The 57671-nt window shown below is 47.8% G+C and carries 44 protein-coding genes and 1 tRNA gene (1 of these 45 running past the window's edge); 20 read left to right on the forward strand and 25 right to left on the reverse strand.

The genetic code is table 11. The features are described from left to right. Positions 1-89: 89 nt before the first annotated feature. The 3 genes from BFC18_RS10160 to dinB form a co-directional block, all read right to left on the reverse strand. Positions 90-956 (reverse strand): MBL fold metallo-hydrolase, encoded by an 867-nt coding sequence (locus tag BFC18_RS10160; RefSeq protein ID WP_070125449.1) that lies wholly within the window; start codon positions 954-956, stop codon positions 90-92. 100 nt (positions 957-1056) lie between these two features. Continuing rightward, the gene (locus BFC18_RS10165; RefSeq protein WP_245680368.1) at positions 1057-1287 is read right to left on the reverse strand and encodes a DUF1653 domain-containing protein; all 231 of its coding nucleotides are present in this window, start codon (positions 1285-1287) and stop codon (positions 1057-1059) included. Between the two features lies 1 nt (position 1288). After that, entirely contained in the window at positions 1289-2365 is a 1077-nt protein-coding gene (gene dinB / locus BFC18_RS10170; RefSeq protein ID WP_083273011.1) for a DNA polymerase IV, read from the reverse strand. A 544-nt stretch (positions 2366-2909) separates the two neighbouring features. Here dinB and BFC18_RS10175 point away from each other — a divergent pair. Then, on the forward strand, positions 2910-4553 hold the full coding sequence (locus BFC18_RS10175; RefSeq protein WP_070125452.1) for a S8 family serine peptidase: 1644 nt from the start codon (positions 2910-2912) through the stop codon (positions 4551-4553). Positions 4554-4631: 78 nt separating this feature from the next. Here BFC18_RS10175 and nqrM read toward each other — a convergent pair whose 3' ends face one another. From nqrM to bamJ, 10 genes are all read right to left on the reverse strand, one after another. Next, positions 4632-4865: a (Na+)-NQR maturation NqrM gene (nqrM, locus tag BFC18_RS10180; RefSeq protein WP_070125453.1), complete on the reverse strand. Its 234-nt coding sequence runs from the start codon at positions 4863-4865 to the stop codon at positions 4632-4634. Between the two features lie 12 nt (positions 4866-4877). Next, positions 4878-5900: an FAD:protein FMN transferase gene (locus BFC18_RS10185; RefSeq protein ID WP_070125454.1), complete on the reverse strand. Its 1023-nt coding sequence runs from the start codon at positions 5898-5900 to the stop codon at positions 4878-4880. 63 nt (positions 5901-5963) lie between these two features. Next, positions 5964-7193: an NADH:ubiquinone reductase (Na(+)-transporting) subunit F gene (gene nqrF, locus BFC18_RS10190; RefSeq protein WP_070125455.1), complete on the reverse strand. Its 1230-nt coding sequence runs from the start codon at positions 7191-7193 to the stop codon at positions 5964-5966. 20 nt (positions 7194-7213) lie between these two features. Further along, complete coding sequence (gene nqrE / locus BFC18_RS10195) at positions 7214-7822, reverse strand: NADH:ubiquinone reductase (Na(+)-transporting) subunit E (RefSeq protein WP_070125456.1); 609 nt, start codon at positions 7820-7822, stop codon at positions 7214-7216. 5 nt (positions 7823-7827) lie between these two features. After that, positions 7828-8460: an NADH:ubiquinone reductase (Na(+)-transporting) subunit D gene (locus BFC18_RS10200; protein WP_070125457.1), complete on the reverse strand. Its 633-nt coding sequence runs from the start codon at positions 8458-8460 to the stop codon at positions 7828-7830. A gap of 12 nt (positions 8461-8472) precedes the next feature. After that, positions 8473-9237, reverse strand: a complete 765-nt coding sequence (locus tag BFC18_RS10205; protein WP_070125458.1) for a Na(+)-translocating NADH-quinone reductase subunit C — start codon at positions 9235-9237, stop codon at positions 8473-8475. Beyond that, entirely contained in the window at positions 9227-10426 is a 1200-nt protein-coding gene (locus BFC18_RS10210; protein ID WP_070125459.1) for an NADH:ubiquinone reductase (Na(+)-transporting) subunit B, read from the reverse strand. The genes BFC18_RS10205 and BFC18_RS10210 overlap by 11 nt, the downstream gene beginning before the upstream one ends. A gap of 3 nt (positions 10427-10429) precedes the next feature. After that, the gene (locus BFC18_RS10215; RefSeq protein ID WP_070125460.1) at positions 10430-11767 is read right to left on the reverse strand and encodes a Na(+)-translocating NADH-quinone reductase subunit A; all 1338 of its coding nucleotides are present in this window, start codon (positions 11765-11767) and stop codon (positions 10430-10432) included. A 607-nt stretch (positions 11768-12374) separates the two neighbouring features. Continuing rightward, positions 12375-13553, reverse strand: coding sequence for an enoyl-ACP reductase FabV (gene fabV / locus BFC18_RS10220; protein ID WP_070125461.1), 1179 nt, complete (start codon positions 13551-13553; stop codon positions 12375-12377). Between the two features lie 139 nt (positions 13554-13692). After that, the gene (bamJ, locus tag BFC18_RS10225; protein WP_211481025.1) at positions 13693-14349 is read right to left on the reverse strand and encodes a BamJ family beta-barrel-assembly machinery protein; all 657 of its coding nucleotides are present in this window, start codon (positions 14347-14349) and stop codon (positions 13693-13695) included. 197 nt (positions 14350-14546) lie between these two features. Here bamJ and ppc point away from each other — a divergent pair, with 197 nt between their 5' ends. Then, positions 14547-17171: a phosphoenolpyruvate carboxylase gene (gene ppc / locus BFC18_RS10230; protein WP_070125463.1), complete on the forward strand. Its 2625-nt coding sequence runs from the start codon at positions 14547-14549 to the stop codon at positions 17169-17171. 105 nt (positions 17172-17276) lie between these two features. Here the strand turns inward: ppc and BFC18_RS10235 are convergent, their stop codons facing one another. The 3 genes from BFC18_RS10235 to BFC18_RS10245 are packed head-to-tail and all read right to left on the reverse strand — an operon-like array spanning position 17277 to position 20443. After that, entirely contained in the window at positions 17277-18743 is a 1467-nt protein-coding gene (locus BFC18_RS10235; RefSeq protein ID WP_070125464.1) for a DUF2271 domain-containing protein, read from the reverse strand. Further along, positions 18743-19645: a calcium-binding protein gene (locus BFC18_RS10240; RefSeq protein WP_070125465.1), complete on the reverse strand. Its 903-nt coding sequence runs from the start codon at positions 19643-19645 to the stop codon at positions 18743-18745. Before BFC18_RS10240 ends, BFC18_RS10235 begins: the two co-directional genes overlap by 1 nt. A 9-nt stretch (positions 19646-19654) precedes the next feature. Then, on the reverse strand, positions 19655-20443 hold the full coding sequence (locus tag BFC18_RS10245) for a DUF4198 domain-containing protein (RefSeq protein ID WP_070125466.1): 789 nt from the start codon (positions 20441-20443) through the stop codon (positions 19655-19657). A gap of 192 nt (positions 20444-20635) precedes the next feature. On the opposite strand from BFC18_RS10245, the gene BFC18_RS10250 reads away from it, so the two are divergent. From BFC18_RS10250 to BFC18_RS10265, 4 genes are all read left to right on the forward strand, one after another. After that, on the forward strand, positions 20636-23014 hold the full coding sequence (locus BFC18_RS10250) for a TonB-dependent hemoglobin/transferrin/lactoferrin family receptor (RefSeq protein ID WP_070125504.1): 2379 nt from the start codon (positions 20636-20638) through the stop codon (positions 23012-23014). A 142-nt stretch (positions 23015-23156) separates the two neighbouring features. Further along, positions 23157-23753, forward strand: coding sequence for a PepSY-associated TM helix domain-containing protein (locus BFC18_RS10255; RefSeq protein WP_070125505.1), 597 nt, complete (start codon positions 23157-23159; stop codon positions 23751-23753). A 27-nt stretch (positions 23754-23780) separates the two neighbouring features. After that, complete coding sequence (locus tag BFC18_RS10260) at positions 23781-25079, forward strand: NADPH cytochrome P450 oxidoreductase family protein (RefSeq protein WP_070125467.1); 1299 nt, start codon at positions 23781-23783, stop codon at positions 25077-25079. Between the two features lie 313 nt (positions 25080-25392). Then, on the forward strand, positions 25393-27522 hold the full coding sequence (locus BFC18_RS10265) for a beta-galactosidase (RefSeq protein ID WP_083273012.1): 2130 nt from the start codon (positions 25393-25395) through the stop codon (positions 27520-27522). 76 nt (positions 27523-27598) lie between these two features. On the opposite strand, the gene mdh is transcribed toward BFC18_RS10265, so the two are convergent. Next, positions 27599-28537 (reverse strand): malate dehydrogenase, encoded by a 939-nt coding sequence (mdh, locus tag BFC18_RS10270; RefSeq protein ID WP_070125468.1) that lies wholly within the window; start codon positions 28535-28537, stop codon positions 27599-27601. Between the two features lie 225 nt (positions 28538-28762). On the opposite strand from mdh, the gene argR reads away from it, so the two are divergent. From argR to BFC18_RS10290, 4 genes are all read left to right on the forward strand, one after another. Further along, the gene (gene argR, locus BFC18_RS10275; RefSeq protein WP_070125469.1) at positions 28763-29227 is read left to right on the forward strand and encodes a transcriptional regulator ArgR; all 465 of its coding nucleotides are present in this window, start codon (positions 28763-28765) and stop codon (positions 29225-29227) included. A gap of 242 nt (positions 29228-29469) precedes the next feature. Beyond that, a complete protein-coding gene (locus BFC18_RS10280; protein ID WP_070125470.1) occupies positions 29470-30642 on the forward strand; it encodes an efflux RND transporter periplasmic adaptor subunit in 1173 nt (390 codons plus the stop codon). Further along, positions 30642-33788 (forward strand): efflux RND transporter permease subunit, encoded by a 3147-nt coding sequence (locus tag BFC18_RS10285; protein ID WP_070125471.1) that lies wholly within the window; start codon positions 30642-30644, stop codon positions 33786-33788. Before BFC18_RS10280 ends, BFC18_RS10285 begins: the two co-directional genes overlap by 1 nt. Positions 33789-33791: 3 nt before the next feature. Continuing rightward, complete coding sequence (locus BFC18_RS10290; protein ID WP_070125472.1) at positions 33792-35273, forward strand: efflux transporter outer membrane subunit; 1482 nt, start codon at positions 33792-33794, stop codon at positions 35271-35273. Positions 35274-35349: 76 nt separating this feature from the next. Here the strand turns inward: BFC18_RS10290 and BFC18_RS10295 are convergent, their stop codons facing one another. Beyond that, positions 35350-38520 (reverse strand): TonB-dependent receptor, encoded by a 3171-nt coding sequence (locus BFC18_RS10295; RefSeq protein WP_070125473.1) that lies wholly within the window; start codon positions 38518-38520, stop codon positions 35350-35352. Between the two features lie 916 nt (positions 38521-39436). On the opposite strand from BFC18_RS10295, the gene BFC18_RS10300 reads away from it, so the two are divergent. The 5 genes from BFC18_RS10300 (at position 39437) to BFC18_RS10320 (ending at position 44220) form a co-directional block, all read left to right on the forward strand. Continuing rightward, entirely contained in the window at positions 39437-40231 is a 795-nt protein-coding gene (locus BFC18_RS10300; RefSeq protein WP_245680369.1) for a type 2 periplasmic-binding domain-containing protein, read from the forward strand. After that, complete coding sequence (locus BFC18_RS10305; RefSeq protein ID WP_245680370.1) at positions 40215-41177, forward strand: hypothetical protein; 963 nt, start codon at positions 40215-40217, stop codon at positions 41175-41177. The genes BFC18_RS10300 and BFC18_RS10305 overlap by 17 nt, the downstream gene beginning before the upstream one ends. A gap of 163 nt (positions 41178-41340) precedes the next feature. Then, positions 41341-41964, forward strand: coding sequence for a uridine kinase (gene udk, locus BFC18_RS10310; protein ID WP_070125475.1), 624 nt, complete (start codon positions 41341-41343; stop codon positions 41962-41964). 15 nt (positions 41965-41979) lie between these two features. Then, positions 41980-43191: a NupC/NupG family nucleoside CNT transporter gene (locus BFC18_RS10315; protein ID WP_070125476.1), complete on the forward strand. Its 1212-nt coding sequence runs from the start codon at positions 41980-41982 to the stop codon at positions 43189-43191. A 189-nt stretch (positions 43192-43380) separates the two neighbouring features. After that, positions 43381-44220 carry an isopenicillin N synthase family dioxygenase gene (locus BFC18_RS10320; protein WP_070125477.1) on the forward strand — a complete coding sequence of 280 codons (840 nt, stop codon included), beginning with the start codon at positions 43381-43383 and terminating at the stop codon, positions 44218-44220. Here the strand turns inward: BFC18_RS10320 and BFC18_RS10325 are convergent. Then, on the reverse strand, positions 44217-45545 hold the full coding sequence (locus BFC18_RS10325; RefSeq protein WP_083273013.1) for a tetratricopeptide repeat protein: 1329 nt from the start codon (positions 45543-45545) through the stop codon (positions 44217-44219). The two genes, BFC18_RS10320 and BFC18_RS10325, sit on opposite strands and share 4 nt — an antisense overlap. A gap of 39 nt (positions 45546-45584) precedes the next feature. Here BFC18_RS10325 and BFC18_RS10330 point away from each other — a divergent pair, with 39 nt between their 5' ends. The 4 genes from BFC18_RS10330 to BFC18_RS10345 all read left to right on the forward strand — a co-directional run bounded on the left by BFC18_RS10330 (position 45585) and on the right by BFC18_RS10345 (position 48508). Then, positions 45585-46355 (forward strand): ParA family protein, encoded by a 771-nt coding sequence (locus BFC18_RS10330; RefSeq protein ID WP_070125478.1) that lies wholly within the window; start codon positions 45585-45587, stop codon positions 46353-46355. A gap of 139 nt (positions 46356-46494) precedes the next feature. Then, a complete protein-coding gene (gene grxB / locus BFC18_RS10335) occupies positions 46495-47151 on the forward strand; it encodes a glutaredoxin 2 (protein WP_070125479.1) in 657 nt (218 codons plus the stop codon). Between the two features lie 72 nt (positions 47152-47223). Beyond that, the gene (locus BFC18_RS10340; protein WP_245680371.1) at positions 47224-48177 is read left to right on the forward strand and encodes a GGDEF domain-containing response regulator; all 954 of its coding nucleotides are present in this window, start codon (positions 47224-47226) and stop codon (positions 48175-48177) included. A gap of 1 nt (position 48178) precedes the next feature. Continuing rightward, positions 48179-48508 carry an Hpt domain-containing protein gene (locus BFC18_RS10345; protein WP_070125481.1) on the forward strand — a complete coding sequence of 110 codons (330 nt, stop codon included), beginning with the start codon at positions 48179-48181 and terminating at the stop codon, positions 48506-48508. 14 nt (positions 48509-48522) lie between these two features. Here BFC18_RS10345 and BFC18_RS10350 read toward each other — a convergent pair whose 3' ends face one another. The 6 genes from BFC18_RS10350 to BFC18_RS10375 all read right to left on the reverse strand — a co-directional run bounded on the left by BFC18_RS10350 (position 48523) and on the right by BFC18_RS10375 (position 55720). Further along, positions 48523-50601, reverse strand: coding sequence for an EAL domain-containing protein (locus BFC18_RS10350; RefSeq protein WP_070125482.1), 2079 nt, complete (start codon positions 50599-50601; stop codon positions 48523-48525). Between the two features lie 352 nt (positions 50602-50953). Further along, a tRNA-Leu gene (locus BFC18_RS10355) sits at positions 50954-51040 on the reverse strand. A 90-nt stretch (positions 51041-51130) separates the two neighbouring features. Then, on the reverse strand, positions 51131-51805 hold the full coding sequence (locus BFC18_RS10360) for a 3'-5' exonuclease (protein ID WP_070125483.1): 675 nt from the start codon (positions 51803-51805) through the stop codon (positions 51131-51133). Positions 51806-51809: 4 nt separating this feature from the next. Then, positions 51810-53642 carry a DUF294 nucleotidyltransferase-like domain-containing protein gene (locus BFC18_RS10365; RefSeq protein WP_070125484.1) on the reverse strand — a complete coding sequence of 611 codons (1833 nt, stop codon included), beginning with the start codon at positions 53640-53642 and terminating at the stop codon, positions 51810-51812. A gap of 82 nt (positions 53643-53724) precedes the next feature. After that, positions 53725-55449, reverse strand: coding sequence for a sodium:solute symporter family protein (locus tag BFC18_RS10370; RefSeq protein WP_070125485.1), 1725 nt, complete (start codon positions 55447-55449; stop codon positions 53725-53727). 4 nt (positions 55450-55453) lie between these two features. Next, positions 55454-55720 (reverse strand): DUF4212 domain-containing protein, encoded by a 267-nt coding sequence (locus BFC18_RS10375; RefSeq protein ID WP_070125486.1) that lies wholly within the window; start codon positions 55718-55720, stop codon positions 55454-55456. A gap of 254 nt (positions 55721-55974) precedes the next feature. Between BFC18_RS10375 and BFC18_RS10380 the strand changes: the two genes are divergently transcribed. Continuing rightward, positions 55975-57671, forward strand: partial view of a PAS domain-containing hybrid sensor histidine kinase/response regulator gene (locus BFC18_RS10380; protein WP_070125487.1) — the 5' portion only. It continues 1747 nt past the right edge of the window; only the first 1697 of its 3444 coding nucleotides appear in the window; the start codon lies at positions 55975-55977; its stop codon lies off the right edge, out of view.

Below are 57671 nucleotides of genomic sequence, written 5' to 3' on the forward strand. Positions count from 1 at the left end.
AGGGTGATTCAGGTTTCTTTCAACCTGACGGGTTTGCCAGCTTCGCTGGGCAAACAAAAAAGGAGGCTTTACGCCTCCTTCAGATAAGATTACCAAAGTGTTTTTATCCACTTTTCTGTACTGATAAAGTTCCAGCTCCAACTGTCCCACTGGCTACCCAGGCCTTTCTCAATTGCCTGCTCCTGAGTGAGTCCATCCGCTTTCATTTTCTCTACCGTGCTGCGGGTTTCTTCAATCATTGCGAGAAAGTTTTCGTAGTCAGCTTTGTCTGCCAACGGGCCATGACCGGGAATAATAATGGTATCGTCATCAATTTTACCCAGTAAGGTTTTCACCGCCGCCACGTATCCATCAACGCTGCCACCGGAACTTAAATCAATAAACGGAAATCGTTTATTGAAGAACAGATCACCGGTGTGCATGACATTGGGCTCTTTAAACCACACCACACTATCGCCATCGGTATGACCGTGTTCGAGGTGAAAAACGTTGAGGGTTTCGTTATTAAAATGAATGGTAATGCCATCCGCGAACGTCACCACGGGCAACGCGCCCGGAGCGACTTTTTCATCTGACGCCAGACGAACACGCACATTTTCGTGGGCGAAAATTGTGCTGTCTTTATGGTCGTGGAAGAATGCGTTGGCGCCAGTGTGGTCACCGTGGAAATGGGTGTTTACCAGATATTTTGGTGCATCGTTACCCAATTCTTTCAGCGCGGCCGCAATCTTTTCAGCCAGCGGCGCAAACTGATCATCAATAATGAGAATACCGTCTTCACCGGCAGATACGCCGATATTGCCACCGGCGCCTTCAAACATATGCACTGAACCGCGCAGCGGCGTATCTTTTATTTTAACGTTATCAAAATCCTGAGCGATTGCGCCACCTGTGCAGCCAATAAGCGTGGCTGCCGCTATCAGCGAATTAATTTTTTGTTTAACTGGAAATATCATCTTCTTTCCCTGTTTATGTGTGTTGTGACAGATACGCAGCTTACAAACGAACAGTGCATTTGCAGTTCAGGTTTACCTGATGTCGCTTCAACGGTATCCGTTAGTCCGGATTATGCTCGTCAATATAACGAAATCTCGGTACAGCGTCGCCATCAACCTCTACATTCTCAACAAACATCTCCAGTGGTCTTACCCACAACGCTCTGTCGCCGTATTCGGGGCGATAGACGACCAATTTGGTTTCGTCTTCAGAATGGGTAGCCACACCAATTACAGTATAAAAGTTGCCTTTATAATGCTGATAAGTTCCGGGTTTAATGCTGTTTGGCACCTTAGTCATCCTCCAAAGGTAGCTTTAATTGTTCAACAGATGTTCCGTCAGCCAGACCAATATGAATACCCACCAGCCTCACACCTCTTCCCCTCGAACGCTGCCAGGCTTCGTCGAGCAGTTCATAAAAGAAAGGCGCTTCGATATCGTGATGCCGGTGCTCTACTGTGGTCTGTTGAAAATCCTGGAATTTTAGCTTAACACCCTGCGAGCGTATGAGGCAGCGTTTTGCGCCAGATTTCTGTAAATGTGACGCTATTCGTTGCTGCATTTTCTCCCACAACGCAGGGATAACGTCTCGGCACTCCTCCAGCGAGTGTAAATCTGTGCTAAAGGTACGTTCAACACCAATGGATTTGCGCTCCCGAGTGGTATTAACATCACGATCATCAATGCCGTGAGCACGATTCCACAACACGGTACCAAATTTTCCCAGCTCCTTTTGCAAACGCTCGAAGGGGTATTCCCGCACGTCAGCACAATTATGCAAACCCAAGCGCTGCAACTTTTGTTGCGTCACCTTGCCTACCCCGGGAATTTTAGCTAATGGCATGGCACGAACGAAACTGTCGAGTTTGTCCGGCGTAATCACACACAGACCATCGGGCTTGTTTTCATCACTGGCCACTTTGGCTACAAATTTACAGGGAGCGACACCAGCGGACGCGGTTAGATTCAACTCCTGCTTGATTCGCCGGCGAATATCTTCAGCGATTAACGTGGCGCTGCCATTAAACAGCCGCGTGTGTGTGACATCAAGGTAGGCTTCATCGAGTGATAAGGGTTCGATGAGATCGGTGTAATCGTTGAATATTTCGCGGATTTTCTGGCTTTCTCTAACGTAAACATCCATGCGGCCAGGTACGAGAATGAGATCAGGGCACAAACGTTTCGCATAAGCGGTAGCCATAGCCGAACGTACACCGTATTTACGCGCAGGGTAGTTACAGGTAGAAATAACTCCACGGCGATCAGAGCTGCCGCCAATAGCTATTGGCTTATGGGTTAACGACGGATTATCACGCATCTCAACTGCCGCGTAGAAGCAATCCATATCAACGTGAATGATTTTCCGCACATCGCCACCATACTGTATACATACACAGCATTTTAACGAAAATTGCCAGCAATGAAAGTGTTTAATTGGTCTGCTCTAATACTCCTCTTCTCTTTGCTGAATAAAGCAGATTTTTTGCAAAGTATTATTCCGCCCTTGCTAAAAAATTTCTGAAAATTTATCCACGCCACCTATAAATCTGTTTTTATTTCATTTTTATGAATTTAAATATTAAGTGACGCCTATCTGCCTGTACCGCCCTGTTGCTGTATCTCGCAGCAAAATACTCACCCGCGCATTACGTGTCTATTCCGATACGAGATTATGCGAGGTTATACGTTACAGCCCCCACCTATCCGTAGTATAGATTTCGTGCTGCTTAGCAAAAGTAGCTTTTACAACGCTTGCGTATCGCCGTTTCATTTAGCCGATTTTTTAGTCGACGGAACGGCAAAGGAAAAACAATAAAGCCATCTGAAATGGCGTGCACAGGCCGGTTAAACACCCCGAAGTAGCGCTCCGCAGAGAGCGAGTGGGAAAAAATAACGACAAGACAGGAAAATAAATGTCCAAATCATACACATTTCCAACCAAAACCCTTATTGCAACGTCATTAAGCTTAATTGCTCTGTCGGCGAATGCGATCACGGAAACCAGCGACGCAGGTCCGATCAAGGTAGCGTCATCGCCCCTAACACCATTAGATTTGAAAGAACTTCGGGGGCTCCAGCGTAATGCAAGGGGTGGCGCGGAAGAGCGCTATATTGTGACCTTCAAGGCAGGTATTGCTGAAGAAACAGAATCTGGCTTAGAGACTACCAGCAAAGCCAATCCGCGGGCGATGTCAGTAGCATCAGTGAAATCGGCTATTCAGCGTGTAGGTGGTAAAACGCATAAAGTGATGTCACGCCATGGTATGGCGTCGGTAACGCTTAACAAGAAAGCACTCAATGCACTTATGAAAAACAAAGACATTGAGGTTGCTCCCGATCCAAAACGTCACCTGATGGCGCAGACCACGCCTTACGGTTACAACATGGTTCAGGCAAACCAACTGTTCCAGTCTGATACCAGTGCCCGTAAAGTGTGTATTATCGACACAGGCTACAATCTTGGGCATCCCGATCTTCCCGGTCAAAATGACGGTGTTACCGGCCAGGGGAATAACAGTGCGGTTGGCAACTGGTATAACGACGGTAATGGTCATGGCACACACGTGGCAGGCACCATTGCTGCCTACGACAACACAGAGGGCGTGATTGGTGTTTATCCCGGCGTAAACTTACACATTGTGAAGATTTTTGATGATAGCGGCAGTTGGACTTACGCTTCAGATATCATCACCGCCATCGACCAATGTCAGGATGCTGGCGCCGACGTGGTAAACATGAGTTTAGGCGGAGCGGGTTCATCGTCAGCAGAAGCCAACGCGATGCAGGGTTTTGTTGATGACAACATGCTGCTGGTTGCTGCTGCCGGTAATGACGGTAACAGTTCACTCTCCTATCCCGCGTCTTATGATGCAGTTGTCTCTGTTGCAGCCGTTGATTCAGGAAAGAACCGCGCAAGCTATTCGCAATACAATCCTCAAGTGGAGATTTCTGGGCCAGGAAGCTCAGTCTATTCAACCTATCCTTCAAGCAGTTATGCTACATTAAGCGGCACCTCAATGGCGACGCCCCATGTGGCTGGCGCCGCTGCGCTGGTATGGAGTTTTCATCCTCAATGTAGTGCAAGTCAAATCCGTAATGCATTAAATGCAACAGCAGAAGATCGTGGCAGCGCAGGTCGTGATAATTATTATGGCTATGGTCTGGTTCGTGTGGGAGAAGCCAACAGCTACCTGAACAATAATGGTTGTGATGGCAGTGGTGGTGGCGGTGGTACGCCAACTGAACCTGGTGTAGAACCGGTATCGGGTCAGCTTACTGGTCTTTCTGGTTCACGTTCAGCCTGGGATCGATACACCTGGACCATCCCTGCTGGCGTTTCCACCATGACCATTCAGATTGCCGGTGGCAGTGGTGATGCAGACCTCTACGTTCGTTACGGTTCTCAGCCAACGACCAGTGCGTATAATTGTCGCCCATATAAGAGTGGCAACAACGAAGTATGTACTTTCACTGTACCTGAAGCAGGAACATGGCATATCGGACTGCGCGCATATAGCACCTATAGCAATGTAACCATGAGCTATTCTTACGAGTAATCCCAACCTCTCGTAGAATAAAAAAGGCCGGTACAAGATCTACCGGCCTTTCTTTACACTGTTAATTCAGCGTACTCATTACAGGATCTGGTTGTCTTTCCATTCCGAAATTTTCTTCTGACGGGCTTCTTCTCTTTCCATGCGCGCTTTTTTCCGGTCGCAAGGCTCCGGGCAATCACAGGCCTTTTCAATACCCAGCGCACCTAACCCGCCGCAACTACCGGCGATTGACTTCTTTTGCACCATGTATCCAACACCCATGGCCATCACCATGGCGAGAAAGAATACGAATGCGAGAATAAAGGTGGACATAGTTAACGACTCCTAATTTTTCACTTCAACGATTTCATCGAACTGTGGCGAAGCATATTCTTCAAATCCGTCTTTCGTTCGTTTGATCAGAAATACGGCTAAATCCTCTTTCTCCGCAAGCGCTTTTGCTTCATCCCAACCCATCACGTTAAATGCCGTAGCTAAACCATCGGCTGTCATCGATGACGGATGCACCACGGTAACCGACACTAGATTGTGCGTGATCGGCGCTCCGGTGCGCGGGTCAATCAAATGCGAATAGCGTTTGCCATCCATCTCATAGTAATTGCGATAGTCACCCGACGTTGCAATTGCATTGGTACCCACTGAGACAATTTTCTGTACAGAGCGTTCCGTTGACACGGGTTTCTCAATGGCTATTAACCATTCCTCACCATTGCCCCGTTCGCCCTTCACGCGCATTTCGCCGCCGATTTCTACCAGATAATCATGTAAGTTATTCTTCTCCATGATTTCCGCAACCTGGTCAACACCATAGCCTTTAGCAATGGTCGACAAGTCCACGTAAACCATTGGGTGCAACTTACGCAATCCATCCGGCGTCATATTTATTTTATCAAGACCCACATAGGCGCGCACTTCTGCAATTTGCTCTTCGCTAGGTACTTTTTCAGGGCGCTTATTCGGACCAAAACCCCACAGGTTTACCAACGGGCCTACCGTTACATCCAATACACCGTGACTGAGCTCGCCGAGTCTCAGCGCTTCATTCACTACTTTCGTTGTTTCAGCACTCAGAGCTACAGGCGTTGTGTAACGATTCTGATTGAAGCGAGATAATTCTGACGTTGGGTCGTAGGTAGACATCAGCTTATTGATTTCTACCAATCGTGCGTCGATCTCATCCTGCAGACCCTCAACTTGTCCGCGTTCATCAATCACATACTTTACATTGTAGGTTGTCCCCATGGTGTTGCCATGAAGATGAACAACCTGTTTTGCTTCCTGAGCACAGGCGCTCAGAAGCAGACCAGCAAGAAAAACGATACCAATCCGCAAATACTGACTAATCACTTGTTATCCTTTATCGACTAAAAAAGGGGGCCAAGCCCCCTTTTCAATTATACCGTTTGCTGATTAACCACCAAAGTCATCAAGCATGATATTTTCGTCTTCTACCCCAAGATCTTTCAGCATGTTAATAACAGCTGCGTTCATCACAGGAGGACCACACATGTAGAATTCACAGTCTTCCGGTGCTGGGTGGTCTTTCAGGTAGTTTTCCAACAATACGTTGTGGATGAACCCTGTTGCACCAGTCCAGTTATCTTCAGGCTGCGCATCAGACAGTGCGACGTGCCAATCGAAGTTATCATTCTCTTTGGCCAGCTCATCGAAATCTTCTACGTAGAACATTTCGCGCAGTGAACGGGCACCGTACCAGAATGAAATCTTACGGGTTGATTTCAGTCGACGAAGCTGGTCGAAGATATGCGAACGCATTGGCGCCATACCTGCACCACCACCGATGAATACCATTTCTGCGTCAGTCTCTTTCGCGAAGAATTCACCGAACGGACCAGAGATAGTCGCTTTATCACCTTCTTTCAGGCTCCAGATGTAAGAAGACATCTTACCCGCAGGCAGAGACAGATTATTAGGCGGCGGCGTAGCGATACGCACGTTCAGCATAATAATACCTTCTTCTTCCGGGTAGTTCGCCATTGAGTAAGCACGGATGGTCTCGTCATCAACTTTAGATTCGATGTCGAAGAAACCAAAACGCTCCCAGTCGGCACGATACTCTTCAGGAATATCGTAATCCTTGTATTTCACGTGGTGAGCAGGTGCTTCAATCTGGATGTAACCACCAGCTCGGAAAGGTACGCTTTCACCGTTAGGGATCTTAAGCTTAAGCTCTTTGATGAAGGTTGCTTTGTTGTCGTTAGAGATAACTTCACAATCCCACTTCTTAACACCAAAGATTTCTTCTTCAAGCTCAATCTTCATGTCTTGCTTAATCGCAACCTGACATGACAGACGGCAACCTTCACGGGCTTCACGCTTAGTGATGTGATCAAGTTCGGTAGGCAGAATCTCACCACCACCTTCTTTGATGTCTACACGACACTGGCCACAAGAACCACCGCCACCACAAGCAGATGATACGAAGATACCCGCTTCTGCCAGCGCGCCTAACAGCTTGCCGCCAGGCTGAGTAGTAATCGCTTTCTCAGGATCGTCGTTGATCATGATAGTTACGTCACCGCTTGGTACCAACTTAGATTTGGCAAACATGATAATAAATACCAGTGCCAGAACGATGACAATAAACATGCCAACGCCAAGTAACATTTCAATACTCATTTATATGCTCCTTTGCGTTATTACAGCGCGATACCAGTGAAAGACTGGAAGCCTAACGCCATCAGACCCGCGATCATGAACACAGAGCCCAGACCACGAATACCATCAGGCATATCAGCGTACTTCAGTTTTTCGCGAACAGCCGCCAGCAACACAATTGCCAACGCCCAGCCCATACCGCTACCAACACCATACACGAAGCTCTCACCCAGGCTGTATTCACGTTGAACCGCGAATGCAACACCACCGAAGATTGCACAGTTAACTGTGATCAGAGGCAGGAAGATACCCAGTGCGTTGTAAAGTGCAGGGAAGAACTTATCCAGCGCCATTTCCAGAATCTGAACCAATGCAGCGATAACGCCGATGAAGGTCAGGAAGTTCAGGAAGCTCAGGTCAGCATCAGGGAAGCCAGCCCATTTCAGTGCGCCAGGAGCCAGGATGTTTACATAGATGATCTGGTTAACCGGTACAGAAATACCCAGTACCACGATAACCGCTACACCCAGACCCATCGCTGTTTTAACTTTCTTGGATACGGCCAGAAACGTACACATACCCAAGAACAATGACAGCGCCATATTTTCGATAAAAATCGAACGAACAAATAAAGACAGATAATGTTCCATGACTATTACTCCTTAGGCTCAACCTGTTCAGGACGCAGGGTGCGCAGAATCCACACCATACCGCCGATCAGGAAGAATGAGCTGAAAGGCAGGATAAGCAGGCCGTTTGCCTGATACCAGCCACCGTTTTGTACCAGAGGCAGAATTTCGAAACCTAAGATGGTGCCGAAGCCGAACAGTTCTTTCACTGTACCGATACAAATCAGAATGAAGGAGTAACCCAGACCATTACCAATACCGTCTAAGAAGCTCATCAACGGTGGACTCTTCATCGCATACGCTTCTGCACGACCCATTACGATACAGTTGGTAATAATCAGACCTACGAACACCGAAAGCTGCTTAGATATCTCATAAGAGTAAGCTTTCAGAATCTGGTCAACCACGATTACCAGAGACGCAATGATGGTCATCTGGATAATAATCCGCACACTTGAAGGAATTTGATTCCGGATGGCGGAAATAAACAAGTTAGAGAACGCCGTTACGCTGGTTAGAGCCAGAGCCATAACCAGAGCCGTTTCCAGCTTGGTAGTAATCGCCAGTGCTGAACAGATACCAAGTACCTGCAGGGCGATTGGGTTGTTGTCGAGAATCGGTCCAAAGAGGACCTTTTTCATTTCTTTAGTGTCAGCCACGATAAGTATCCTTTATGAACGCCATGCTTGTTTCTTAAGGAAAGGACCGAAGCCCTGCTCACCTACCCAGTATTGGATGGTGTTTTCAACACCGTTACTGGTCAGGGTCGCGCCGGAAAGTGCGTCAACAGAGTATGGGTTTTCAGGGTTAGCGTTTTTCTTAACCTCAATAGCCACATCGCCGTCTTTATACAGCTTCTTACCATCCCACTTCGCTTGCCAGGATGGATTCTGCACTTCACCGCCAAGTCCTGGCGTTTCTTTTTGCTGATAATAAATAAGCTCTTTCACAGTCTGGCCATCAGCTTTAACAGCCAGGAAACCGTACATCAGATCCCACAGACCACTACCGTGAACAGGCAGGATCACGCGGGAAACATCACCAGCTTCGTCTTCAACCAGGTAGACACTCGCTACTTTCGCACGTCGCTGGAAGCCAACATTGCTGCCTTCAACCTTGATGCTGGTTTCGTCTTCTTTCGCCGCTTTGTACATGTCGTAGTCTTCAGACGGCTTTTCAGTGAATTCACCAGTGCTTAAATCAACATAGCGCGTTTGCACGAACTCTTTAAACGTTGCATCGATTTCGTCACTGCTCATGCCCATTTTGTAAAGGCCAGCAGCAGTCAGAATGTTAGTTTGCTTATCGAGCTTAGCGTTAGCTTGCTGCTGAGAGCGCAGACCTACCGCAGCACCTGATACGATAATGGAACAAACCAGACAGACGGCAACAACAACGCCAACTGTTTTACCTAAAGTTTCTTTCTTAGCCGACACGAGCTACCCTCCGCTTAATATTGCTTTGCGCGACGAAATAGTCGAACAGTGGTGCCCACAGGTTGGCGAACAGAATTGCCAACATTACACCTTCTGGGAAGGCCGGGTTAAGCACACGAACAAGTACGGTCATGAAACCGATGAAGATACCGTAAGCCCACTTACCTTGATTGGTAAATGATGCAGATACCGGATCAGTCGCCATGAAGAACATTGCGAAAGCCAGACCGCCGACAACAAAGTGCCAGTGCGCAGGCATTGCAAACATTGGGTTGGTGTCGCTGCCGATCATGTTCAGTAAGGTTGCGAAGAACGCTACACCCACCGCTACACCCGCAACAATTCGCCAGCTGGCAATGCGCATGTAGATGATAAACAGGCCACCCAGCATAATTGCTAAGGTTGACGTTTCACCTGAAGAGCCTTGAATGAAACCAAAGAAGTGATCCCACCATGCCGCTGTATCAGAGAAGTCGTAGCCAGTCGTTGCCGCTTGACCCAGGGTAGTTGCACCTGAGTAACCGTCAGCCGCTACCCATACTTTGTCACCAGACATTGCTGCTGGATATGCGAAGTAAAGGAATGCACGACCTGCCAGAGCAGGATTAAGGAAGTTACGACCTGTACCACCAAAGACTTCTTTAGCGATAACCACACCGAAGGTAATACCCAGTGCAACCTGCCACAGAGGCACAGTAGCTGGCATTGTCAGTGCGAACAGTACAGATGTTACGAAGAAGCCTTCGTTTACTTCGTGCTTACGTACAGAAGCAAACAGTACTTCCCAGAAACCACCTACCGCGAACGTTACCGCGTAGATAGGCAACCAGAAGCAGGCACCGTAGAAGAACAGACCCAGGCCACTGGCGTTAGCGATATCGCCGCCCAGCGCAGTGAACAGGCCAGCCTGCCATGAATCTGGCAGAGATGCACCGCCAGCAATAGCGTCTTGCGCTTGCAGGCCGATGTTATACATACCGAAGAACATTGCCGGGAAAGTCGCGATCCACACCATAATCATGATGCGTTTCAGATCGATACTGTCACGTACGTGTGTACCGGCTTTGTTAACCATACCAGGAGTGTAGAAGATGGTTGCAGCTGCTTCGTACAGGGCATACCACTTTTCGTACTTTCCACCTGGCTCGAAATTTGGTTCGATTTTTTCCAGATAGGCTTTTAAACCCATGACTTAACCCTCTTTCTCAATAGTGGTCAGACAGTTACGCAGAATTGGACCGTAGCTGTATTTGCCAGGGCACACATAGGTACACAGCGCTAAATCTTCTTCGTCCAACTCCAAACAACCCATAGCCTGAGCACTGTCGGTGTCGCCTGCAATCAGGTCACGCAGTAACAGTGTTGGAAGAATATCCAGAGGCATAACACGCTCGTAGTTACCGATTGGTACCATAGAACGTTCTGAACCGTTGGTAGTGGTAGTCATGTCGAAATCTTTGCTACCCAGGTGACCCAGATAAGCACGGGTAACTGAGTGCTTGTCTGAACCAGGAGTGATCCAGCCAAGGAATTTCTTCTCACGACCTTCCATCAGTGCAGACACCTGTAGGTGATAGCGACCAAGGAAACCATGAACACCGCGTGCAGTGGTACCGTTCAATACAGAACCAGAAACCGTGCGCACTTCACCATCGTTAAGCTCGCCGGCAGTCAGTTCAGCGATATCTGCACCCAGTAACGTACGTACCAGGCGAGGATTTTTCGCTGCAGGACCAGCCAGAGAAACAACGCGACGGTTATCAACTTCACCCGTAGTAACAAATGCGCCGAAAGCTAATACGTCCTGGTAGTTAATTGACCAGACGATTTTCTTCGCACCTGCCGAATCTAAGTAATGAATGTGCGTACCAGCGAGGCCTGCCGGGTGTGGACCACCGAACTCTTCAACTTCAACGGCTGCGTCGCCGGTAGATACTGAAGCACCTGCTGCTTTACACACGTATACCTTGCCGCCTGACAGTTGCTTAAGCACTTTTAAGCCAGCAACAAAATCGTCGCTACGCTCAGCGATGATTACTGCAGGATCTGCAGCCAGTGGGTTGGTATCCATTGCGTTAACAAAGATGGATGAAGGAGTAGAACCTACCGCTGGCACTTTACTGAATGGACGGGTGCGTAAAGCAGTCCACAGACCGGAGTCTACCAGTGAAGTTTGCAGTTGTTCCTTGGAAGCGTTAGCGATCTGGTCTGCAGCAATTTTATCGAAAGTAACAGCTTCGCTGCCTTCGATTTTAACTACAACAGATTGAAGAACACGTTTGGCGCCGCGGTTTACTTCTACCACTTCGCCCGCAGCCGGTGCAGTGAACTTCACGCCTGGATTCTTTTTATCTTCAAAAAGAATCTGGCCTTTAGCTACTTTGTCACCAACTTGGACATGCATGGTAGGACGCATGCCAACATATTCTTCTCCCAGAACGGCAACGCGCGTGACAGCAGCTCCATCGGAGATTTGCTGTTGCGGCGCTCCCTTGATAGGGAGGTCGAGACCTTTCTTGATTTTTATCATACGTAATCGCACTACTCTAATAGAAGAACCCTTATGCATAACTGCAGCCTGAGCTGCCTGCATGCAGAAGCGCACTTCTTAATCAGGTATCCGTCACCCAAAGTTTTATTGAATTTCCGTTGCAGCGTTCTCACCAACCAGTTTCTGGTGGTAAATCTCGATACGTGCCGAGAATATCTTATTATTAGGGCCGTTGTTTTTACTGAAACCAGCCCCATAGCTACTACTGAAGCGGTGTTGAAGTAAAAACCGGAAGCAGAGAATAAAACGCCCTCTACTTAACTACGGGATTTTAGCATCATCGCAACGCGTTACGCTATGCAAATAATGGATAATCCACAATATTTGTTAATTTTTAATATAACTGCAGGTTAATTTTGCAATACACAGGTAACAACCTGCGATGTCAGGCGCTTTTCTAGTGTAGACCATCTCGGCCTGACTGCTCAGAAAGTGAGCGCGCTATTCACTGGCAGATGCCAATACTTCGGAATGGCTGAAAATACTACCACATTGAATGTGATTTAAATCTAAGACTTAACGCCTATATTCTGACGTAAAACGCAAAAAAGCCGTCTATCGACGGCTTTATTATAATTTTGTCAGATTACCATTTAACCGCGGTATCAACGTCGGCTTCGTAATCGACGCCTGGAATATCAAATCCAAATAACTTCAGGAACTCATGATGATATCCGGCGTAATCGCTTAATTCATGGAAGTTATCTTGTGTTACCTGATCCCACAGCGCCTTGATTTTCGCCTGGGTGGCATCGTTGGTTTCCTTGCCATCCATACGATAACGATTCGCCTCGTCTACCGCACCGGTTTCACCGTAAAGGCACTCTGTGTACAAACCAAAGATTTGTTCAATACAACCTTCATGGGTGCCTTCTTCTTTCATCACTTTGTAAATCAGTGAAATGTAAAGCGGCATAACCGGAATCGCTGAACTCGCCTGGGTAACCAGTGCTTTTAATGAAGACACGTTTGCTTCAACCAGCTTATCAGTGTGCTTTCCGATAATGGCAGCGGCGGCACGGTCGAGATCTTCTTTCGCCTTACCGATAGTCGCCTGGCCATAGATAGGCCAAGTCAATTCTTTACCGATATACGTATAAGCCGTGGTCTTACAACCTTCAGCCAGCACCCCGGCATCGCCGAGGAAATCCATCCAGCGTTCCCAGTCTTCACCGCCCATCACCTTGATGGTGTTGTGAATTTCTTCATCGTTGGCAGGTTCCAGGGTGACATCGTGCACTTTATCTTTGTCGGTGTCGTAAGTTTTAGTGGTATAGGCCTGGCCTACCGGCTTCAAAGTCGACTTGAAGGTATCGCCACTTACCGGGTCGGTACGACGTGGAGAAGCCAGTGAATAAATCACCAGATCAACAGAACCCAAGTCAGTTTTAATTTGTTCAATCACCTGCGCTTTCATTTCATCTGAAAAGGCATCGCCATTTAAGGTTTTTGCGTACAGACCATTCTGTGCAGCCTGCTGATGAAATGCTGCAGTGTTATACCAGCCCGCTGTCGCTGTTTTGCGCTCAGTCGGTTCTTTTTCGAAACAAACACCTAAGGTTTTCGCACCATAGCCAAAAGCGGAAGTGATACGTGACGCCAGGCCGTAACCGGTAGAACAACCGATAACCAACACATTTTTAGGGCCGTCACCAAGGTCGCCCTGCTGACGAACATAATCAATTTGCTCTGCTACTGAAGCAGCACAACCCGCTGGGTGTGCGTTAGTACAGATAAAGCCTCTGACTTTAGGCTTGATAACCATAGTAGTTTTTCCTTTGATAATTGTGCGCGTATTGTAATCGCGTCTGTGGCATTTACAACTCTGAGCAGATGTCGTGTGAAGATGCCATACAGGCAGGAAGGAAGGAAGCGACAGTGTGTACACACTGCCGCCATGGGGATTAACCCAGGATGTCGAGTAACTCAACATCGAATACCAGCGTAGAGTAAGGGGCGATCGCGCCGCCTGCACCCTGTTCGCCGTATGCCAGATCGTAAGGAATGTACAGTTTCCATTTTGCACCTACTGGCATTAACTGCAGTGCTTCAGTCCAGCCGCGGATCACACCGTTTACTGGGAATTCTGCAGGCTGACCGCGCTTGTAAGAGCTGTCAAATACGCTACCATCAATCAGTGTACCGTGATAATGAACGCGAACCGTGCTGTCTGCAGCAGGCTTGCCACCTTCACCAGCTTCAATAATTTCATATTGCAAACCGCTTTCGGTTACCGTAACTTCATCACGTTCTGCATTTTTTGCAAGGTAAGCGTTACCTTCTTCAATTACCGCTTTGCTTTGCTCAGCTTTAGCAGCCTGCATGCGTTGGTGAATTTCACCAAATGCGTTGCGCAGCGTGTCGGTATCAACCTGTGAGGCTTGACCATTGAACGCATCGCTCAGACCATCGAGTACTGCATCTAGAGACAGGCCTTCGAACGGATTGGATTTAAGCTGCTCTCCCATTTGGAAACCAACACCATAGCTTGCTTGCGTTTCAACGCTGGTATATTTATCGGTCACATTGACTCCTGAAAGTAAATTACAAGATTTGTTCATTATTTAGCCGCATTTCGTTACTCAAAGTGCATGCTAAATAACCTGGCACGGAGTGTATCATATCAGCCTGCAACATGCTTGGGGCTTGGGATTTGTTAAATGAACTTTTCATTAAGGTTTAATTTATAACGGAATGACGTTAGACAAGTTTAACAATTTTGAAGTATGGTTATGGGCATATACAGTAGGAGGATGCTATGCAATCACACTATGATGCTGAACTTAAAGACACAGTTCGGTACCTGGGGAAAGTCCTTGGCGAAACCATTCAAGCTGAATTAGGTCAGGAATGGTTAGACCGCATTGAGACCATCAGAAAAGATGGTCGTTCTTCATATCAGGGCGACGCAACCTGTAGCGAAAACCTGAAAGAAATTTTCAAAAAACTTTCAGATTCTGATCTTTTGACGGTTGGCCGGGCATTTGCTCAATTCCTGACATTGGGCAATATTGCTGAGCAGGAATACAACAGTGCGATGAGCGTAGATGCGTCGTTAGATGCGCTGTTTGAACACCTGGATAAAGCTGATCTCAATGTTGAAAACGTACAGAAAGCGGTTTCAAAACTCAAAATTGATCTGGTACTCACGGCGCACCCTACCGAGGTGACTCGCCGTACACTCATTCATAAACAGAAAGAGTTAGCACAGTGCCTGAAGCATATTCACCAAGACACCCTCGAAGATCGTGAGCGCGACCGCGTTGAAACCCGTATTGCAGATTTAATCAGCCAAGCGTGGCATACCGAAGAAATTCGTTCTGTTCGCCCTACCCCGGTTGATGAAGCGCGTTGGGGCTTCTCCGTTATCGAAAACTCGCTGTGGGAAGCCGTACCTGACTTCCTCCGTGACCTCGACGAGCGTTTGCAGTCAGACTACAAAGTCAATCTGCCTCTGGATGCCGCACCGGTTCAGTTTAGCTCCTGGATGGGCGGCGACCGTGATGGTAACCCGTTTGTAACGTCAAAAGTGACTGAACAGGTATTACTGCTGGCCCGTAAGCGCGCTGCAAAACTGTTTGCATCAGATCTAGACCGTCTACAAGTAGAACTGTCGATGTTCGATTGTAGCGATGCCCTGCGTGAAGCTGTTGGCGCTGATGCCAACGAACCTTATCGCGCGCTGCTGCGCCCACTGGTTCGCCGCTGTGGTGAAACCCGCGACGGTATCGCCGATTACCTGGCAGGCAAGAAAGTTGACCAAAGTACCTGGGTTCAGCATAACGATGAGCTGCTTGAGCCTCTGATGCTGTGCTACGACTCATTAATTGAGTGCGGTATGCCAGTGACAGCCAATGGCTTGCTGCTCGACACTATCCGCCGGGTACAGTGTTTTGGTGTTCACCTGCTGCGTTTGGACGTACGTCAGGACTCAGAGCGCCATGCAGATGTATTCAGCGAGATTACCCGCTATCTTGGCCTAGGTGACTATGCGCAATGGAGTGAAGCAGACAAACAGGCTTTCCTGCTGCGTGAACTTAGCTCTAAGCGCCCACTATTCCCTGCACAGTGGGAAGCGTCTGACGACGTAAAAGAAGTACTCGATACCTGTAAAGTTATCTCTCAGCACAGTAAAGAAGGTTTCGGTATTTACATCATTTCAATGGCCAGTGAGCCATCTGATGTCATGGCGGTTCAATTACTGTTGAAAGAGTCAGGTGTAGACTGGCCAATGCCGGTAGCACCTTTATTCGAAACCCTGGATGACCTGAATAACTCGCCTTCAGTTATGCGTAAGCTGCTGTCTATCGACTGGTATCGTGGTTACATTAAAGGCCGTCAGTATGTGATGATTGGTTACTCAGACTCTGCTAAAGATGCCGGTGCACTGGCTGCAGGCTGGGCACAGTACGAATCTCAGGAAGCACTGGTACAAGTTGCCGATGAATTTGAAACCACACTGACACTGTTCCACGGTCGCGGTGGTACGATTGGTCGTGGTGGTCTGCCTGCACATGCAGCTATTCATTCACAGCCTCCAGGCTCACTGGAAGGTGGCTTCCGTGTTACCGAACAGGGTGAAACCATCCGCTATAAATTCGGTATGCCAAAACTGGCGAAGCAAAGCTTAGGTATTTACGCGTCTGCGATTATTGAAGCCATGCTGTTCCCGCCACCGGAGCCGAAGCCAGAGTGGCGTGAACTTATCATCAAGATGGCCGCTAATGGTCGTGACAACTACCGCGGCACCGTGCGCGAAGATAAAGACTTCGTACCTTATTTCCGTGTAGCCACGCCAGAGCAAGAGCTGGGCAAACTGCCGTTAGGTAGCCGTCCTTCTAAGCGTAAACCTCAGGGCGGTATTGAAAGTTTGCGTGCTATCCCGTGGATTTTCGCTTGGGCACAAACCCGTCTGGTACTGCCCTCCTGGCTTGGCGTAATGCGCGCTATCGATTCTGTGAAGGCAGAGAGCGACGCAACAATCGTGGAAGAAATGTTTGCTGAATGGCCATTCTACCGTTCACGTCTGTCTATGCTGGACATGGTGTTTAACAAAGCAGATCCACGAATCAGTGAAGCTTATGACGAGCGCTTGGTACCGGATGAGCTGAAGCACTTTGGTCAGGCGCTGCGTGACGAGCTGAAAGAAAGTGTGGAATCTCTGCTGGCACTCACCGGTCAGGAAAGCATCATGGACAAAGACCCAATGGGTAAAGAGTCGATGAATATCCGTGCCGGTTACTTGCAGCCTCTGCATTATCTGCAAATAGAACTGCTGGAACGTATCCGCGCAGCCGGTGACGACGCGCAGAATGCGGTACTAGAACGCGCGATGATGGTGACCATTGCCGGTATTGCAATCGGTATGCGCAACACCGGTTAATCCGGTCTTCGCCATAATGAACAAAGCCGTCGTGAAAACGACGGCTTTTTTGTATGTTTACATTTAAGGCATTGTCAGCAAGTGCACTAGCTTCTTCCGCTTTTGCTACAAAGAGACGGACACTTCACCAATTTCCCCCTTCCCCACCGCATGTAAAGGCTGTTTCATCAACGCCTCTAAATCGAGCGGGATTTTTTGGTAATTCCGACCACCGTCTTCCCGCGCGACTTCCACGTTCAGTACAAGTTTAGTCTGTTTTACCGGTTGTCCTTTTTCGTCATACCCGTCCCATAGCACATGCAGCGGCTTATTCTTGCGTGTTGCACCGGCGAATCCATCAATGAAGTCTTCATGGGTTCTACCTATTTTTCGCCACCACACTCTCAATTCGGTGAGCCAGCGTTGGCTATCACCACGAATTGACAGGCTTTTAATCAACTGCGCATTCTCGTCGGTTAACCACACAGAAACATAAGGGCCGTGATATTCCGGCACGTTAAAGCGCGGCAAAGTCACATCAATGGTTAATGGTTTAACGGCCGTATCGTGCTGATTTTGCCAAAATGCAAAGTAACCCTCAGTAGTGTTCACCCTTCCCTTTTGATCGGTGGTCTTAACCAGCACCTCAGGCTTATCAACCAGAAAATCGTTAAGTTGCGTGGTAGAACTGACCACGGCCAGTTGCGACACTATCGCGGCATCAAACACATTGGGTGCAACCACGTGGGAGGTTAAGCCCGACGCAGGCCAGCCATCACTGCTATCCAATACCCCACTTTCTGCGGCCCCTATTACCACCTTGCGGTTAGCAGTGTCTATGATGGCACCGGAAAACACGTCGTGATGTTCCATTACTGGTTTATCAAACAGCGTCCAGCCAGATGGTGACTTGCCTTCATGGGTTATGGACGTCTTGTTTACCGTAATAGAAAATGCGCCGTCTTCGCCTACGATTTGCTTAAGATATTTAGTGATTCGGTTAGCGAGTAACGCATCCCCGATAATATCTAAATCCCAGAACGGAGCATCTGGCATACTCTGCGACATAACCTGCGGCATGATCTGCGGCATTAGCAATTGCGATGGCGCACTTAATGTTACCTTGGTCACTCTGGATGCTCTTGCCAGCTTCCGCGCTTCTCGACGTTCCAGCGTGCCTTCTCCAGCCACGTACTGATGCCAATACTGATAAAGCGCACCGTTCCGGCAACTCACTTTGCCTTCGGTAAGATGAAACCAATCCTCGCACTTGGCAAAACCCTCAAAAAGCCATGCAGGCACATCGTGAGCGCCAGGCCGTGATAAGTCGGCTACCAGTTTACTTTGTGGTGCCAATACTTCCGCGGTGTTTTGCACCAGCTCAACCAACGGCTGTTGCTTAACCTTTTCATGGCCGTTAACCAATTTTATGACAACGTCATAATCTGCTTGCTGAATATGAAGAGTGTGTGCTGAGTTTGCGAGTGTTGCTGAAGGGATATTTTCTGAAGTGGAGTGAGCGGCCGAGCTTGCCGCCTGTGCAGCAAAAGCTGCACAGGCACTCCAAACGAATACAATGAAGCTGCGTTTCATTAATTATTCACGCTCGCAGTTTGCGTTGCCTTATCGTCACTTTCTGTGCTTTCACGTTTAAAAACAGGCGCGGGATCATCTAATGTGATGAAGCCATCACCGGTGGTGTCGTAGCGACTGAAAGAGCGGAAACCAGACTGCATGTACTCGTTAAAAGTCATGTGACCGTTTTCATCTTTATCCAGCACGCCAAAACGTACGTAGGTTTGCTTTACCTGGCCGTCGTAAGTCTTTTCATACTGTGCATCCAGACGATCTTCAAACTCGAGCACGTATTCCTGTTCTGTCAGTACGCCATCGCCGTTCTCATCGGTTCGGGCGAATTGCTCATCTCTGACAGCCTGAAATTCTGCTTTATCGACTTTTTCATCACCGTTTGTATCGTACAAGCCCATAAAGCCTTCGATGTTGTGCGTCGTCGGCATGCGTAACATAGGGCGTTGTTCCAATTTCGGCTTATCATCGCTGTTATCAGCTCGGCCTTCACGTACCGGGTCAGGATCAGAGGCTAGAATAACCCCGTCTTTATTTTGATCCATAAAATCAAAACCACGCTCGCCAACAGCATCCATTTCCGCTTTGGTGATCTGCTTATTGTCATCCTTATCGATAGCGTTAAAGCGAATATGCGTTTGTTTTACCGAAGCTTTTCGGTCGGCCTGCATGCGTGTGGTCATTTTCCCTTCCCACTCGTACACATACTCATCTTCTTCTAGCGTACCATTGTGGTTGGTGTCGGTCGCGGCGAAACGTTGACGGCGGGCATCAACAAACTCTTCTAGCGACAGCTTTTCATTTCCGTCTAAATCGTAAGTGAGAATAATGCCGCTGGCACTGTGCGGAGCGGCCATAGCCAGCGGAGAAAGCAGCGCAGTAGCGATAAGTACAGAGTTAATTTTCATTGTTCGTCCTCAGAATGCTTCTAACGTAAGCGTTGTGGTGTAACTGTATACCGGCACGTCGGCCCCCTTTGGTGCAGGCGCTTTTACCCGGGCCTGAAGCAGGTACAACCCTTGCGAATTCAATGATACCGACGCTTCCCCTTTGGCATTTGTAGTAAGCGTTTGGAAATCAGACTCTTCACTAAACTGGTCGTTAGCCAAATACAGCGTGACTTTTTCATCAGCTACCGGTTCGCCTTCGTAAGTTAAGGTGAATGCAAACGTGTCGCCGCTAAACAAGCCATTTGGGTGAGTGCGAGGTACCAACTCAAGCCCTTGTCCGCTGGCTGCCAACACCGTATCAGTAGGGCCTTTTTTCGTTACATAAGTCACCGCACTGGTTACCGACTGAAAGTGCTCAGTTAATGTAGCGCCTTCTGGCAACGGCTTCTCATTGCCTCTCATGGAACCACGCTCACCATTGAGGTCGTAAACTCTGAAAATTGCTCCCATGCGCTTCCCGGTGGAGAAGCGATAAGTGCCTTCCTGCTCCATTGCCTGCTCAAGCACATTTCGCGTTTTTAAATCCACTACTGTCTCAACAGGTGACAGTTTGCCGTCTGGCGTTTCAACATCGAATTTTGCATTGCTGATTGCCACTTCTGGAACGAAAAATTGCTCGGCGAATGAAGCATCCAAGGTAACGGTGTCGCGGCTAACCGGTTCAAAACTCAAAGGTTTTAAATACGGCGTATGCGCTTGAGAGGCTGGGATAAAAAGCAGGCCCGCACAGACCAGCGCCAGGGAGGTTTTATGCATTTTTGTGTTTCCTGGTTGTAAAAAGTGAAGGGATCTTATTGCAAATACGAATTATTATCAATATTATCCTCATCAACTTTGGCTGACCCGTTCGGTTGTCCGTAACGTGACGTCGACTACTCACCCTTTATTTGAAGCAGTCAAAGCAAACATAAAAATCTACGAAAACAACACTACCGCATGGAGCCAATCATGACTTTCCAACGCACTGCATTATGTTTTGCAGTTACGGCGATCCTGTCAGGCAACGTTTTTGCCCAAGAAAAAGAACAACTTGCTGTTACCAAAGTAAAAAGCGAAGACGCCATTGAGTACAACAAAAATGAAACTACACTCGATGCGCAAGCTATAGCACTGGATTCCATCACAAACATCGAAGATACAGCGCGCTACATTCCCGGTGTTCAGATAAACGACACCGGCAACCGATTTGGTGATGATGGATTTAATATCCGGGGATTAGGCGGTGATGCGGTTGCAGTACTGGTTGATGGTGTCGCTCAGGGTGAAACTCTTAACCCGTCAACATTTGCCGCTTACGGTATGTTTGGCTCGAGTCGCGGCCAGGTTGAACTAGAGCACGTTAAAACAGTGACCATTTCAAAGGGGCCGGGCTCTGTGGCTATCGGTTCTGGCGCGTTAGCGGGTGCAGTGTCTTATGTCACTAACGACGCCGCGGATTTTCTGCCATTAACGGGTGATGCCACGGGCGGAAAAGTAAAAACAGGTTTCGACTCTCGTTCAAACGAGTGGCTGATGCACGGTACCGTGGCCAATCGTACTGGCAATTTTGAGAGCCTGCTGCAATATACTCGCCGTCAGAGCGATGAAACTGAAGCTCACAGCAATGGCGAAGATATTCTGGGTGCTGCTCGAGGCCAGGCTGATCCGATGGATAATACCAGCGATGCTGTGATGTTGAAGCTTGCTTACAACCTCGATGAAAATAGCCGCTTCGGTGTTGTTGTTGAAAAAACCGACCGTTCAACCGATGGGTTGCCGCTGTCGAGAGAACCGGCGGAAGGTACAACGGCAAGTTACTTCGATTTTTCCAGTTACGATGAAAACAATCGTGAACGCTACGGTGCATTTTACGAACAGGAAAATGCCAATAACCCGTTCTTCGACACAATAAAGCTTCAGGCAAACTATCAGGAATTGTATACGTCGGGTCTGACATCCTTCCTGTACAACAGTCAGGGTTCCGTAATACTGCGTCAGGAAGACCGCGAATTTGAGCAACAGTCGACAAATTTCAATGTCGATCTCACCAAACTCATCGAAGGTGATATCAGCCACAATATTGCGTACGGCCTGACTTATCAGAAAACCGAGTCAAACAATATTATGTACGATCGCCGCTACGACGGTGAAACCACCAGCGCAGCTTTACTCGACGGTTACCCTGTTCTCGATCAGGCATTTGTGCCTAAATCAGATAAAACGCTGCTCTCTTTTTATGCCACCGATACCATGGCTTTGAACGATGCCGTTAACCTGCACGTTGGCGCGCGCTATGATAGAACCGAGTATGAGCCGGAAGTGTCTGAAAACTTCTCAGATCCTACCGGGCAAAGTGTTCAGGATGCCAGCTTCAATGCGCTGGTTGGTGAATTGGCACTGAGCTATACCGTTGCCGAGGGACATGAAATTCTGGCTAAAGTGAGCCAGGGCTACAAAGCCCCGACGCTACAGGAACTTTATTTCGGCACCAATTCTGGTGATGAAATCACTGACATTGTCACCGGCGACGTTTATCAGGATCTCGATGAGGTAGCGAATCCCGAACTAGACGCTGAACGCTCGACAAACTATGAAGTGAGCTATCAGGCAAACTTTGAACGTGGATATGTCAATATTACGGCTTTTAAAACCAATTACACCAACCGTATTCAGAGTGAAACTTTCTCCAACGCTTATGGCACTGACGTAACAACGCAGTCCTGCAGCCCTTGGACTGGCGAATGTACGACGTCAGTCGTGAGTGAAGATACTTACACTCAACCGCGTAACAGTGGCGAAATTGCCATTAAAGGTCTTGAGTTCAGTACTTTCTATATGTTGACCGACAACATTACTGCACAGTTCGCGTACTCCACCATATCCGGTGAGTACAAATCTGAATATGTGCCGCTCAGTGAAGACAGCTTTGACTTCTACGACAGAGGCAACGACCTGGAGACACTGGCACCGGATGCAGCAACGTTATCGCTAGGTTATCTGTCAACAGATCACAACTGGGGTGTGAAACTACACGGCATGTATTCCGCCAAAATGGACAACAATGCCGACCAAAACAGTTTTGCATCGCTTAACAATGGCAGTGGCCCGTTCTTTTATCCTGGTAGTCTGACAACATTCGACCTCACCGCATTTTATCAAATCACAGATAATCTGAGACTGACGGCGGCGTTGTATAACCTAACAGATAAAGAATATTACCGTTGGGGCGTAGTGAGAAACCTGCGTTCAGGTAACGGCGGATTCTTCTCAGGCGTTTCAGGTAATGGCTTCCAGCGTTTCTCTGAGCCTGGCAGAAATGGCAGCGTGTATCTTACCTACGTATTCTGATAAAAAGGGTTAAACGCCCAACGACAGAGACTACTGGCCCACTTTGTGGGCCAGCTTTGCTTCAAAAAATAATAATTCGTATTATCATAACCAGATTATTCTGGTCATCCCCAGACTCCGTTTGTTCAAGTTGAGTAACATTATGCGATTTTCTTTAGGCAGCGCCCGCCAGTGGCACTGGATTTCTGCCGCAATCTGTATGGTCGGTATGCTTATGTTTGCCATCACCGGTATCACATTAAATCATGCAGCCGATATCGATGCTGTTCCGCAGCTAACTAACATTGAGAAAACGGTACCCGACGATCAACTCGCCCTACTCGATTCGATGGAGGAAGGTCCTGTGACGCTGCCCCGCTCGCTGCGTAACTGGTTATCAGACAACGGCATAGCGCCCCCCTCAGATAAAGAAGGCGAATGGGATGGCGTGGAGCTTTACGTTTCCTGGCCCGGTCCCGGGCAAGATCATTGGCTGTCTATCGATGCAGAAATGGGCGAACTGGTTTATGAAGGCACTGACAGAGGATGGATTGCCTATTTCAACGACTTACATAAAGGCCGCAATACCGGCGGTGTGTGGTCGTGGTTCATCGACATATTCTCCGCGGTGGTGATTATCTTTACCATTACCGGTTTACAACTTTTGCTTAAGCAAGCCCCACACAAAGCCTCAACTTGGCCAGTCACCGCAATGGGGTTGCTTATTCCGGTATTCATCATGCTCGTTTTCATTCACTAGTAGATCCACCGACAGGGAGTTTCCATTGTGACTGAATCACAACGTTTAATACTGGCTCTCGTGCTGGTTGCACTTTATCTGGTGTGGGTGGGATATTTATTCTGGCGCCATAAAGGCCGCTATTTATTTACTCACATCAGCGACAGTGAACTACTAGTTGCCTACGCCAGCCAAACCGGCACTGCACAAGGTGTTGCTGAGGAACTGGCGAACGATTACCACACACAAGCCCGCCCGCTTTCCGCTATCACAATAGAGAAGCTAGCTGAATATCAAAGGGCTATATTCGTAGTAAGTACTTACGGTCATGGAGAACCACCGGATAACGGCCGTTCATTTCTAAGACGATTAAACCAGGCTAACGCTAGCTCAACCGATTTGTCGCACCTTAATTTTAATGTCATTGCATTGGGCGATAGCAAATATCCTCACTTTTGCGCGTTTGGAGAACAAATCGAAAAAGGGTTAAAAGCGCTGGGGGCGGTGGCATCAACGGCACTGGAAAAAAGGGACAGAAGTGACAGTGCACTTACGCAAGATACGAGCGTGCAGGCCGAATCTGAATTCGAGCAATTTACCCTGGTGAATCGCAGGCAGCTTAATAACGATAGTACCCGACCATTATTCGAAATCGATTTACGCCCGGCTAGTGACGCGTTTTCGTGGCACCCTGGCGACATTCTGGACATCCTTCCCGGCATTAACTCCGGCGTTCAAGAGCAAGCCGCAGCCCGTAGCTACACCATCGCCTCGCTTCCTGAGGAAGGTATTATTAAGCTGATTATCAGGCTGGTGATTAAACCGGATGGTGAATTGGGTAAAGCGTCTGGCTGGGTTTCCCGTCAACTCGACATTGGATGCCCGGTTCGCGGTAAACTTCATCGGAATCCGTCTTGCTACCTTACTGAAGATGCAAAGCCTATTCTGCTGATTGGCGCTGGCAGTGGGCTCGCCGGCATTCGCTCTCAGTGGCTTCACGCGACTAAACAGGCGTCCCGTCGCCTTTACGTCATTTATGGAGAACGCGAGCCCGACAACGACGACGTACTTCCGAAAGTGATCGAGCCTTCAATTCAGCATGCCCCCACAACAGCGGTAAATCGCGTTTTCTCACGCTGTCAGGAACACCCATCTTACGTGCAGCAAAGCCTGAGCCTACAAATGGCAAATCTGCAAGACGTGGTTGATAACGGTGGGCAGATTTATGTTTGCGGAAGCTACGCCGGAATGGGCGAAGGCATACATCACACGCTTAGCACTATGTTAGGTGAAGATACCGTCACCCAGCTTATTGATGCCCGCCGCTATCATCGCGATGTGTATTAACTATTCCCTCCATGACAGCGGCGTATTGGCGCGGCTAACAAAAGCGCCACTACGACAACGTTATCAGAAAACTATCAGCCTTAAAATTAACAATTAATTTACTTTCCATCTTGATAATTCCTTCCCCCTTGTGAGATAAAAACCTTTCACGACATATCTCACTGGGGTTTTACGCGCCTGGCGCCGTTTTCGTTACTCAAAAAAACAATGAAGGTGTCTCTCATCTCGCGCAATTTTTCCAGTGCGCGAGAGTGACATCGATGGACATTACGCCATATCAATCTGGTCAACGTTTAAAAGGAACTACATCACTATGAAAAGTCTCATCACCCGTTTAAGCCAGGCGCTGCTACTCGGCAGCTTGTCTATTACAACAGCGGGGGCCGCTGTACCCGCTGACCTCGAGCAGGACGCGATCTGGTACGGCGTGGCCTATTATGATGAGTACATGCCCTACGACAGGCTTGATAAAGACATTGCCATGATGAAGGCGGCAGGTATTAACGTAGTGCGCATTGGGGAGTCCACCTGGGGCACCATGGAACCCCGGGAAGGCGAGTTTGATTTCTCCCATCTGGATCGCGTACTCGATGCCATGCATAAAGCCGGAATTCGCGTAATAATCGGAACACCTACTTACGCCATCCCGGCCTGGATGGCGAAACGTTATCCTGACGTACTGGCTACTACCGCTGCCGGGCAAAATAAATACGGTACAAGGCAGAATATGGACATCACCAATCCTGACTTCAGACGCTTAGCCGAACGCATGATACGCGCCATGTTAGCCCATGTGAGTGATCACCCTGCCATCATCGGTTATCAGGTTGATAACGAAACCAAACATTACAACACCAGTGGCAAGCAGGTACAGCAAGGTTTCGTGAATTACCTGAAAGAAAAATTCTCTTCTCTGGATGCCATGAACGACGCCTATGGATTGAATTACTGGAGTAACCGGATTAACAGTTGGGAGGAGTTTCCTGAAGTCCATGAATCCGTTTATACCTCCCCCGTCACTTCCATTAACGGCAGCGTGACGGCAGCGTTCGCAGCTTATCAACGTTCGCTGGTCACAGAATATCTGGCCTGGCAGGCAGACATCGTTAACGAATACAAAAAGACGGGCCAGTTTGTTACGCAGAACTTTGATTTAGACTGGCGTGGCTATTCCTACGGCATACAGTCTTCGGTTGACCATTTTGAAGCAGCACAGGCCATGGATATCGCCGGCGTGGATATTTATCATCCGGGACAAAATCAGCTTACTGGAGCTGAAATCGCATTAGGTGGCGACCTGTCACGCAGTATGAAGAACGGGCAGAATTATTTTGTTATTGAAACACAAGCACAGGGGTTCCCGCAATGGACACCCTACCCCGGCCAACTCACACTGCAGGCTTTGAGTCATGTAGCCAGTGGCGCAAATATGGTGGCCTATTGGCATTGGGCCTCAACGCACAACGCCATTGAAACATACTGGAAAGGTTTGTTAAGCCAGGACTATGCTGAAAACCCCACCTACCTTGAAGCAAAACAAATTGGCAATAAGCTGGCTTCGTTAGGCGACAACATCACTTCGCTGGATAAACAGAACGACGTAGCCATATTGTTCAGCAATGAAGCCCTGACGGCTTTTAATGAGTTTTCTTTTGGTTGGGGTGCGCAGCAAAAATATAATGATGTGCTCCGCCCGTTCTACGACAGTCTGTACCGGGCCAACATCGAAACCGACTTCCTCGACCCGTCTAATTTCGCCGACAAAGCCGAAAACTATAAACTCATCATCATTCCCGCGCTCTATTCTGCTGACGACAACGTACTTAATGCGATTGCCGATTATGTTGAAAATGGCGGTCATATCGTAACGACATTCAAAACCGGATTCACTGATGAGAACGTGAAAGTGCGTCACAGCACCCAACCCGGCGGACTTTCAGAAGTTCTAGGCGTAACCTATTCACAGTTCGTGCACCCAGAGCGTGCTAGCCTCAAAACCGAAATGATGAACCAGGAAACCGCTGACGAGCCACTGAAATGGTGGATGGAACTGGTGACAGCGCAGCAAGCTGATGTGCTGGCTACCTACTCGCACCCGGTTTGGAAAGACTATGCCGCCGTTACCCGCAATCAGTTTGGCAAAGGCAGCGCAACCTATGTGGCAACCATGCCCACCGACGCGCAAATTGATGCCATTCTAAGTAGTGCCGCAGCGACCGCAGGATTAACTCGCTCTGAAAATCGTTTCCCTGTAGTAGAAAAAAACGCAGTGAACCAAAAAGGTAAGGCATTACGCTTTCTATTTAATTACTCCGAAAATACGGTGTCAGCCACAATATCTGGGATAGAAGGGAAAGAGTTACTCAGCGGTGAAGCGATTGCCAATCAAAAAACACTCTCGCTCGCCCCGTGGGGTGTGGCCATTATCGAAGTGACTAACTAAAAGAAGTGCTAACACCAAAAACCAAAAAGGCCGACTTAAAAGTCGGCCTTTAACAGATTTGCAATTCGTTTCGGTATTAGCCGTTTACGAATTCAACACCAATTTTGATGTCGCCACGCAGACCTTCCAGCATGTCATCTTTCGCTTTTTGTTCGAAAGCGCTCAGCTCGCCGTAAGGCAGGATTTCTTCAACACCGTTTGCACCTAAACGTACAGGGTGTGAGAAGAATGCTGCGTCGTCGCTGTCGTCAGTTTGAACGTAGGTGTATTCAACCACGTTTTCACCTTGCATAGCAGCAACCAGAGACAGACAGAAGCGTGCTGCAGCTTGACCCATAGACAGAGTCGCAGAACCGCCGCCAGCTTTGGCTTCAACAACCTCAGTACCCGCATTCTGGATACGTGTAGTCAGGCTTGCAACTTCTTCATCATTGAAAGAAACACCTTCAACCTGGCTCAGCAGAGGCAGGATAGTAGTACCAGAGTGACCACCGATTACAGGAACGTGTACGCTTGATACGTCCAGGCCTTTCAGTTCAGCAACGAAAGTTTCTGCACGGATCACGTCCAGAGTAGTAACACCGAACAGTTTGTTCTTGTCGTAAACGCCTTTTGCTTTCAGCGTCTCAGCAGCGATAGCAACAGTGGTGTTTACTGGGTTAGTAATAATACCAACACAAGCAGAAGGACAGTGATCAGCAACGCCTTCGATCAGGTTCTTAACGATACCAGCATTGATGTTGAACAGGTCAGAACGGTCCATACCAGGCTTACGAGGAACACCAGCTGGAATAAGAACAACGTCACAACCGCTAAGCGCATCGCCCAGATCATCTTTACCATGACCGGTAACTTTCACCGCGGTGGGGATGTGGCTCAGGTCAACTGCAACACCAGGAACAACTGGCGCAACGTCATATAACGCTAATTCAGAACCTGCTGGCAATTGTGTTTTCAACAACAATGACAGCGCTTGACCAATACCACCGGCAGCACCTAACACGGCTACTTTCATACCATTTCTCCTATGGAATAGTTACTCGTCAAAAAAACGGAGCGTCACAGTAAATCAACGCGCGTAAAAACTCAATCACCCAATGGTCTTATGCATGCATATTGGGTATAAGCGGCAAGATTATGCATGATTTTGAATGAATATGCACAAATATTGCTTAAATGGAAAGACTACGGCACAATAATAGCGGTTTGTACCCTTAAACACCAAATATGACAGGTAAATATGGCTAATATAAAACAAGAAAAGATGATCAAAGCCTTCAAAGAAATCCTGAAAGACGAAAGTTTCGGCTCTCAGGGAGAAATCGTTGAAGCCCTGAAATCACAGGGGTTTGATAACATCAGCCAATCGAAAGTGTCACGTATGCTGAGTAAGTTTGGCGCGGTAAGAACGCGAAATGCCCGTGGTGATATGGTGTATTGTTTACCACCCGAACTTGGCATGCCTACAGCGAAAAGCCCGCTAAAACAGCTCGTGCTCGATATTGTACACAATAACGTGATGGTCATCATTCGAACCAGCCCGGGAGCGGCTCAGCTTATCGCAAGACTGCTGGACTCACTCAGCCAGAAAGACGGTGTGCTGGGCACCATTGCTGGTGATGACACCATTTTCATCGCGCCAGCCGATGTTACCCAAATTGAAGATCTCAGACAGCGAGTAGAAAACCTGTTCGATAACGTCTGATAAGCCTCGCTACGTTAGTGTAATGACAAAAAGCACCATATCAGGTGCTTTTTTGTTGCCCACCGTTTGTTATCCGTGAAGACGCTGGGCATTTATTAGATTCATCCTATTTTATCGACGTTTTGACTGCTGCAAAACCGACGTTAACCCAGCCTTAACCCACCTTGTCGATACACTCGGCTCCATCAGACTGACGAAACCCCAAGATGTCGTCGGTCCCGGATTTAGACAAGGAACCCGCCATGAAGATCGCCACCACCCTCTGTGTTCTCACCAGCCTGCTTACCCTTTCAGCCTGCAGTGACACAACACAAAATCAAAGCTCTGCGCCTCGCGCCACCGCCGTCAGTGCAATTACCATAGCCACACAAACATTCCCGATTACCCGCACACTACAAGGCCGTGTTGTGGCGCAGCAAACCGCTCAGGTCAGGCCACAGGTGGGCGGTGTACTTGAACAGCGATTGTTTGAAGAAGGCAGTTTTGTTGAGAAAGGACAACTCCTTTACCAGATTGAAGATTCAACCTATCGCGCCAGCGTAAACGAAGCAAAAGCCGATCTGGTGAGCGCGAAAGCGTCTGTGGAGTCAACCCGGCTTATTGATGAGCGCTACCAGAATTTATTAAAGATAGAAGGCATTTCCCAGCAGGATGCCGATAACGCCCATGCAGACTATCTGGTTGCCCAGGCCTCACTGGCAAAAGCACAGGCAGCTCTGGATTCTGCCAATGTGAATCTTGCTTTCACCCGCATTACTGCCCCCATCAGCGGCCGTACGGGCATTTCTAATGTGACCGAAGGCGCATTACTGACTCAGGGTCAGGACACAGCGTTAACCACCATTCGCAAGCTCGACCCGATTTATATTGATATGACAGAAACCAGTGAAGGCGTGCTTGCCCGCCGCGCCATGATGCGGCGGGATGGCGTAACTTCGGGCTCCCGGGACGTTGTCGCCATGCTGGAGAACGATACCGAATATGACGAAACCGGTTCTTTTACCATGCATGAAGTGGCTGTTGATGAAGCCACCGGCTCTATTACCTTACGGGCGACTTTTCCTAATCCGGACGGCATACTCATGCCCGGCATGTTTATCCGCACAAAAGTCACCATAGCGGTAGATGAAAACGCGATTCTTGTACCCCAGCAAGCCGTGCAGTTTGACAATAAAGGTAATGCTTTCGCCTGGGTAGCATCCGGGAATAAAGCAGTGAAAAGGCCGCTGACGTTGCAGGAAGCCACCGGGAATAAGTGGCTGACTGAGTCCGGCATCAAGGCCGGTGAGAAAGTGATAGTAGAAGGCATCGACGGTTTGCAGGACGGCGCAGACATCACCGTTACCGAAGTCACGCTGAACGAAGATGGCAGAGTGGCAGCGCCGAAAGCGAAAAATCATGGAGGAAATGAGTAATGTTCGCCCGATTCTTCATAGATAAGCCCGTATTCTCCTGGGTTGTCGCCATTATTATTATGCTGGCGGGAACCGCATCCATACTCTCTTTACCCATTGCCCAATACCCTGATATTGCGCCGCCTACCGTGAGCATCAGTGCCAACTATTCCGGTGCCGACGCCCAGACCGTGGAGAACAGCGTCACGCAGGTATTGGAACAGCAGCTCACGGGTCTGGATGGACTATTATATTTTTCATCCTCCAGCTCATCTGCGGGTAGCGCCAGTATCTCGCTGACATTTGAGCAAGGAACGGATGCCGATTACGCGCAGGTCCAGGTGCAGAATAAAGTGCAACAGGTGAACTCCCGCTTGCCCTCTGCCGTGCAGTCTGAAGGGGTGACAGTAACCAAATCGCAAAGCGACATGCTGCTTATTGCTGCCGTTTACGATGAAACTAACGCTGACTCTGAGTTTGATATTTCTGATTACATCGCCTCAAACATGCAGGACACCATTGCCCGAACTGAAGGTGTGGGTGATATCAACGTATTCGGTTCGCAGTATGCCATGCGCATATGGCTCGACCCGGCAAAGCTGGCGGCATACGAATTGATGCCATCAGATATTACTTCTGCGCTGAGCGCCCAGAACGTGCAGGTACCCGCCGGTAAAATCGGTGACATGCCTTCACCGGACACGCAGGAGCTAAATGCGACCGTAACGGCTCAGTCCATGCTGCAAAGTGTTTCCGATTTTAAAAACATCATTGTGAAGTCTGACCGCCAGGGCACCGATGTACGGTTATCTCAGGTTGCCCGTGTTGAAATGGGCAGTGAATCGTACACAGCTGTTCCCCGTCTCGACGGTCATCCCGCATCCGGTATTGCCATTATGCTGGCTCCCGGCGCCAATGCCCTGGATACATCAGAACGGGTTAAAGCGGTATTGAGTGATCTGGAAAAGAATTTCCCGGACAACTACAAAATGGCGTTTCCGAAAGACGCTACCCCGTTTATCAAGTTATCGATTCTGGAAGTCGTGGAAACCCTGATCATTGCCATCGTTCTGGTGGTACTGATCATGTGGTTGTTCCTGCAAAACTGGCGGGCTACGATTATCCCTACCATTTCCGTGCCCGTGGTGCTTTTGGGTACATTCGGCATCATGGCCGCAATGGGCTACTCCATTAATACCCTTACTATGTTTGGCCTGGTGCTGTCCATCGGCTTACTGGTAGATGACTCCATCGTAGTGATTGAAAACGTGGAACGGTTGATGTCAGAGGAAAAGATGTCACCCCGGGATGCCACGATCCTGTCTATGAAAGAGATCACCTCTGCCCTTATCGGTACCTCCATTGTGATCTGCGCCGTGTTCCTGCCTATGGCTTTTTTCAGTGGTTCAACCGGCGTTATCTACCGTCAGTTTTCGGTAACCGTGATTTCGTCCATGCTGTTATCGGTATTTGTAGCGTTAACGCTAACCCCCATGCTGTGTGCATCACTGCTAAAAGATACCGGCGCAAGCCGTCAGACAGGGGGCTTTTTCGGCTGGTTTAACCGTATGTTCGATAAGTTTGCCGACAAATATAACCTGCGTGCGGTATCGGCGATTAAGCGCCCTAAATTCTGGCTGGCCGGTTATGTGGTAATTATTGCTGTGATGGGTCTGCTGATGGTGAAACTCCCTTCCAGCTTTTTGCCAGAAGAAGATCAGGGCGATGTGATGGTAATGTTTAACTTACCTGCCGGTGCATCGATTACCCGTACCACCGCCATTGCTGATGAAATTCAGACCTATATTCAGGAAGAAGAATCTGATCTGGTTGATCACTTCTTTACGGTTTCCGGCTTCAGCTTTTCCGGCAGCGGCCAGAACGCGGGTATGGGCTTCTTATCACTGAAAGACTGGGACGAAAGAATCGGCGACGGTGAGTCGGCATCAGACATTGCTGGTCGCCTGATGATGAAGATGAGCGAAATCCGCGATGGCAGTGTGATAGCCATGCTACCACCGGTGATTCAGGGTCTCGGTCAAAGTAACGGCTTTACCTTCGAGTTGCAGGCAGCGGCGGGCACGACCCGTGACGAACTGACAGAAATAAAGAATGCTATTTTACAACAAGCCCGCACCAATCCGCTGCTGAGCGGTGTGCGTGAAGGTACGCTAAGTGAAACCCCGCAACTGGATATCGATATTGATAACGAGAAAGCCGTTGCCATGGGGTTAAGTTTGTCAGATGTGGCCGACACCTTGTCTACGGCCTGGGCCGGTTCCTATGTGAACGATTTCCTGGACCGAGGTCGAGTTAAAAAAGTCTACATTGAAGGCGACAGTAACTACAGCTCCAAACCGGAAGATTTACGCCAGTGGCACGTGCGCGGTACTGACAGTGACGGCAACACCACCATGACCCCGTTCAGTGCCTTTTCCAGCGTCTCCTGGTCGCAGATGCCGCAAACCTTAAGCCGCTTTAACGGTCTGGCTTCCTACGAAATTCAGGGCAGCGCAGCATCGGGCGTCAGTTCTGGCGAAGCGATGGCGGAAATGGAACGTCTTGCCGATGAAGTAGGTAGCGGTAAGGTCACCTATGCATGGTCCGGATTGTCCTATCAGGAAAATCTGTCCGGCGGGCAATCTGTTTACCTGTATGCCATTTCTATTCTCGTGGTGTTCCTGGCATTGGCCGCACTTTACGAGAGCTGGTCTATTCCTTTCTCTGTGATGCTGGTTATTCCGCTGGGATTAATTGGTGCTGCGCTGGCGGCGACTTTCCGTGGCCTGGAAAACGATGTTTACTTTCAGGTAGCGCTGCTCACCACCATCGGGTTATCCGCTAAAAACGCTATCCTGATTGTTGAATTTGCCGAAGCAGCATATGAAAAAGGGCAAAGCGCCGTCGATGCCGCCATTCACGCAGCGGCACAACGTCTGCGCCCAATCATAATGACCTCTCTTACCTTTGTCTTTGGTATTTTCCCTCTTGTCATCGCATCAGGTGCAGGGGCAAACAGCCGGATATCCATCGGAACAGGTATTTTGGGCGGCACGCTTACCGCAACCTTGCTGGCCATATTCTTCATTCCTATGTTTTTCGTGCTGGTAAGAACTGCGTTTCCGGCCAGAAAGCCCGTTTATGACAATGCTGCGGATAAGGAGTAATCAATGCAATCTACCCGTCATTTTACCAAGCTATCTCTGTGTGCTGTCGTTGTCGCACTGTCGCTGAGCGGCTGTGCAACCCTGGCGCCGGATTATGAGCGCCCTGCCTCACCGGTGCCCTCTGAGTGGCCAACAGGCGAGGCTTACACAGATACAACGAAGGTTGAGCAACCTTCGCTGCAGGACGTTAACACCAAAGAAGACAACGCCATTTTGCAGCTTCCCTGGCAGTCCTTCATTACCGACAGCAGAATGCAGAAAGTGATTCAGACGGCACTGGAGAACAACCGGGACCTTCGACAAACCCTTTCGGATGTAGAGGCGGCAAGAGCCACCTACCGCATTCAGCGGGCTGAATTATTTCCTACGGTGAATGCGAGTGTAACCGGTACGCGGGCGAAATCGTCAGACGGCTCCGTAAGCACCAGTTATGAAGCTGATGCCGGCCTGAGCGGATACGAAATCGATCTGTTCGGTAAAAACCAGAGTGCAACAGAAGCCGATAAGCAAAGCTGGCTTTATTCTGTGGAGACAGCCAGAGCGGCGAAGATCACGCTGATTGCCGAAACCGCCAATGCGTGGCTAACGTTAGCGTCGGATCAGAGTTTGCTGAAACTGGCAGAAGAAACCGCAGAAAACGCGCAGAAAGCCATGGAGATCACCCGCCGCCGTAATGAGCTGGGCGTGGACTCAAAAGTCGATGTGCTGGATGCGCAAACCACCTACCACACCGCAATGGCAGATATTGCCAGCTACACCACGCAGGTCGCACAGGATATTAATGCGCTTATGTTGCTCGCAGGCAGTGGCGTAGACAAGCAATGGTTACCTGATGGTCTGCCGGAAAACGATGATTTCATCAGCGTGATCCCGGCAGGGCTGACGTCCGACGTACTGCTCAACAGGCCTGATATACTTGCCGCTGAGCACAATCTTAAATCAGCCAATGCAGATATTGGTGCCGCCAGAGCAAACTACTTCCCATCGGTTACGCTAACCGCAACCGGCGGACTGGCCAGTAATGTACTGGCAGACATTTTTACCGGTGGCGCGTCCACTATCTGGAGCCTCATTCCTTCTGTGTCTGTGCCTATTTTTACCGGTGGTGCCAACGATGCGCAACTTGATTACGCCAAGGCAAATCGGGACAAAATGGTTGCCGCTTATGAGTACAGCATTCAAACCGCATTTTCTGACGTGGCAGATGCACTGGCAAGACGGGGCACCATAGCCCGTCAGCTTGGGGCGCAGCAGGATTTAGTGAATGTAGCATCAGACAGTTACCGCCTGTCGCTGGCCCGCTACGAAAATGGCGTGAACAGCTTTCAGGATGCCCTCACCTCACAACGTACCCTGTACAGTGCACAGCAGTCACTGATTTCTACGCAGCTAATTGATTTAAGCAACCGCATTACCCTTTACCGGGTGATGGGCGGAGGTTTAGGTAACGTTGATAATGGCAATGCAGAAACTGCCGATGAGTAAATGCTGAGGCAGGTTGTTTTACACGTATAAAAAAACCGCCGTAGAAACGGCGGTTTTGTGTTTTATCTAAGTCAACTTAGAAGGTGTAGCGAACACCAATACGCATGAACCACAGTGAAGAATCCTGGTTGATACGCTGACCTTGGTCACCATCGAAGTTGGTGTACAGGTAAGTGCCATCGTCAAGCAGTGATGCATCAACAACTGGGTTGTTGTATTCGAAGTTAACCTGACGGTATACGCCCCACTCATCATTCAACAGGTTGCCCAGGTTTCTGATGTTGAAGAAGATTTCGCCTTTGTGACCATCCATCAGCCCAGGAACTTCCTGAGTGAATTTAAAGTCAACGCGAGACCACCAGTCAGAGTTTTGCTCGTTACGTTCTTGGATACGACCACGCTCTAAGCCATTCTCAGCAACGAATGCGTTGAATGCTTCCAGGTCGAAACCTTCACCGTAAGATACGATTGGATCGTTTTCCAGCGGAACGTACAGCAGGCTGCGGTCTTCCCAAGGCGTTTGGTCACCAAAACCTGGATCGTAATCGAAGTTATAGCTGTAAGGCTTACCTGCTACGCGTTGAGCGAAGATGGTGAAACGAGAAGCATAACCTTCAAACAACTCAGTAGAGTAAGTCAGGTTCAATACGAAACGGTGCTTAGTTTCGTAGTTACTGGTTGCTACGCCTGGTTCGTTGTAATCAACAACAGACTGGTTACCGTAGTTAGAAGAAGCTGTTGAACTGGTCATTGGGCTACCTTCTTCTGCATCAGTGTATGCATACGAGAAGTTAGTGCTCAGACCAAACTCGAAGTCTTTCTTCACGAAGAATGAACCAACAAAGCTATCGCCATCTTCATCTGAGTTAGTCAGCAGGAAGTCTGTTGCAGAACGGCTGCTACAATCAGCAGAATTTACGTCAGCAATACATGCTGGGTCCAGCATGTCGGCATTGGTGTAGATGATACGACCATCAGCACTACGCTCACCGGTATCGATAGCGTTAAGCGCGATAGTTTTCGCAGTGTTCTTCAGCTTAGAGTAGATCACGTCAGCACCAACAAGTACTTCATAACCCAGTTCTTTTTGAATACCTACGTTAAATTTCCAAACGCTTGGTACTTCGAAATCAGGGTCTAATGCATTTACAGCACCGTCACCACCTACCAGTTGCGTTTCTAAGTAGCCAGGGACTTCGTAACCGAAGTTAGCAGTGTTAGAAGCGTCAAGAGCAGCCAATTCCGCCGCAGTATTACCTTCACCACGAGTTACGGTAGTAGACAGAATGCGCATACCATCGTTTGAATAGTTGTTAGACAACCAAACATTTGGGTTACCGCCAGCGAACAGACCTACACCACCGTATACGAAGGTAGAGTCGTCAACGTTATAGTTGAAGTTGAAACGCGGTTGCAACAGGTCGAAATCAGGCTTGGTACCGTTAGTGAAACCGTAGCGCTGTTCAAAACGGCTGTTAGCGTCTGGCGCATCATCACTAGACCAGCTGTCGTAACGCAAACCAAAGGTAACAGACAGATCAGGTGTTACGTACCACTTGTCTTGTAAGTAAACAGCCATGTTCTCGAATGTGAAAGACGCAGCTGCATCGTTCGTATCCAGTGAACCAGGGATGCTCCACTCGATTTCTTGAGCCAGGCCAGCTTCAAAGTCTTCAAGAGTAGCAAATGTGAACAGACCTTCTGAACCAGGGTTAAACAGGTTGAATACGTCTGTTGAGCCGTATTCGATACCACCAAGAATGGTGTGATCGCCAGTGTAGTAAGTACCTGCAAATTTCGCGCTGGTTGTGTCGTAGTTCAGAACGTTAGACTGACGATATTCGTCCGCACCGAAGTGAACTTCGTAACCGTTTACGTCTTCAATCAGGAATTCACCGAAATCAGGGTTGTCAGTGAATGAACGCTGACCATTTTTAATCTTCAGGTGACCTAAACGCATTTCAGTTTCGAAATCGTTAGTCCAAGTAGAGAATAACTGTGCAGACCAAGTAGTCAGTTCGTTACCGCGCTGATAGAAGTGGTCAGTAAATGCGTAACCATCAGAATCAGAGTCAGTAGTAGAAACGGTATTACCGTCTGTGTTCTGGTAAGTCAGTGATGCTCGGTGGTCATCGTTGATGATCCAGTCCAGTTTCAGAAGTACTTTTTCTTCCTTCTCAGCACCAGAGCTAGCGATTGGACCTACAGTGTAACCATATTGGTTCTGAGCAGTAGAAGCGATTTGCTCCAGAGTTGCGGTAGTCAGGCCGTTTAGAGGGTTAGCGAAATTACCGTCTTCAGGACCATACTCGAAAATTTCAGTTGGGTCGTGTTTTTCGTAAGCACCGAAGAAGAACAGTTGATCTTTAAGAATAGGTAGACCAAGCGTTACGCCGTAACGGCTTTCGTCATAATCAGGAACGTCGATGTCACTACCGTCGACGCTGTCGCCTTGCATGCTGTCGCTGGTGTAATCGTAGAACACACTACCGTGAATTTCGTTGGTACCAGAACGGGTAACAGCGTTGATTGCACAACCTGTGAAACCACCGTATTCAACGTCAAACGGAGCAAGCTCAACAGAAACCTGATCGATTGCATCGAATGGGAAAGGCAGACGCTCAGTAGGGTAACCGTTGCTGTTCAGACCGAAGTTATCGTTCTGTTGAACACCATCAACACTCAGGCTGTTGAAGCGGTTGTTTGCACCACCACACTGAATAGCGTTGGAGTTTGTTTGATCGATAGTAATACGCGGGTCAAGTGCCACGATATCTTTAATATCACGGTCAACCGTTGGTTGTGCTTGCAAGTCTTCAGCAGAGAAGAAAGAAGCAGGACCGCTGGTTTCAGTCATCATGGCAGAAGCACGGCCAGTAACTGTGATTTGCTCAACGTCTGTAGAGTTTTCTAATTTAACTGTAAGGTTCAGAGGCTCACCCAGGTTCAGGAAAACATCTTCAATGATGCGCGAACCTTGTGCATCTTCAACTTTCAGAATGTAAGGACCACCAACACGAAGACCACGAGTGTTAAATACACCGTCGGAATTACTAGTTAGTGTTTTTACAGATCCCGTACGGGTATCAAATAAAGTAATCGTTGCGCCGCTTACAGATTGACCTGAAGCTGATACAACCGTACCGCTGATACCAGATGATGTTTCCTGAGCCATTGCTGCTGTGGATAAACCAACAGACATCGCCACGGCTAAAGCTACACGATTTAGCTTAGACTTGTTAAACATGTGTGTGTTTCCCTATCGTAATAAAAATGTACCTGAACGTTGGCTAATTATTGTTGTCCAACATTACGAGATAACTTCTCCCCGCAATTTTGAGCATTCATAATGTCAGAAATGTGACATTGTTTGGTAATTTTTTGCCCAAAATTCACGCAATCCTCTTTAAATCAGAACATATCCCCAGGCTGACTGCCTCTTTTCTATGCGTCTGATTTTAGAAATTCTATCTAGTCCTAGTTTTGCAGATACTTGCCAATTCCAAAGATAAGGAAAGTGACCAGCCATCCTTGCGAATGGCTGGACTAAGTTTCTGACGCCAGGTGACCATAATTCTGACCACTTTGGCTGCTACGGGTCAGCTTCTTTTAGTAGTAGTGTGCGCCCGCATTGTGACTATGACCCAGGAAAAGTCATGCACTTTGGATAATTGACTTTTCCTGAGGTCAGAATCAACAAACGGTAACAACATCAAAACAGAAAAAAATGTTATTACCGGCATAGACTGATAACCGGCAGCAATTCTTATCGAGTTTTATTTCAGCTTTATGACAGTGGAGAAAAGATATTCAATTCTAACGCACTGACTATACTGATTTTTTTATTATTTTTCCGAACACTTGGTCTGGAAAATTTACGCAAAAGCCCGAGAACTAACTGCATGCTGTCAGCTAGGCTTATTCAACGATTAAATTGGTTAGATAAACACCGTTTATTGGAATTCAGCTTCATTGATTAAAAAAACAATTAAATCAACACTTTACTTAACTAAAATAAACTTACCTATTGCATTAAATAAGCTTAACTGGTGAAATCCCCTCATTAAATAAGGCTACGTAACTAAAATCCGTTGAGCAGTTTTTCATTTCTACGCCAATTTCGCACGTCACTAACATTACTCATTGCAGTTTGTTGCGTTGTGGTGGGATTTTTTCAAAGATATGAAGAATTACCTGAGATTTCGCCGCAAACTGGTGAAATTGTACGCTGCAATGAACGCCTTTCTATCAATGGCGATGACTTCGACGTGTATCTCACTGAGCAAACATTCTCGGAGAGTGTATTAACAGCCCTATGCACAAACTCAGTGATAAAACGACAGTTCGGCGATGTGAAAATCACCGTTGGGCAAAATGACTATGACACCTTTCGCTATATAAATCATGGCGTTAGTGATTTAGCGCTGGTTAAGAACAATGTGGTGAATGCGTTCGGCGCAAGCGAAATATACGGTTACCAGGAGTTAGCCTCCCATCCCGACTATACGGCTTACTTCATTGCGCTACGAGAAAAGCCCGAGCTTTCCAAAGAATATCTGTTAGGGAAACGTATCGGTATTCTCGATTATCCCAGCAGCCGCTCCGGGCATATCGTTCCTAAAACCGTACTCAAATCACTCGATTTAAACGACAACAACGTCAGTCTTCACTATTACAGCTCGCACAAAGAATTACGCCGTGGTTTGTTATCTGGTGAAGTCGATATCATTTCTTCCTATTGGGATAAGAATGATGCTGAGACGCTGTCGAAAAGCTACATTACTGCGCTTGAAAACAGTGTAAGTGGGATGCGCTGGTACCTTAAAATGCAAACCCGCAATACCGATTTAAAATGTGCCGTTCAGAATATTATTAAGGAAGTGGCTGCGACACAAACTAAGAAGTACTACCAACAGGTAGATATAAAGGAGCCATGTGCTGATGCAAACGCTCAGTGAAATGACCGCATCCCAATGGAGTAAAGCGGCTGCGGTTGCTTTATTACTGTTTGCACTGTTTCAAAGTTTTATAATGATGGGCCAGACCGTTGGCGCCTATACTGAGCGTCACAATGCCCTTGATCGGATTGAGCGTCGGGTAAGCCTCGACCTCGGCTACCTGGATGTGGGCAATCAAACACTCAACACGCCGGTAAACGATGCCGCTGTTCTTCGCTATTTATCAAGAATTAACGGTTATCTCTACGAACAAGACTATCCCCTTTATCTAAATCAGATTCAGCATGTCAGTATAGATAATCAAACGGCTCACGAATGGTCATCGACCATGTTGATGAAACTGCAGACAGCCGAGCAGCAAATCATAATTGGTCTCACTATGAAGCCTTTATATGCTTCGTTAAGCCTGCATCCATTAGCGATTCTTGCGGCGTTAATAATGGCCCCCATACTCGTGGGCGTTAAGCCAAGAACGCGAAGCAAAAAAGCGGCCCTGAAAGATATTCCTCCGCCGCCGGAGCCGAAGTTATTTATTGATTTAAATACAAAATCAATTGGCAATGGTGTGGATGGCCGGGCCATTCTTATGCAGAACAAGCCGTTTTGCTTCTACACCGCTTTAGTGCGCTACTGCATTGAAAATCCCGATGCCAATCTGCCTCAGAACAAAGATGTTCCTCAGGAACTGATCAATCTCGCTAATCGCGTTTTCTTACGTCTGATCGAGTTGGGGCATACCAAACGTAAAAAGCCCGACTTTAATGCCAATCTCGATAAAACCTTAAGTGAGATACGAGCAGCATTAGACGAAACCTTCGAGCCGTTCCTTGCTGAGAAGGAAAAGTATTATCCGCCTAGAGCACAGGGCGAAGGCTCTCGCTCTAAGCAGCATTCTTTTGCATTACCGCCGATTACTGAAGAGGACATTGTTGTTATCGGAAAATAGTTAACGAACACATAACCACACCTAAATACAGCAAAAATAAGCGTTCAGACTCTCTTCACTGACACGCAAAGTTAGCTGTTCTTCCACCTTATCGTGAATTTTACATTGATTCGCGAGGGTCAAATGCGTATCTTTGCAAGAGATAAATTTTCCCTCTTGAGTTATGCAGTCACCATTAATTATTGCTATTTCCGGCGCTTCGGGCTCTGGTAAGTCACTTTTTACAGAAAATCTGTTAAATGCATTTAGCGCGCAAGGCCGCCCTGTACAGGTACTTCGCGAAGATCATTACTATCGCGCGCAAGATCACTTGCCCATGGAAGCCCGCGAGAAAAATAACTACGATCACCCAAATGCATTTGAGCACGAACTACTCAAAGCGCATTTACAAGCGTTGCGTAAAGGCGAACCCATTCATTATCCGCATTACTGCTTTAAAACGCATACCCGGTTACCCGATACTGAAAGGCTTAACCCTGCTCCAGTAATAATACTTGAAGGTATTATGCTACTAGCAAGACCTGAATTACTGCCGCTTTACGACGTCAAGATTTTTGTCGACACACCACTCGATATTTGCTTAATGCGCAGAATGATGCGAGATGTGAAAGAAAGAGGCAGAACCATGGAATCCATCGCCAAGCAGTATGAAGCGACCGTGAAGCCCATGTATCATCAGTTTATTGAACCCAGCCGATTCACTGCGGATGTGGTTGTCACCCAAGGTGGCAAAAACCAAATAGCCCTGGATGTGATCAAGTCACACATACAACAGGCATTACAATAACAAAGGAAAATCAATATGGTGAGTTTACTGGGCATCGTGCTTTTGCTCGGCATTGCGTTCCTGCTGTCCTCTAATCGTAATAAGATTAACTGGCGCACGGTAGGCGGAGCATTTGCAATTCAGGCGTTAATTGGCGCCTTCATTCTTTACTTCGAGCCTGGTATACAGATGCTACTGGCGATGACTGAGTTCGTCGGTGACATAATCGGTTACAGTCAACAAGGTATCGACTTCGTTTTCGGTGCTGTGGGCAATAAATCTCTCGGCTTTATTTTTGCCTTCAATGTGCTGCCAGTCATCATCTTTTTCTCCTCCTTGATTGCCGTACTTTACTACCTCGGCATTATGAACTGGGTTATTCGCCTTATTGGTGGCTTTTTACAAAAAGTACTCAATACCAGCCGTCCAGAATCGATGTCTGCCGCGGCCAATATTTTTGTTGGCCAGACGGAAGCGCCGCTGGTTGTTCGCCCCTTTATTCCACACATGACGCGCTCTGAATTGTTCGCCGTCATGGTAGGCGGACTCGCGTCTATCGCCGGGTCGGTTATGGCGGGTTATGCCGGTATGGGCGTAGAGTTAAAGTACCTGCTTGCTGCTAGCTTCATGGCTGCGCCGGGTGGACTGTTAATGGCAAAAATTATGTTGCCAGAAACAGAAAGTGCTAAAGACGACCTTAAAGATATTGATGCGTCTGAAACCAGTTATGCGAACGTTTTCGATGCAGCCGCCAGTGGCGCGGCTTCAGGCTTACAGCTGGCTTTAAACGTGGGGGCTATGCTGCTAGCTTTCGTCGCGCTGATCGCCATGCTAAACGGCTTGATTGGCTGGGCCGGCGCATTATTTGGTTATGAAGATGTCACGTTCCAGGGCATTCTCGGTTATGTGCTTCAGCCGCTTGCATGGGCAATTGGTGTACCGTGGAACGAAGCACAGCTTGCTGGAAGTTTTATCGGTCAAAAGTTCGTGGTAAATGAGTTCGTTGCCTACCTGGATTTCCTTCAGCATCAACAAGAGCTCTCTGAAGTATCACAAGCTATTATTACTTTTGCGCTGTGTGGCTTCGCTAACTTTTCATCTATCGCTATTTTGATGGGTGGCATTGGCGCCATGGCGCCAACAAGACGAAAAGAAATTGCGCAATTGGGACTGAAGGCCATCTTTGCCGCCACTCTGTCCAATTTGCTGAGCGCCTCGCTGGCCGGTTTCTACCTTTCACTAGGCTAATACGACAGAAAATCTGAAGAAGTGAGCTGTGCTCACTTTTTTAGCACTATAAATCAGACTAACTGGTCAGCTTTTGTAACAAAAACTGGCCATAGATAAGGGCCGGAATTGACTTATGTCAACGGCATAACCTTTTCGAAAAGGCCGGTATTACCTATAATTCGGCATTCATTTTTTGAGGGTATCGTAATGCAATTAGAAGCTGTTGATTATCAGGCTCCCAATGCCCAGGAAGCGTTTGTGGAATCACTACGCGAAACCGGATTTGGTGTACTGAAAAACCACCCAATCAGCCAGGCAATGGTTACCGGAATTTACCAAAACTGGCAGACATTCTTCGATAGTGAAGACAAGAATAATTATGTTTATAACAAAGGGACGCAGGATGGCTTTTTTCCGCAAAGCGTCTCTGAAGTGGCCAAGGGCTTCACTAAAAAAGACATAAAAGAATATTACCACTTCTACCCGTGGGGTCAGTGCCCAGAAGCGCTGCGTCCACAACTGGCTGAGTACTATGACAAAGCCAACGATCTGGCCCGCGAGTTGTTAGGCTGGATTGAGGATCATTCTCCGGAAGATGTCAGCAAGCTCTACAGTCAGCCACTGTCGAATATGATAAAAGACAGCGATCAAACGCTACTGCGTGTGCTGCACTATCCACCGCTGCAAGGCGATGAAGAGCCTGATGCGATTCGTGCTGCCGCCCATGAAGATATTAACCTTATTACCATTCTGCCGGCAGCGAACGAGCCTGGCCTGCAGGTAAAAGGGAAAGACGGCAATTGGATCGACGTGCCCTGCGACTTCGGTAACCTCATCGTTAACATTGGAGATATGTTGCAGGAGGCTTCTGGTCATTACTTCCCGTCAACCACGCACCGGGTAATTAACCCTGCGGGCACCGATGTGACCAAATCACGGATCTCACTGCCGCTGTTCCTGCATCCACGACCTGATGTTGTGTTGTCAGAACGTCACACGGCGAAATCCTACCTGCATGAGCGCCTGAAAGAACTGGGCGTGATCTAAAGCGCACTTTGCAAACTGGGCAATTTGCTCAAATAACGCTTTTCATCGTGGCGGCCAGGTGCAAACCGGGCTGCCAACTTTATATACGTTGCCGCCTTATCAATTTCACCCAACTCGAAATACGTTTTACCCAAGCCAAAAAGTATTTCATGACGCTGCCGATTTAAACGCATAGCGCGGGAATAATGCTTTAACGCCAATTCCGACTCCCCCAACTCATACGCTTCTTCGCCAAGCATAAAATGATAAAACGGATTGTTATCGCGTTTGGCTTTCAGCGTTGTCATTATTTCTTCAGCATCGCTATTTTTGCCTTGCAGTTCGTAAAGCAGCGCCAGGTTTTCCCACGCCGTAAAATTCTCTTCGTCTAAGGCAATGGCCTGCTGATAACTCGCTTCAGCAGCCCGATAAGCGCCTGCACGTCGATAAAGCACACCGAGATTAGCCCAGGTTCCACCGAACCCCGGATACATTGCAGCCGCCTCAGAAAAATAACGATAAGCCAATGATTCATCACCAACCAGAAGCGCATCTGCTCCCTTGTTGTTATAGAACATCGCAAGAATCTTTTGCTTACTGAACTGAATGCGAGGGAAACGCTGTCGAATCGTTTGTGGATCGAAATCTACATCGACATAATTTTTAGAAGGTACTGTTTTACGGATCCCTGTAGGCACTGTAATGCGTAAATTGACATGACCATTAAGTAAGCTGGTGCCTTCCCTTCGAACCCAATATTCCGGAATTTTGACTTCATATAAAGTGGGATAGAAACCTGCAAACTCGGCCATGGCAAACGCCATAATAGTCAGCGACAGACAATTGGCCTCACGGTTTGCAAAGGTATCTGCAGCAACCGTATTGGCATTGGTGAGATAGCGTATGCCCGCCTGCTCTTCATCAAAAAAGGCCTGTACTAGCCCGCGAATATTCTCCAGTTGTTTTTTATTCGCATTTTGTGAGTTTATAACAAATTGCTGTGCTTCCGGACTGAGTGAAAACACCTCCTCTGCAGTTTCAATTGCATGATTCTGAGCGTACGGGAAATACCCGTCTTTCAAGAGGGCCTGTTGGTCAACGGTAGATAAGCGCCCTGCTGTGCAGCCGCTAATTAAAAGTAAAAGGCCGGTCACGAAAATAGCTTTTAATACTAAGAACATAATTGCTACCTTTATTCTCGAGCACTTAGTAAGTATAACCAGCCAGAAAATAATTAACATATTTATTACAATATGCATAAAAAACTGCTTATAACAGGCCATAACCTGACTTTTTTCATCTGGATCTAACTCGCTACCTTTACAACCACCGCCAAAGCTGTGCATATTTTAAACTTGGAACTCACATTCTCACCGAGGGAAGAGATGAAGCGCGTAGTGTTTAATCAAAAAGGGGGCGTGGGTAAATCCACCATCAGTACGAATTTAGCAGCTGAAAGCGCTCGCAATGGCCTTCGCACATTATTGGTAGACCTGGATGCGCAAGGAAACAGCACCCATTATTGTGGAATAGATATTAACGATGATGGCGTGACAGTGGCCGATATGTTCAAACAGGTTGTTGGCTGGTTTTCTAAACCTCAACCTCCATCGGCATTTGTGCGTCCAACCGCGTTCGATAACTTATACGTTCTGCCGGCACATCCAAGCTTGACAGAGCTAGAGCGGGAACTTGAAACCCGCTATAAAATGTTCAAGTTGAAAGAGACCTTACAGGCACTCGAAGAAGACTTTGACCGGGTTTACATTGATACCCCGCCAAATTTTAATTTTTATTCAAAGGCTGCGTTGATTGCAGCAGACAGTTTCGTTATCCCATTCGACTGTGACGATTTTTCCGTACAAGCGATAGACCGCTTACTCGATAATGTGCTTGAACTCCGCTCTGACCACAACCCGGAGTTGCAGTTAGAAGGCATTATCATCAATCAATTCAACCCACAGGCAAAACTTCCCGCTACCTTGATCGACTTGTTAAAAGAGAAATCCCTGCCTGTGATGGAAAGTAAAATAAATAGCACGGTGAAGGTGAAAGAATCGCACTCAAAACGCGTGCCGCTACCCTTTTATGCACCGTCTCACAAAGTTAGTCAGCAACTCGCTGCACTGTGGAAGGAGCTTGAAGACGTAGATTGAACTACGTATTGGTTCAGGCCGCCGTAGATCCGAGGCGTTAGGCAAACTTTTCAGGCAAACTATCGTAGATAATGTTAGCGCTGCCTTCCTAGCTTTAAATATGCGCACCATTTCAACACAACAATATTCTGGAGATATTATGCCAACCCTACATCAGTATCTACACTGTCCATTCTGTGTTCGCGCCGATATGGCAGCCAATTACTTTGGTATTGAGCATAAGAAAAACTACCTGCTTAATGACGATGCGGAGACATGCGACAAACTTATTGGCGCGAAAATGGTGCCGATCCTAGAATTCGATGACGGTACCGCCATGGGTGAGAGTTTAGATATCGTTGCCAAACTTGAAGCTATGGCACCAGAAGGTAAAAAGTTGCTGCCGAAGGTCGAACCGGAAAAATATACCTGTCATTTCGATAATGTCAGTGGCGAAATCAATGGCTTACTGTTTCCTCGCAATGTTATGATTGAGCAGCCCGAATTTGCCACTGAATCAGCAAAAGATTATTTCCGAACCAAAAAAGAAAAGACGCTCGGCATGTCTTTTGATGAAGCATTCTCAAATTCCACCAGCTACAAAGAGCGTGTTGAAGCTGCACTTGCTGAAATGCCTGTGCCGCCACTCCCTGCGCAGCAAATGAATCAGCTAGGCTGGAACGACATCATGGTATTTCCAATTTTGCGTAACCTGACTATGGTTAAAGACATCAACTTCCCGGATGCACTAGATCAATACGTTCATGCTGTAGCGGATTTAACAAAAATTCAGCTCTACACAGACGTCGCGGTTTAAACGGCGACAGTAGTTAAACACTCAGTTCAGGCAGAGTAGATTCTGCCTTTCATGAGAAGAGGAGGTACGTGTTTGTACAATAAGAAGACTTCCCGAACCCTGCAAGACTGCAATGTTCTCATTGTCGACGACCAGACGGCCAGCAGACTCATCATGACGACGCTGTTGGAGCCGCTGTTTACTTGTCACTCGGTAGATAGTGCGTCGAAGGCTATAGAATTTTGCCGAGAGACACCGCCTGATCTGGTGCTCATGGATGTTTATATGCCCGATATGGATGGCCATGAAGCCTGCATTATACTTAGCAACGATTCCCGCACCGAGGATATTCCGGTAGTATTCGTTACGGCATCAGTATCTGATGAAGAGCAAGAAAAATGCTGGAATGCTGGCGGCGCGGATTTTGTGCAAAAACCGGTTAACGGCACCACGCTGATTAACCGCGTGAAGTTTCACTTAAGCAGCAAGCTCAAAACTGATTTACTTGAACAGCTTATTTATACCGACAGACTTACAGGTTGTTTTAACCGTCACTACCTAGAAGAGCATCTTCCACAAATGGTGAAGGATGCAGAGCGGGAAAATCAGGCACTTTCTGTCGCAATCTTCGATGCGGATCTGTTCAAGCAATTTAATGATCATTATGGGCATATCAAAGGTGACTCCTGCTTGTGGAAAATTGCTAAATCGCTACAAGAATCCCTATTACGGCCTCGTGATAAACTCATTCGCGTAGGCGGTGAAGAATTCCTCATCCTTCTTCCTCACACCAGCGAACATGGTGCGCGTACGGTATGCGAGCGCATACTGCAAACCATTTCACACCAGTATATTGAACACTCTGCATCACCCACCGGTTACCTTACTGTCAGCGCTGGCGCAGCCACCTACCACCCCAACACCGATACCAGTATTGATAAAGCGCTCATGGACGCCGACAAGTGCCTGTATCACGCTAAAGCAAATGGGCGAAATTCTTATGCTTTCATTGATGAACATGGCGACATGCTAGTAGGCGCAGGATAGGATGACAGAATTAGCGGTTCTCGATGCAGAGCAAGCGTTATATCGATTAGGGAATCATCACGTATTGTATTCACGTTTGCTGGCGTTGTTTGAACAACAAGCCGGAGACCTGCTGGCACAGCTTGAGAATAATCAGCCTATTACTGTGTTAAGCGCCCACACGCTGAAGGGCTCAGCAGCAGAGATTGGTGCTGAGAATTTACGTAACGTCATGCAACACACTGAACAAGACTTAAAGGCGAACAAGACTTTAAGTTCGCAGCAGCTTGCGCAAATTAAAGAGGCGATCTCTTTGACTCAGCAAGCTGTTATTACCTATCAACACAGATAAATGCTTAGTGTACATTAAGCTCTGAGTTTGACCTGTGTATCTAAGCGGCGCGAATTTTTCACTTCGCTGCAAATCTCCACCAGCTTTTCAAATGAATCCGGCTTGGCGATGAGATAGCCCTGGAAATACCGGCAACCCAGTCCTGCCAATTTGTTCAGTTGTGCTTCGGTTTCAATGCCTTCTGCAACAACGTGGTATTGGCAGATCCCCGCAATAGAGACAATTGCATCAACGATAACAGCACTCTTTTCATTGTCTAACGTCCACACAAAACTGCGGTCAATCTTAATTTCATCAATGGGCATGTTTAACAAGTGCTGAAGCGACGCATGACCAGTGCCAAAGTCATCTAAAGACAGTTGTACACCCAGATCGCGAATTGCCTGAATAGACTCAAAACAAATACCATGTACATCAAGAAAGAAGGTTTCCGTTACTTCCAAACACAGTTGTGACGGAGTGATATGGTATCGTGTAATGAGGCTTCTCAACTCTTCAGCGAATTCAATATCCATGAGCTCCCGGGACGAAATATTCACTGCCATGACAAAGTCTTTTTGATTCAACTTCTGCAAGGCTTTTATGGCTTCCTCCAGCACCCACAGGTCGATCTCTCTTATCAAACCAGCCTGTTCAGCCACCCGCACATACACTTCCGGGGAGAAACTTTTAAGGGGCAAATGGGAAGTACGCAGTAGTGCCTCAGCTCCACAAATACGCTGTTCTGCCGCGTCATAAATAGGCATAAATGCTAAGTGAAACGCTTTTTGCTTAAGGGCGATTCTGAGTTCTTGTTCGACAAACCGTGCCTGACGCCATGCCTTTCGTAACTCTGGATGATAAAGCTTGTAACTAGCTTCACCTTCATTAATAGCATCGATGGCAATGGTGCTTTGGGCAAGCAATGCCTCCATGGTCATGCCCTTCTCTCCTTTGGCAATACCCATTTTCAGATCCAGTCGCAGGTGTCCTAGTGACTCCATTTTGATGCCTTTTTTGGATGCTGAAATGAGCTTGCCAAACAACGATTCATCGCAGGCACCACCAATCAGCAAAATGTTTTCGTCCTGCGGCTTCACCATTAAGAGTCGTGCCCCTTGCTCCGAGGTGAAGGGTTGAAACGTTTGCTGAATAAGACTGAAGACGGTTTGTCGGGAAAACTCTTTTTGTAATGAGAAGAAGTTTTTTACCCGAATATTAATCACGGTTACTGGTGAGGTCAGTTTTCCAGGATATAAGCGACGCAGTCCACTCATATTCATCATGCCCGTTTCAGGGTCGGTATCGCTCTGTACACTGAGCTGATGCACCTCCGCGCGTTTCATTAACAGATAATGGGCGAGAAAAATCAGCATGGCTGTAGGCCAGACTAACGCCAGAATGAGGTTCACTGAACCGGGGGAAACTAAGTGCTGATTGAACATCAACCGATCTATGGTGACTTCATACCGGCCTGGTTGCAATTCAGCCGAACTTTCCAGATATAAAGACAATCCAGTTACGCTCGATAGGTCAGATGCCTCCAGCGCGGTGGATATATCAAACTGTTCGTTCCACCAGCTATCTGGCACAACACGTTCCCGAGGCAATAACTGCGGTGTGTTGGGCATAAAGTGCGCCGACTCATAACGGATGGAACGCAAACCATTAAGCTGCCCCAATGAACTATGGCGAGCAAGATGAAAAGTGAGGGTAACCGGAATATCTACTAGCACACCGTCTCGACTCGCAGACACACTAGCATCAATGGTTTCAAGATTAGCAAAAGAAGGAAGCGCATCGATGGAAGCCGAACTGGCGGCTTTTACAAAATCAAATTCCAATCCGCATTTCTCATTAGGCAGAACACTTTGAATGGCACAACTCAGTATGATGCTGCCATTTTGATCCACTTCAAATTGGCTTTCCGCACGATAGCCGGTCACATCAATACTTTCCTCTTCAGTCAGCATATTAAATTCGCTGTTGTTAAGTGAGGAGTAGTTAAAGACGATCAGCAAAAGGCTAATTAGCGCCAACGCTAAGAATGCATAGCGATAGAAAAGTAGCGAGGTTGCTTTAAATTGTAGAAAGGGCGACGTACTGAAAACCATTTCTTTTAGAATTTCTCGGTAGTATTTAAAAAAACCAATGCAAATTGGTAAGGATCTATGATTCTACTGAGGTAATTTTTTTATAAAGTATGATTTTCAATAAGTTGTTATTTGCGATTAGACGAGGGATTAGCCTTAAGTCTAATTTAAAAGGAGATTTATTAATGGCAATAGTCAGTTACAGAAACCTGTACTTTTGCGCCCTATAGACACAAATGCCAAAAAATTTAGTGAATTAGACAGTTAACTTTGAATATAACGAAAAAGATCAGTGAAACCAATGCCCTAAATGGATTGATTTATAATCAGAAGATAAGTTTTTTTGAAGTACTTGCGGACGCAATAAGAAGAATGGTGCCCAGGGGCGGACTTGAACCGCCACGCCCGTTAGAGCACTAGCACCTGAAGCTAGCGTGTCTACCAATTTCACCACCTGGGCATTACTTACGGCACTTGGTTTGTTTTCAAACCCCGTCTCGTTGTGGGTGCGCAATTTACGGATATTCGATGCACTTGTCAATCAACAAATTCAACTTTTTTCCATTTTTTTGCAAGAAACTGCCTGAGTGTGCATTAAGTCGCCAATAGCGATATTTTTTGCGCGATTCAGCGCCTGATTTTGCGCAAACCAGAGTTGCATGGTTGCCATGGCGTCGTCTAACGCATTATGAGCGGGCGCAGCAGGAAGGCCCATGCGCTGACGACAAACAGATAAATTCGCACTGTTTGATGGCAGTACGTCATAGTGCTTTTTCAATTGGTACACAGCTACCTTTAAAGTATCGAGCACCACAATATCTGGGCACACGATGCCCGTGTCATTAAATACCCGTTTTAATATTCCAAGATCCAATGCCGCATTATGACAAAGCCATAAATGCGTCTCGGCAAATGGCACCAGTTCAGCCAGCACGTCGCGAATATGCATGCCCTCGGTGAGCGCTTCCTCGGTGAGCCCATGGATAACCGGGCTCTGCGCCAAATCACCCGACGTTCTAATCACGTGATAGCCGCAGCGTTCGATATTGATACTGTTGTCGCCCCCCTCTACCCAGCCAATAGAGGTTACCTTCGCCTCTGCAATGTCTAAAGACGTGAGTTCCAAATCTACTGCCAATAGAGGTGTATCGCGAATAAGCTTTTCTGCCCAGCCTTCAGGAAGCGCGGGGGTGCCATTCAGCCAACTTTTTAACTTTGCGAACATAAACCTAGCTCATACCACCTGAAAAATTCATTACCGCGCCTTGCTGCGCTCTGTCGATAGCTTTGAAAGCAGCTTTTAACTGATGTCGTTCAATAGAAGATAATTCTGATACCGATACCCTGTTGTCTGTTACGTTGTTGGTAAGCTGATGACGCCAGCGCAGGCGATTGAGGAACAACCAAATGTCCCGCAGATTCTGCGCGTCTTTGGTGGAGAGCCCTGAACCTGAAGGCAATGCAGCCAGTCGAGCCAACGTTGACGGCATGGCTAAACCATTTGCCAGGGCATAAATCCGCGCCAGGTTATTGATGATAGCGATCGCTTTTACCTTTAGGTCAATCACATCTTTCTGTTCATACCCTTTTTCATACACAAACTTCTGGAACACAGAAAGGGGAATGCCTATATCATTATTGTGGCGCGCCAATGCGGCCAGAAACATTTTCTGTTTCAGCAATGGCCCGCGAGCGAGTTGCATGCGCCGGAACAGATCAAGATCTCCGGCTGCACAGCGGGCATCCAGGAAAATATTAAAATGCATGATCGCCATGGGCGTAGGTTGCCTCACCCATTCCCTGGCCTCAGCCTGGGCCTCTTCGATGGATAAACGCAGTTCTGGGTTTGAGGCCATAATATTGCCGTCGCACAATTTAATTCCGCACTTCGCCAAACCATTACATACATACTCGGCCATCTCAGCAAAATAGCGGGCTTCTGACTCGTTGGGTGTTCTCTCCATGAGTAAGCCGTTATCCTGATCGGAACCCATGGTCTGGTCTTCCCTTGCCTGCGACCCATACACCACCCAGCTATATTTCATCGGCTCGGCCCCCTGCTCCCGCTGAAAAAAATGGATGAGTTTGCGGGTCATGATATCCGTGGCCTGCGACAGCACTTTTCCGGCAATATCAAAATCGCCCGGGCGTTTGGCATGAGAAGCAAAATAATGCGGCATTTGCCAGGAAAGGCGGGTGAGCTCGTAAAGGTTATCTGCTTTAGCGAGCTCACCGATAATGTAAAGTACATTGCCCCGTTGGTGTCTTACCACGTCAGACGCCGTAATCATGCCCATGGGTTGACGACTGTGACGGTCTATAACAGGCAGGTGATGAATGTTACGCTCGCTCATCATAGACATAGCATCAAACATAGTCCGGTACTGATGAATCATAGCCGGGCCTTCGGTCATAATTGCCGATACAGGCAGCGACAATTCTGTCCCTTTCGCTACCACACGGTTTCTGAGATCCCGGTCGGTCACTATTCCCACCAGCTTATCTTCGCGGGTGATCAACAGCGACGACACTTTATTCTCTGACATAATTTGTGCGGCCTGCTGTATGGTGACGTCTTCCGAGGCCTGCACCGGCGCATGGTCAATCACTTCGTGAACCGGCTTGTACAGCCACATAGAGTTGGAATCTACCACGGCCTGGTTCTGCAATGCGTCAGTGCGGGAGCCATGAAAGAAGTCAGCAATTGCAGGATAACTGCATGCTTGCTCAAAGGCGTTAGCGGTAAAACAGTAAACCAAGCCGGGTTTGTCTACGGTGACTTCAAGCTGATAATCCACTTTATCGAGCAAGGCGTGATAACCAAAGTAATCGCCTTCACTAAGATGCCTTTCACTCTGCCCTGAGTCTTTCACCGAGAACTGTCCGTTCTGAATAAGGAAAAGCCGTCCTGCGTTTTCCTTCAGTAACGATGATTTATTGTCATCAGTAAGATAAATCAGGTTCGCCTGTTTAGCTAAAGCAGTCATTTCGTCGTCGTTCAGTTGATCGAACGGCGCTGAAGTTTTCAGAAAATCAATTACCTGCTGGGGTACGACACTCATTGAAAATCCCTCCCAATAAAAAAGAGCCCACCTTCACAGGTGAGCTCTATTCACTGTCGTTATTTAACGCGTATTGTCAAACTTAGTGACCTGAGGCTTCACCCGCACCTTTAGGGAAACGGATACTTTCAACCATATCCTGAATTTCCTGAGGTGCTTCACCTGTCATCTTGAATACAACGAAGGCGACCACAAAGTTAACCATCATACCCATTGTGCCAATACCTTCAGGCGAGATACCGAACCACCAGTTATCAGGCGTATTCGCAGCAGGGTTCACAAACTTGAAGTAAATGATGTAGGCCGCGGTGAAAGCAATACCTGCAATCATACCGGAAATCGCACCTTTACCATTCATACGCTTGCTGAAGATACCCATGATAATCGCAGGGAAGAAACTCGATGCCGCCAGACCGAAGGCAAAGGCCACCACCTGCGCCACAAACCCGGGCGGATTAATACCAAAGTAACCAGCAATAACGATGGCAACACCTGCAGCCAGTCGGGCATAGAACAGTTCGGCTTTATCAGTAATGTTCGGTGCAAAGTTACGTTTCAGCAAGTCGTGTGAAACCGAGGTTGAGATAACCAGCAGCAGACCCGCCGATGTTGACAGTGCCGCAGCCACACCACCGGCAGCCACCAGTGCGATTACCCAAGCAGGCAGATTCGCAATTTCAGGGTTCGCCAGTACCATAATGTCGCGATCGACATCCACTTCGTTAGCGCTGGCAGGATCAGACGCTTTACCCGCGCTGTAGTACATCTTGCCATCGTTGTTCTTATCGTTAATGGTGATAAGGCCGGTTTTCTCCCAGTTGCGGATCCATTCTGGACGCTCAGAGATCTCAGTACCCGCCATGTCTGGGCCGTTAATGGTTTCAATCATGTTTACACGACCGAACGAAGCCAAAGCAGGTGCAGTAGTGTACAGAATAGCGATGAACAGCAGCGCCCAACCTGCAGACTTACGAGCGTCACGTACTTTAGGTACGGTGAAGAAACGTACGATTACGTGAGGCAGACCCGCTGTACCTACCATTAGTGCAAAGGTGATGAAGAATACGTCAATCGTGCTCTTACTGCCGTTGGTGTATTCCGTAAAGCCGAGATCCACCGAGAGTTGGTCGAGTTTGTCGAGCATATATATCCCCGACCCGTCAGCCAGCGTCGCACCGAATGCAGTTTGTGGCAGAATGTGGCCAGTAACCATCATGGAAATGAAAACGCAGGGAACCAGATAAGCAAAAATCAGTACACAGTACTGGGCAACCTGGGTATAAGTGATGCCTTTCATACCACCCAAAACGGTGTAGAAAAACACAATCGCCATACCGATAACAACACCGGTCACGATGTCTACTTCGAGGAAGCGGCTAAATACCACACCTACACCACGCATCTGGCCTGCTACATAGGTGAAGCAAACGAAGATGGCACAGAATACCGCCACGGTACGGGCAGTCTGTGAATAGTAGCGGTCACCAATGAAATCCGGTACAGTGAACTTACCGAATTTACGCAGGTAAGGTGCCAGACAGAGCGCCAGCAGTACGTATCCACCGGTCCAACCCATGAGGTAAACGGCCCCGTCGTAACCCATAAAGGAAATCAGACCGGCCATAGAGATAAACGATGCGGCAGACATCCAGTCGGCGGCCGTTGCCATACCGTTCATAACGGGAGGTACGCCACCACCTGCAACGTAGAAATCGGTAGTCGAGCCAGCACGGGCCCAGATAGCAATTGCAATGTAGAGCGCAAAGGATGCACCTACGATGATAAAGGTCAGTAATTGAACATCCATGGGCCTACTCCTCGTCTACGCCGTATTTTTTGTCGAGCGCGTTCATCTTTGCCATGTACACAAATATGAGAACCACGAACACGTAAATGGAACCCTGTTGCGCAAACCAGAAGCCCAGCTTAAATCCAAAAAATCGGATTTCGTTAAGTGCATCGACGAACAATATGCCTGCGCCGAAAGATACTACGAACCAAACTACCAACAATTTGGCTAGGAGGGAGAGGTTCTCCTTCCAATATGCCGCTTTGTCGTCATCATTTTTAAATGCCATCTTTCCGTCCTCACTGTCAGGTTAAGTGGATGTTTTATTTTTACATTTATCTAACGACCAGGTTTTTGTGTGATCTCAGTAACGTTTTTATTGTTTACTTTTTCAGGAAACCACGCAAAAACCCTGTCGCACCTTGGTTTTTACATACTCTAGTCTCGGCTAGGCAATCAAGGAATGAGACCATGGTCGTAGGTAGCAGGATTGGAAGGTGAGTATAATACATACAGATATGTTAAAGGGATGTATATAAACCAATGACGTTCGCTTGGGTTTCACTCGCATTAGTCTATTTATTTTTTCTGTTTTACATTGCCAGCTGGGGAGATAAAAACTCCCCCACCGCGAGATGGCTTACCTCTCATCCGGCAATCTATTCTCTGGCACTGGCAATTTATTGTACTGCCTGGACTTTCTTCGGTGCGGTAGGATCTGCCAGCCGTGATACCTGGATTTACCTCCCTATTCTTTTAGGGCCAGTATTGGTTTACGTGCTGGGATACAAATTTATTTATAAGATGACGCTGGTCAGTAAGAAGCAACACATCAATACCATTGCTGACTTCATTGCTTCGCGCTACGGGAAACGTCAGGGAGTGGCACTGCTGGTAACGCTCATTGCGCTGTTGGCCACCGTGCCCTATATCGCGTTACAACTAAAGGCCATTGGTTCCACATTCCAGCTACTGACACAACAGCCTAACAGCCACTTCATTATTATCGTGGCCACCTTATTTATTGCTATCTTCGCGATTTATTTCGGCACCAAACAAACCGATGTTACGGAGTACCGCCGGGGGCTAATGCTGGCCATTTCTTTCGAATCCAGCATTAAACTCACCGCGTTGGTACTGGTTGCCATTGTGGGTTATAGCGCATGGCAAGCCACCGACAACCCTGACCAATTTAATACATTTTTCAGCGACGAAGCGTTGTCTCAGTTTGGCTCCTATTCGTTTATATCCCAAACCATCATGGCCGCCGCAGCGGTAGTTTGCCTGCCAAGACAATTTCACGTAGCCATTATAGATAACCTGAGCTTAGGGCATTTAAAAACAGCACGCTGGCTGTTTCCACTGTATCTGGGGATCACTGCCGCGGTCATTCCCGTCATCGCCATTGCTGGTAATGCCATATTTGCAGGCCAGAATGTAGAGCCAGATACTTATGTACTGAGCATGGCGATTTACTCAGAATCTGCGCTGTTGCAGATCATCGTATTTATTGGTGGATTATCCGCAGCTACCGCAATGATCATTGTTGCCACGCTAACACTCAGTACTATGCTGACCAACGACGTGATTCTGCCCCGTGTGCTGTTAACCAAACACAGTAATCCCGGCAATAAAGATTATGGCCGACGTATTCGGCTTATTCGGCGTATCGTTATTGGCCTTATTCTGTTACTTGCCTTTCTCTACCACCAGCAAATGACCAACAGCCGCTCGCTCCACTCGATTGGCCTTATCGCCTTTTCATTAGTCATTCAGCTTATTCCCGCCATTGTCGGTGGTCTTTACTGGAAGCGGGCACACGCCCACGGCGTATACGCAGGCCTGATTGCAGGTTTGGTTACCTGGATGTTATGGCTGTTGCTGCCACTGATAAATGACGGTGCAACCACGCTGGAGCAGAATGAACAACTGAGTCAGGGAGCGCTCATAAGCCTGGCAATGAATTTTGTGGCCTACTACGGCTTTTCGTTATTTGCGCCAGCAAGACTTATTGACCGCATTCAGGCGGAGGCTTTTGTTTCACCCACCGATGTCCGCAGTGTTTCTACCCGCAAACACAGCACCGACGTTATTGTGTCTGACCTCATTACCCTGCTGTCGACATTTATGGGCAGTGGTCGCTGCGAACAATTGCTAGAGGAATATCAGCACCTCAACGACTGTAAAATTAACCGCGATGAAACGCCGGATGAGTCTTTCCTGGCCTTTGCCGAACGCGC

Origin of the sequence: Alteromonas confluentis (assembly GCF_001757105.1) — a bacterium.
GTDB lineage: Bacteria > Pseudomonadota > Gammaproteobacteria > Enterobacterales > Alteromonadaceae > Alteromonas > Alteromonas confluentis.

What these genes read in the sequence shown, in the direction of transcription:
- fabV (WP_070125461.1), bottom strand. Translation starts at nt 13,553, where the DNA reads ATGGTTATCAAGCCTAAAGTCAGAGGCTTTATCTGTACTAACGCACAC.
- BFC18_RS10160 (WP_070125449.1), bottom strand. Translation starts at nt 956, where the DNA reads ATGATATTTCCAGTTAAACAAAAAATTAATTCGCTGATAGCGGCAGCC.
- BFC18_RS10315 (WP_070125476.1), top strand. Translation starts at nt 41,980, where the DNA reads ATGGTGAGTTTACTGGGCATCGTGCTTTTGCTCGGCATTGCGTTCCTG.
- mdh (WP_070125468.1), bottom strand. Translation starts at nt 28,537, where the DNA reads ATGAAAGTAGCCGTGTTAGGTGCTGCCGGTGGTATTGGTCAAGCGCTG.
- bamJ (WP_211481025.1), bottom strand. Translation starts at nt 14,349, where the DNA reads ATGAACAAATCTTGTAATTTACTTTCAGGAGTCAATGTGACCGATAAA.
- BFC18_RS10250 (WP_070125504.1), top strand. Translation starts at nt 20,636, where the DNA reads ATGACTTTCCAACGCACTGCATTATGTTTTGCAGTTACGGCGATCCTG.
- BFC18_RS10365 (WP_070125484.1), bottom strand. Translation starts at nt 53,642, where the DNA reads ATGAGTGTCGTACCCCAGCAGGTAATTGATTTTCTGAAAACTTCAGCG.
- ppc (WP_070125463.1), top strand. Translation starts at nt 14,547, where the DNA reads ATGCAATCACACTATGATGCTGAACTTAAAGACACAGTTCGGTACCTG.
- udk (WP_070125475.1), top strand. Translation starts at nt 41,341, where the DNA reads ATGCAGTCACCATTAATTATTGCTATTTCCGGCGCTTCGGGCTCTGGT.
- BFC18_RS10325 (WP_083273013.1), bottom strand. Translation starts at nt 45,545, where the DNA reads ATGCACAGCTTTGGCGGTGGTTGTAAAGGTAGCGAGTTAGATCCAGAT.
- BFC18_RS10175 (WP_070125452.1), top strand. Translation starts at nt 2,910, where the DNA reads ATGTCCAAATCATACACATTTCCAACCAAAACCCTTATTGCAACGTCA.
- BFC18_RS10295 (WP_070125473.1), bottom strand. Translation starts at nt 38,520, where the DNA reads ATGTTTAACAAGTCTAAGCTAAATCGTGTAGCTTTAGCCGTGGCGATG.
- BFC18_RS10370 (WP_070125485.1), bottom strand. Translation starts at nt 55,449, where the DNA reads ATGGATGTTCAATTACTGACCTTTATCATCGTAGGTGCATCCTTTGCG.
- BFC18_RS10345 (WP_070125481.1), top strand. Translation starts at nt 48,179, where the DNA reads ATGACAGAATTAGCGGTTCTCGATGCAGAGCAAGCGTTATATCGATTA.
- BFC18_RS10290 (WP_070125472.1), top strand. Translation starts at nt 33,792, where the DNA reads ATGCAATCTACCCGTCATTTTACCAAGCTATCTCTGTGTGCTGTCGTT.
- BFC18_RS10240 (WP_070125465.1), bottom strand. Translation starts at nt 19,645, where the DNA reads ATGAAAATTAACTCTGTACTTATCGCTACTGCGCTGCTTTCTCCGCTG.
- BFC18_RS10280 (WP_070125470.1), top strand. Translation starts at nt 29,470, where the DNA reads ATGAAGATCGCCACCACCCTCTGTGTTCTCACCAGCCTGCTTACCCTT.
- BFC18_RS10265 (WP_083273012.1), top strand. Translation starts at nt 25,393, where the DNA reads ATGAAAAGTCTCATCACCCGTTTAAGCCAGGCGCTGCTACTCGGCAGC.
- BFC18_RS10245 (WP_070125466.1), bottom strand. Translation starts at nt 20,443, where the DNA reads ATGCATAAAACCTCCCTGGCGCTGGTCTGTGCGGGCCTGCTTTTTATC.
- BFC18_RS10360 (WP_070125483.1), bottom strand. Translation starts at nt 51,805, where the DNA reads ATGTTCGCAAAGTTAAAAAGTTGGCTGAATGGCACCCCCGCGCTTCCT.
- BFC18_RS10330 (WP_070125478.1), top strand. Translation starts at nt 45,585, where the DNA reads ATGAAGCGCGTAGTGTTTAATCAAAAAGGGGGCGTGGGTAAATCCACC.
- BFC18_RS10255 (WP_070125505.1), top strand. Translation starts at nt 23,157, where the DNA reads ATGCGATTTTCTTTAGGCAGCGCCCGCCAGTGGCACTGGATTTCTGCC.
- argR (WP_070125469.1), top strand. Translation starts at nt 28,763, where the DNA reads ATGGCTAATATAAAACAAGAAAAGATGATCAAAGCCTTCAAAGAAATC.
- BFC18_RS10210 (WP_070125459.1), bottom strand. Translation starts at nt 10,426, where the DNA reads ATGGGTTTAAAAGCCTATCTGGAAAAAATCGAACCAAATTTCGAGCCA.
- BFC18_RS10350 (WP_070125482.1), bottom strand. Translation starts at nt 50,601, where the DNA reads ATGGTTTTCAGTACGTCGCCCTTTCTACAATTTAAAGCAACCTCGCTA.
- BFC18_RS10375 (WP_070125486.1), bottom strand. Translation starts at nt 55,720, where the DNA reads ATGGCATTTAAAAATGATGACGACAAAGCGGCATATTGGAAGGAGAAC.
- grxB (WP_070125479.1), top strand. Translation starts at nt 46,495, where the DNA reads ATGCCAACCCTACATCAGTATCTACACTGTCCATTCTGTGTTCGCGCC.
- BFC18_RS10305 (WP_245680370.1), top strand. Translation starts at nt 40,215, where the DNA reads ATGCAAACGCTCAGTGAAATGACCGCATCCCAATGGAGTAAAGCGGCT.
- BFC18_RS10285 (WP_070125471.1), top strand. Translation starts at nt 30,642, where the DNA reads ATGTTCGCCCGATTCTTCATAGATAAGCCCGTATTCTCCTGGGTTGTC.
- BFC18_RS10320 (WP_070125477.1), top strand. Translation starts at nt 43,381, where the DNA reads ATGCAATTAGAAGCTGTTGATTATCAGGCTCCCAATGCCCAGGAAGCG.
- nqrM (WP_070125453.1), bottom strand. Translation starts at nt 4,865, where the DNA reads ATGTCCACCTTTATTCTCGCATTCGTATTCTTTCTCGCCATGGTGATG.
- nqrF (WP_070125455.1), bottom strand. Translation starts at nt 7,193, where the DNA reads ATGAGTATTGAAATGTTACTTGGCGTTGGCATGTTTATTGTCATCGTT.
- BFC18_RS10215 (WP_070125460.1), bottom strand. Translation starts at nt 11,767, where the DNA reads ATGATAAAAATCAAGAAAGGTCTCGACCTCCCTATCAAGGGAGCGCCG.
- BFC18_RS10235 (WP_070125464.1), bottom strand. Translation starts at nt 18,743, where the DNA reads ATGAAACGCAGCTTCATTGTATTCGTTTGGAGTGCCTGTGCAGCTTTT.
- nqrE (WP_070125456.1), bottom strand. Translation starts at nt 7,822, where the DNA reads ATGGAACATTATCTGTCTTTATTTGTTCGTTCGATTTTTATCGAAAAT.